General features: G+C 46.3%; 57 protein-coding genes, 2 pseudogenes, 1 CRISPR repeat array and 1 riboswitch (1 of these 61 running past the window's edge). Of the genes and pseudogenes, 39 read left to right on the top strand and 20 right to left on the bottom strand.

The features are described 5' to 3' along the window. From cas6e to L2082_RS02060, 3 genes are all read left to right on the top strand, one after another. Positions 1–158, top strand: partial view of a type I-E CRISPR-associated protein Cas6/Cse3/CasE gene (gene cas6e, locus L2082_RS02070; protein WP_446011403.1) — the end only. Its footprint begins 520 nt before the window's first position; the window shows 158 of its 678 coding nt (coding positions 521–678); the start codon falls outside the window, past its left edge; it ends in the stop codon at positions 156–158. 125 nt (positions 159–283) lie between these two features. Next, the gene (rhuM, locus tag L2082_RS02065) at positions 284–1276 is read left to right on the top strand and encodes a RhuM family protein (protein ID WP_446011402.1); all 993 of its coding nucleotides are present in this window, start codon (positions 284–286) and stop codon (positions 1274–1276) included. A 221-nt stretch (positions 1277–1497) separates the two neighbouring features. After that, a CRISPR array of direct repeats spans positions 1498–2322; the repeat unit is 29 nt; unit sequence ATGTTCCCCGCACTCGCGGGGATGAACCG. A 64-nt stretch (positions 2323–2386) separates the two neighbouring features. Next, on the top strand, positions 2387–2707 hold the full coding sequence (locus L2082_RS02060) for a hypothetical protein (RefSeq protein WP_446011401.1): 321 nt from the start codon (positions 2387–2389) through the stop codon (positions 2705–2707). 114 nt (positions 2708–2821) lie between these two features. Here L2082_RS02060 and L2082_RS02055 read toward each other — a convergent pair whose 3' ends face one another. The 4 genes and pseudogenes from L2082_RS02055 to L2082_RS02040 form a co-directional block, all read right to left on the bottom strand. Further along, positions 2822–3151, bottom strand: a complete 330-nt coding sequence (locus L2082_RS02055) for a type II toxin-antitoxin system HicB family antitoxin (RefSeq protein WP_446009630.1) — start codon at positions 3149–3151, stop codon at positions 2822–2824. A gap of 2 nt (positions 3152–3153) precedes the next feature. Beyond that, positions 3154–3408 carry a type II toxin-antitoxin system HicA family toxin gene (locus L2082_RS02050; RefSeq protein ID WP_446009629.1) on the bottom strand — a complete coding sequence of 85 codons (255 nt, stop codon included), beginning with the start codon at positions 3406–3408 and terminating at the stop codon, positions 3154–3156. A gap of 158 nt (positions 3409–3566) precedes the next feature. Next, a pseudogene (locus L2082_RS02045) lies at positions 3567–3704 on the bottom strand (DUF1016 N-terminal domain-containing protein); the annotation flags it as partial. Then, on the bottom strand, positions 3705–4370 hold the full coding sequence (locus tag L2082_RS02040; RefSeq protein WP_446009628.1) for a Crp/Fnr family transcriptional regulator: 666 nt from the start codon (positions 4368–4370) through the stop codon (positions 3705–3707). It abuts the pseudogene before it with no gap. A gap of 140 nt (positions 4371–4510) precedes the next feature. On the opposite strand from L2082_RS02040, the gene L2082_RS02035 reads away from it, so the two are divergent. The 8 genes from L2082_RS02035 (at position 4511) to L2082_RS02000 (ending at position 10790) form a co-directional block, all read left to right on the top strand. Further along, a complete protein-coding gene (locus L2082_RS02035; RefSeq protein WP_446009627.1) occupies positions 4511–4882 on the top strand; it encodes a hypothetical protein in 372 nt (123 codons plus the stop codon). Positions 4883–5033: 151 nt separating this feature from the next. Next, on the top strand, positions 5034–5606 hold the full coding sequence (napF, locus tag L2082_RS02030; protein ID WP_446009626.1) for a ferredoxin-type protein NapF: 573 nt from the start codon (positions 5034–5036) through the stop codon (positions 5604–5606). Further along, positions 5603–5836 (top strand): chaperone NapD, encoded by a 234-nt coding sequence (locus tag L2082_RS02025; protein ID WP_446009625.1) that lies wholly within the window; start codon positions 5603–5605, stop codon positions 5834–5836. The genes napF and L2082_RS02025 overlap by 4 nt, the downstream gene beginning before the upstream one ends. 30 nt (positions 5837–5866) lie before the next feature. Next, a complete protein-coding gene (gene napA, locus L2082_RS02020) occupies positions 5867–8368 on the top strand; it encodes a nitrate reductase catalytic subunit NapA (RefSeq protein WP_446009624.1) in 2502 nt (833 codons plus the stop codon). 58 nt (positions 8369–8426) lie between these two features. Continuing rightward, the gene (locus tag L2082_RS02015; protein WP_446009623.1) at positions 8427–8657 is read left to right on the top strand and encodes a hypothetical protein; all 231 of its coding nucleotides are present in this window, start codon (positions 8427–8429) and stop codon (positions 8655–8657) included. Next, complete coding sequence (gene napG / locus L2082_RS02010; protein ID WP_446009622.1) at positions 8657–9526, top strand: ferredoxin-type protein NapG; 870 nt, start codon at positions 8657–8659, stop codon at positions 9524–9526. Before L2082_RS02015 ends, napG begins: the two co-directional genes overlap by 1 nt. Then, entirely contained in the window at positions 9523–10365 is an 843-nt protein-coding gene (gene napH / locus L2082_RS02005; protein ID WP_446009621.1) for a quinol dehydrogenase ferredoxin subunit NapH, read from the top strand. The genes napG and napH overlap by 4 nt, the downstream gene beginning before the upstream one ends. Positions 10366–10376: 11 nt before the next feature. Then, positions 10377–10790 carry a nitrate reductase cytochrome c-type subunit gene (locus L2082_RS02000; RefSeq protein WP_446009620.1) on the top strand — a complete coding sequence of 138 codons (414 nt, stop codon included), beginning with the start codon at positions 10377–10379 and terminating at the stop codon, positions 10788–10790. Between the two features lie 7 nt (positions 10791–10797). Beyond that, a riboswitch (molybdenum cofactor riboswitch) is annotated at positions 10798–10938 on the top strand. On the opposite strand, the gene L2082_RS01995 is transcribed toward L2082_RS02000, so the two are convergent. The 5 genes from L2082_RS01995 to L2082_RS01975 all read right to left on the bottom strand — a co-directional run bounded on the left by L2082_RS01995 (position 10924) and on the right by L2082_RS01975 (position 14899). Next, a complete protein-coding gene (locus tag L2082_RS01995) occupies positions 10924–11487 on the bottom strand; it encodes a VanZ family protein (RefSeq protein WP_446009619.1) in 564 nt (187 codons plus the stop codon). (Overlaps the previous riboswitch by 15 nt.) A 90-nt stretch (positions 11488–11577) precedes the next feature. Then, complete coding sequence (gene rpsA / locus L2082_RS01990; protein ID WP_446009618.1) at positions 11578–12756, bottom strand: 30S ribosomal protein S1; 1179 nt, start codon at positions 12754–12756, stop codon at positions 11578–11580. Positions 12757–12923: 167 nt separating this feature from the next. Further along, positions 12924–13679 (bottom strand): LolA family protein, encoded by a 756-nt coding sequence (locus L2082_RS01985; RefSeq protein ID WP_446011400.1) that lies wholly within the window; start codon positions 13677–13679, stop codon positions 12924–12926. Beyond that, a complete protein-coding gene (gene murI / locus L2082_RS01980) occupies positions 13630–14454 on the bottom strand; it encodes a glutamate racemase (RefSeq protein ID WP_446010292.1) in 825 nt (274 codons plus the stop codon). The genes L2082_RS01985 and murI overlap by 50 nt, the downstream gene beginning before the upstream one ends. A 10-nt stretch (positions 14455–14464) precedes the next feature. Then, positions 14465–14899 (bottom strand): MucR family transcriptional regulator, encoded by a 435-nt coding sequence (locus tag L2082_RS01975; protein ID WP_446011399.1) that lies wholly within the window; start codon positions 14897–14899, stop codon positions 14465–14467. Positions 14900–15249: 350 nt separating this feature from the next. On the opposite strand from L2082_RS01975, the gene L2082_RS01970 reads away from it, so the two are divergent. From L2082_RS01970 to L2082_RS01955, 4 genes are all read left to right on the top strand, one after another. After that, complete coding sequence (locus L2082_RS01970; protein ID WP_446010291.1) at positions 15250–15552, top strand: FmdB family zinc ribbon protein; 303 nt, start codon at positions 15250–15252, stop codon at positions 15550–15552. 420 nt (positions 15553–15972) lie between these two features. Beyond that, positions 15973–16335, top strand: a complete 363-nt coding sequence (locus tag L2082_RS01965; protein WP_446010290.1) for a hypothetical protein — start codon at positions 15973–15975, stop codon at positions 16333–16335. Positions 16336–16410: 75 nt separating this feature from the next. Continuing rightward, entirely contained in the window at positions 16411–17493 is a 1083-nt protein-coding gene (locus L2082_RS01960; RefSeq protein WP_446010289.1) for a cyclic nucleotide-binding domain-containing protein, read from the top strand. A 112-nt stretch (positions 17494–17605) separates the two neighbouring features. Then, positions 17606–18688, top strand: a complete 1083-nt coding sequence (locus tag L2082_RS01955) for a cyclic nucleotide-binding domain-containing protein (RefSeq protein WP_446010288.1) — start codon at positions 17606–17608, stop codon at positions 18686–18688. A 3-nt stretch (positions 18689–18691) separates the two neighbouring features. Here the strand turns inward: L2082_RS01955 and fabB are convergent, their stop codons facing one another. After that, the gene (fabB, locus tag L2082_RS01950) at positions 18692–19906 is read right to left on the bottom strand and encodes a beta-ketoacyl-ACP synthase I (RefSeq protein ID WP_446010287.1); all 1215 of its coding nucleotides are present in this window, start codon (positions 19904–19906) and stop codon (positions 18692–18694) included. 254 nt (positions 19907–20160) lie between these two features. On the opposite strand from fabB, the gene L2082_RS01945 reads away from it, so the two are divergent. The 23 genes from L2082_RS01945 to L2082_RS01835 all read left to right on the top strand — a co-directional run bounded on the left by L2082_RS01945 (position 20161) and on the right by L2082_RS01835 (position 45910). Continuing rightward, the gene (locus tag L2082_RS01945; RefSeq protein ID WP_446011398.1) at positions 20161–20670 is read left to right on the top strand and encodes a ferritin; all 510 of its coding nucleotides are present in this window, start codon (positions 20161–20163) and stop codon (positions 20668–20670) included. Between the two features lie 65 nt (positions 20671–20735). Further along, the gene (locus tag L2082_RS01940; protein ID WP_446011247.1) at positions 20736–21449 is read left to right on the top strand and encodes a DVU0298 family protein; all 714 of its coding nucleotides are present in this window, start codon (positions 20736–20738) and stop codon (positions 21447–21449) included. Then, positions 21450–22718: a D-glycero-beta-D-manno-heptose 1-phosphate adenylyltransferase gene (gene rfaE2 / locus L2082_RS01935; RefSeq protein WP_446011397.1), complete on the top strand. Its 1269-nt coding sequence runs from the start codon at positions 21450–21452 to the stop codon at positions 22716–22718. It abuts the gene before it with no gap. Positions 22719–23107: 389 nt separating this feature from the next. After that, positions 23108–24892 carry a chemotaxis protein CheB gene (locus L2082_RS01930; protein ID WP_446010000.1) on the top strand — a complete coding sequence of 595 codons (1785 nt, stop codon included), beginning with the start codon at positions 23108–23110 and terminating at the stop codon, positions 24890–24892. 412 nt (positions 24893–25304) lie between these two features. Further along, the gene (locus L2082_RS01925) at positions 25305–28508 is read left to right on the top strand and encodes a methyl-accepting chemotaxis protein (protein ID WP_446009999.1); all 3204 of its coding nucleotides are present in this window, start codon (positions 25305–25307) and stop codon (positions 28506–28508) included. A 171-nt stretch (positions 28509–28679) separates the two neighbouring features. Continuing rightward, positions 28680–29207 carry a chemotaxis protein CheW gene (locus L2082_RS01920; protein WP_446009998.1) on the top strand — a complete coding sequence of 176 codons (528 nt, stop codon included), beginning with the start codon at positions 28680–28682 and terminating at the stop codon, positions 29205–29207. Positions 29208–29211: 4 nt separating this feature from the next. Then, entirely contained in the window at positions 29212–29577 is a 366-nt protein-coding gene (locus L2082_RS01915) for a response regulator (RefSeq protein ID WP_446009997.1), read from the top strand. Between the two features lie 127 nt (positions 29578–29704). After that, positions 29705–30391, top strand: coding sequence for a HAMP domain-containing protein (locus L2082_RS01910; protein ID WP_446009996.1), 687 nt, complete (start codon positions 29705–29707; stop codon positions 30389–30391). A 146-nt stretch (positions 30392–30537) separates the two neighbouring features. After that, entirely contained in the window at positions 30538–34047 is a 3510-nt protein-coding gene (locus L2082_RS01905) for a chemotaxis protein CheW (RefSeq protein WP_446011396.1), read from the top strand. A 100-nt stretch (positions 34048–34147) separates the two neighbouring features. Next, the gene (locus L2082_RS01900; protein WP_446008393.1) at positions 34148–35185 is read left to right on the top strand and encodes a chemotaxis protein CheB; all 1038 of its coding nucleotides are present in this window, start codon (positions 34148–34150) and stop codon (positions 35183–35185) included. Between the two features lie 150 nt (positions 35186–35335). Continuing rightward, positions 35336–36247 (top strand): AAA family ATPase, encoded by a 912-nt coding sequence (locus L2082_RS01895; protein ID WP_446008392.1) that lies wholly within the window; start codon positions 35336–35338, stop codon positions 36245–36247. Positions 36248–36270: 23 nt separating this feature from the next. Beyond that, complete coding sequence (locus tag L2082_RS01890) at positions 36271–37050, top strand: ABC transporter permease (protein ID WP_446008391.1); 780 nt, start codon at positions 36271–36273, stop codon at positions 37048–37050. A 13-nt stretch (positions 37051–37063) separates the two neighbouring features. Beyond that, on the top strand, positions 37064–37858 hold the full coding sequence (locus L2082_RS01885; RefSeq protein WP_446008390.1) for an ABC transporter ATP-binding protein: 795 nt from the start codon (positions 37064–37066) through the stop codon (positions 37856–37858). Next, positions 37848–38882 carry an ABC transporter substrate-binding protein gene (locus L2082_RS01880; RefSeq protein ID WP_446008389.1) on the top strand — a complete coding sequence of 345 codons (1035 nt, stop codon included), beginning with the start codon at positions 37848–37850 and terminating at the stop codon, positions 38880–38882. Before L2082_RS01885 ends, L2082_RS01880 begins: the two co-directional genes overlap by 11 nt. Positions 38883–38986: 104 nt before the next feature. After that, a complete protein-coding gene (locus L2082_RS01875; RefSeq protein WP_446008388.1) occupies positions 38987–39406 on the top strand; it encodes a PilZ domain-containing protein in 420 nt (139 codons plus the stop codon). Between the two features lie 58 nt (positions 39407–39464). Beyond that, complete coding sequence (locus L2082_RS01870; RefSeq protein WP_446011395.1) at positions 39465–39977, top strand: HAMP domain-containing protein; 513 nt, start codon at positions 39465–39467, stop codon at positions 39975–39977. Next, positions 39971–40735: a sulfite exporter TauE/SafE family protein gene (locus L2082_RS01865; protein WP_446008386.1), complete on the top strand. Its 765-nt coding sequence runs from the start codon at positions 39971–39973 to the stop codon at positions 40733–40735. Before L2082_RS01870 ends, L2082_RS01865 begins: the two co-directional genes overlap by 7 nt. A gap of 36 nt (positions 40736–40771) precedes the next feature. Continuing rightward, entirely contained in the window at positions 40772–42154 is a 1383-nt protein-coding gene (locus tag L2082_RS01860) for a chemotaxis protein CheB (RefSeq protein WP_446008385.1), read from the top strand. Between the two features lie 215 nt (positions 42155–42369). Further along, positions 42370–43827, top strand: coding sequence for a beta-barrel assembly-enhancing protease (locus L2082_RS01855; protein ID WP_446008384.1), 1458 nt, complete (start codon positions 42370–42372; stop codon positions 43825–43827). 74 nt (positions 43828–43901) lie between these two features. Further along, positions 43902–44312, top strand: coding sequence for a nickel-responsive transcriptional regulator NikR (gene nikR / locus L2082_RS01850; RefSeq protein ID WP_446008383.1), 411 nt, complete (start codon positions 43902–43904; stop codon positions 44310–44312). A gap of 38 nt (positions 44313–44350) precedes the next feature. Beyond that, on the top strand, positions 44351–44857 hold the full coding sequence (locus tag L2082_RS01845) for a SixA phosphatase family protein (protein ID WP_446008382.1): 507 nt from the start codon (positions 44351–44353) through the stop codon (positions 44855–44857). A gap of 408 nt (positions 44858–45265) precedes the next feature. After that, positions 45266–45511 carry a type II toxin-antitoxin system Phd/YefM family antitoxin gene (locus L2082_RS01840; RefSeq protein ID WP_446008381.1) on the top strand — a complete coding sequence of 82 codons (246 nt, stop codon included), beginning with the start codon at positions 45266–45268 and terminating at the stop codon, positions 45509–45511. 12 nt (positions 45512–45523) lie between these two features. Beyond that, on the top strand, positions 45524–45910 hold the full coding sequence (locus L2082_RS01835) for a type II toxin-antitoxin system VapC family toxin (RefSeq protein WP_446008380.1): 387 nt from the start codon (positions 45524–45526) through the stop codon (positions 45908–45910). A 104-nt stretch (positions 45911–46014) separates the two neighbouring features. Here L2082_RS01835 and L2082_RS01830 read toward each other — a convergent pair whose 3' ends face one another. From L2082_RS01830 to L2082_RS01805, 6 genes are all read right to left on the bottom strand, one after another. Then, positions 46015–46749, bottom strand: a complete 735-nt coding sequence (locus tag L2082_RS01830) for an endonuclease/exonuclease/phosphatase family protein (protein ID WP_446008379.1) — start codon at positions 46747–46749, stop codon at positions 46015–46017. 96 nt (positions 46750–46845) lie between these two features. Continuing rightward, positions 46846–47316, bottom strand: a complete 471-nt coding sequence (locus tag L2082_RS01825) for a hypothetical protein (protein WP_446008378.1) — start codon at positions 47314–47316, stop codon at positions 46846–46848. A gap of 250 nt (positions 47317–47566) precedes the next feature. Continuing rightward, positions 47567–48841 (bottom strand): DUF4340 domain-containing protein, encoded by a 1275-nt coding sequence (locus L2082_RS01820; protein WP_446008377.1) that lies wholly within the window; start codon positions 48839–48841, stop codon positions 47567–47569. Then, positions 48838–51756, bottom strand: coding sequence for a Gldg family protein (locus L2082_RS01815; protein WP_446008376.1), 2919 nt, complete (start codon positions 51754–51756; stop codon positions 48838–48840). The genes L2082_RS01820 and L2082_RS01815 overlap by 4 nt, the downstream gene beginning before the upstream one ends. Next, positions 51753–52679 carry an ABC transporter ATP-binding protein gene (locus tag L2082_RS01810; protein WP_446008375.1) on the bottom strand — a complete coding sequence of 309 codons (927 nt, stop codon included), beginning with the start codon at positions 52677–52679 and terminating at the stop codon, positions 51753–51755. Before L2082_RS01810 ends, L2082_RS01815 begins: the two co-directional genes overlap by 4 nt. Positions 52680–53067: 388 nt before the next feature. Further along, positions 53068–53247 (bottom strand): rubredoxin, encoded by a 180-nt coding sequence (locus tag L2082_RS01805; protein WP_446008374.1) that lies wholly within the window; start codon positions 53245–53247, stop codon positions 53068–53070. 442 nt (positions 53248–53689) lie between these two features. Here L2082_RS01805 and L2082_RS01800 point away from each other — a divergent pair, with 442 nt between their 5' ends. Further along, complete coding sequence (locus L2082_RS01800) at positions 53690–54052, top strand: hypothetical protein (RefSeq protein ID WP_446010922.1); 363 nt, start codon at positions 53690–53692, stop codon at positions 54050–54052. Between the two features lie 91 nt (positions 54053–54143). Here the strand turns inward: L2082_RS01800 and L2082_RS01795 are convergent, their stop codons facing one another. The 4 genes and pseudogenes from L2082_RS01795 to L2082_RS01780 all read right to left on the bottom strand — a co-directional run. Next, on the bottom strand, positions 54144–55358 hold the full coding sequence (locus L2082_RS01795; RefSeq protein ID WP_446010923.1) for an NAD(P)/FAD-dependent oxidoreductase: 1215 nt from the start codon (positions 55356–55358) through the stop codon (positions 54144–54146). A 2-nt stretch (positions 55359–55360) separates the two neighbouring features. Further along, complete coding sequence (locus L2082_RS01790; RefSeq protein ID WP_446011394.1) at positions 55361–55900, bottom strand: 4Fe-4S dicluster domain-containing protein; 540 nt, start codon at positions 55898–55900, stop codon at positions 55361–55363. Then, positions 55869–57362, bottom strand: a complete 1494-nt coding sequence (cooS, locus tag L2082_RS01785) for an anaerobic carbon-monoxide dehydrogenase catalytic subunit (protein WP_446011409.1) — start codon at positions 57360–57362, stop codon at positions 55869–55871. Before cooS ends, L2082_RS01790 begins: the two co-directional genes overlap by 32 nt. 87 nt (positions 57363–57449) lie before the next feature. After that, positions 57450–57671 (bottom strand): annotated as a pseudogene (locus tag L2082_RS01780) (IS66 family transposase); the annotation flags it as partial.

Raw genomic sequence — 57671 nt, 5'->3', positions numbered from 1 at the left:
CCAAAAACAGGAATGGCCCGAAGATCCGCTTCAGCCTGCTGGATTTCAGCGGCAGGCTCACCGTGACGGACCCGGATTTGTTTCTCCGCACCCTGTTCCGGGGCATGGGCCCGGCCAAGGCATTCGGCTGCGGCCTGCTCCTGGTGCGAAGGATATAGGACGGTACGCTGTTCTCCCCGTATCTTCCGGATACCGGACGCTGTAGGGGCACGGTGCGCCGTGCCCCTACGTACTGCAATATATTATTTGAAAACAGGTTGTTGTCGCAGGAAAGGAGTGAGATATGAATGCACAGGGAGAACTGATTGTTTATCAAACCGGTGATGGACAGGCCGCTGTGGACGTGCGTCTGCAGGACGAGACGGTCTGGCTGACGTTAAACCAGATTGCTGAGCTTTTCGGTCGTGACAAGTCGGTAATTTCTCGTCACCTTCGTAATATTTTTCAAAGCGGAGAACTTGAGAAAGAGGCAACTGTTGCAAAAAATGCAACGGTTCAAAACGAGGGCGATCGACAGGTCACACGTACCATTGAATGGTTCAATCTTGATGCCATCCTTTCTGTCGGTTACCGCGTCAATTCCAAACGCGGCACTCAGTTTCGTATCTGGGCGACCAGGGTACTGAAACAGCATTTGGTGCAGGGATATACGCTGCATCAGCAGCGGCTGGCGGAAAAAGGCGTTGCCGAGGTCAGACAGGTGCTGGATCTGTTGAGCAATACGCTGGAAAACCACGATCTGGTCAATGCGGACGGCAGGTCGGTACTCACTCTGGTCAGCAACTATGCCCGCACCTGGCAGCTGCTGTGGCAGTATGATGAGGATACCCTGCCTGTGCCCGGCAAAGGGGAAAAAAACAGCAGGGTTCCCGAATTGGCGGAAGTCCGGGAGGCGATTGATTCCCTGCGTCAGGAACTGCTGGAGCGCGGCGAGGCCACGGATATCTTCGGTCATGAACGGGGACACGGGCTGGCCGGTATCCTCGGAGCAGTGCAGCAGAGTTTTGCCGGGCAGGATGTCTACCCAAGTATTGAGGAGAAGGCTGCTCATCTGCTCTATTTTGTCATCAAAGACCACCCGTTCACGGACGGCAACAAACGGATCGGCTCCTTTCTTTTTCTCCTGTTGCTCCAAAGCAATCAACACCGGTCGATTCCCGACGACAAGGCCCTGGTCGCTCTGACCCTGCTTATCGCCTCCAGCGCACCGGACCAGAAAGACCTGCTTGTCCGGCTGGTGGTTAATCTGATAACTGATTTGCCGGAGGAATCATGAATCCCCTGTTACCGCCCCTGAAACCGAGTCCGGGTTTGATTTCGTAACAGCCGGTGAAAACAGAAGAATTCCGGTGGAATTGGATGGCTTGAAACTGGTTTCTTTTAATCCGCTGGAACGAAAGGAAAAAGAGGAGGATGAAAAATCAAAAAATTCGGAAAATGCTTGGTGGAAAAAAGAGGACTTGAACAATCCCCCATTTTAGAGTAGATACAATTGGTATGTTCCCCGCACTCGCGGGGATGAACCGGTATCCGACAACAGCAGATCCAAAAAAAGAAGATGTTCCCCGCACTCGCGGGGATGAACCGGTGTGCCGCTTGAGCTGCTGGAGGATCAAAGCATGTTCCCCGCACTCGCGGGGATGAACCGTCATCTTGCACGGATCAAATATCTACGTTATAATGTTCCCCGCACTCGCGGGGATGAACCGCCCAGCCTGGCATTTACCATCAGGGCCAAAGTATGTTCCCCGCACTCGCGGGGATGAACCGCCACCTGGTTAGCGTCGGCCTTCCAGGATATAATGTTCCCCGCACTCGCGGGGATGAACCGTATAGACGGTATGCCAACACCGCAGCTTTACTATGTTCCCCGCACTCGCGGGGATGAACCGACATAGACCTACCCGATGCGGTTATGGTTAATATGTTCCCCGCACTCGCGGGGATGAACCGAGCAGGCGGCAGCACAGGCAGAGGAGGAGCGGCATGTTCCCCGCACTCGCGGGGATGAACCGGAACTAATCAAGGTCTATGACGAGACCGGTAGCATGTTCCCCGCACTCGCGGGGATGAACCGAATTTCAATGCCCAGCTCGCCAGCCTCTTTATATGTTCCCCGCACTCGCGGGGATGAACCGGCAAACGTAAAATAATGCTTACCTTTGTCGATATGTTCCCCGCACTCGCGGGGATGAACCGACCAAAACGGCATCAGAACCGTCATAAAATCCCATGTTCCCCGCACTCGCGGGGATGAACCGTTTCCAAGTGGTTTGCTGAGCATGAAGTAGGTATGTTCCCCGCACACGCGGGGATGAACCGTTCGATAGATTTTTTCTTGGCGGTATTAACTGATGTTCGGCAGCAAGGCACATCTGATATGCAAATGCAGTTCGAGATAATAAAAGAGCGGCCAAAAATAAGTGTCCGGGTGACCCGTGATTCTGTCTGTGCTGGGGATGATGCAGATGCACCCCATGAGAAACTGATCGAAATACCGAGCTTTATAGATCCAATGGCCCTTTATGCTCATATCGGCACATCCTACCTCCCGGGCGTCAATGGATATGGCCATTCATGGGATTTGATGTTAAACGGCAATCTCATTGGGGTATATGGATCCGGCTCATTCAAGCCCAAGGTGAAAGAGGTGGCATATGCGGAGAGCAATCATGTTCATTTTAAATACCATTCCGCTGCATACTAATCAGCTGCCGAACAAGGCGCTTGTTGGGACGCCGCTTCGCGGCGCCCCACAGCTTTGACGTTCCCCGCACACGCGGGGATGAACCGGTAGCGAGCCAATCCCGATACCAATCAACTAAGAACTAAGCACAGCCTGTTCCAGCGTATCCGCCACCCATTTGTTCAGACTTTTTCCGGTATGGGCCGCAGCAGCAGAAAGTTGCGCATGAACCGAGGGCGCAATGCGCAAGGTCAGTTTACCGGAATAGGGTTTATCCGGGGAACGGCCTTCCTGTTTGCAGTCGGCAAGATAATGTTCAACCGCATTATGAAAGTCCTGGGTGAGCTGGCTCACTGTTTCCCCCTCAAAGCTGATATTGTCCTTGATACCGATGACTTTACCCCAGAATATATTATCCCGTGCGTCAAAATTGACTTTCGCAGAATACCCCTTATAGGTCATCATGTTCATGGCCTTACCTCCAATTCCGTCAACCAGTTACGAATCTTTTCCACCATATATCTTTTCGCTTCTTTCCCCGGATGCGGCCTGTGCGCATATTGCCGGGATGCAAAAAGTTCTAAGACCACCCGTGAACCGTTCCCCTCGCGAACATCACCGCCAAGGGCCTTTATCAATGATTCAATATCGCTGAACTTGATATTTGCCCTTGTGGGTTCGGCAAAAATGGCTGCTAATGTTTTCCGGTGTTTCCCTTTCATGATAAATATGGTAGCACTTTGTGACGCTGCTGGCAAGATATTCCCCGCACACGCGGGGATGAACCTGCGTACACAGGCTATGAAGAGGCTATCCGAGTGGAATAGATAAATCTATATCAGAAAATCAATATTACATAAACACCATGCCTTCTGCGAGAATGAATCAGCACATTCTTTGACCAGCCAAATTTACGGGTCATGCGGATATAAAACTCCCGTTGCAACGGGTCTTTGCATTTACTCATAATGACCAGGTTGTGCGCCCAAGCAATTTCTCCAACCAGTGGTTGGAGTTTTTATTTGTACTTCTGTAATTCGTTGTATTTGAGAAGGATAATCATGTTGCCTTGTACCCGGATGAGGCCTTCACGGGTCAAATACGCAAATATTCTGGAAAGATTTTCCGGGCTGGTGCCCAGCAGGCAGGCCAGTTGCGATTTGGGCATATCAAGAAGAACCCGGTCGGTTCTTTTTTGTTGTTCGGAAAGATAGATAAGGTGTGCGATCAGGCGCTGCGGTACTTCTTTGAGCGCAAGATCTCCTATTTTGGTGGAGAACATGCACAGGCGCTTTGACAGCCCGGCCAACATGCCCAGGGCAAGGGGAGGGTAAGTGCTTGTCATGGCGAGAAACTCTGTTTTGGGAAAGAAAAGAACCGTGGACGGTGTCATGCTTGCCGCAGTAGCGGGATAGATTTTGTTATGAAAAAGCGGCGTGAGCCCAAAGGGTTCTCCCGGACCAAGGACATAGATTATCTGTTCTTTGCCTTTGAGCGAGGACTTATAGATCTTTATCTGGCCTTGGCTGACAAGATAGAATCCGGTGATTGATCTACCTTCCGAAAAAATGATTTCTCCTTTTTGATAGGTTTTCGTGTAGGTTATATCGGCAATTCGGCTGACCAGCTCATCGGAAAGCTCCTTAAAAAAGAATGAATTGGTCAGCAGTTTTTTTTTATTCATTAACCGGAATCAGCAGATTGAAGGGGAAGGGCGCAGCTCAAGGCGGACAAGTACAAAAACTGAAAGTTTATTGCAAAGCTTCGGGTTTCATACGCCGCCCTTTGGGGCGGGGTCGTTTATTAGACACCGGAGGGAGGATTTTGTCAACTGCTTCCTTCTGTTATAATGCCGGAGGCGGAAAAAATGCCCCGGCAGCAGTGCAGAATGATGTTTACCTGCTGCAGGATCATTTTCTCCTGCTGCAGGATCATTTTCTCCTGCTACAGGATCATTTTTTCCCGCTACAGGATCATTTTCTCCCGTTACAGAATGCCTTTCTCCCGTTGCAGAGCCGCTTTTTCCTGCTCCGAAACCATTTCTTCCCGCTGCAGGGGCATGTTCTCCTGTCCCATGAGGATTTCCCCCTGCTCACAAGGTCTTTTGCCCTGTCCGCTACGATTTTTTCCTCTGCCCGGCGGCAAAGGAGAAGACATCGGCTGTTTTTTTCTCCTTTTTTTGATATAGGTCAATGACCATACCTTGTTCCGCCGATAATATACTACTGTTTAATACTGTTGTAGTTACGACCTGCCCTGCCGTGAGGCGATGAACGATAAAATCACCCACAGCAGGACAGCATGTGTCGGTGCAGGCATGATATCCAACGTATATAACGGAATTTGTATGAATCTCACCTCCTTCTTTGTTGATAAATGTCTTGCCTTCTTCCTTCAGACAGAGGCTGACCAGGTACGACGGGATTCCGTCACCCCTTCTGCGGCCTTGGCCTTACCTCCGCCCTGGTCTGCCCCTGACCAGGAATTCCCTGATCTCTGCAACGCTTGCGGAGCATGTGTGGCTGCCTGTGAAAAACAGCTGATTAAACTTGAGGGGGACGGATTGCCGGTCATGGATTTTTCCAAGGGTTTCTGCCATTTTTGCGGAGATTGCGCCCGGTCTTGTCCCGGTGGTGCCCTCCATTTTTCCGATGAGCCACCTCATGGACCTCTGCATGTTGCCATCAGGGAAACGTGTCTTACGCGAAAAAAAGTTCTCTGCCAGCTCTGCCAGGAGCACTGTGAGCAGGAAGCAATAGTTTTTTCCCGAGAAGGGCAGGGGGAACAGGTTCCCCGTATCCTGTCCGAACAATGTAATGGCTGTGGTGCCTGCGTTGCAGCATGCCCTGTTCAGGCCATTTCACTCCGATCTGCTGAGAATCAGTCTTTTAATCAATCTCTACCACGAGGTAATGCATGAATATTTCCGGCATTGTTGTCCAGGCCTTTCCTGATAATTTCCAAGCGGTCCAGCAACGCCTGCAAACACTCTCCGGTGTGGAAATCCATGCTGTGAACAAGGACGGGAGTTCCCTCGTCATTACCCTGGAGGACACACCGGATAATGTGCCTTCTGATGTCATGATGGATGTGCAGAAAACGCAGGGCGTTCTTGCTGCGTCCCTTATTTATAACTATTGTGATGAGTGATCATTACATACCAGGAAAGGAGGAAGATGTATGAAGCTGAACAGGCGTGATTTTATCAAGGCCAACGCTGCAATGGCCGCTGCCGCTGTTGCGGGTACGCAGCTGCCGGCCACGCAAAAGGCCCTGGCTGCTGAGGGTGATGCCGGAATCCGATGGGATAAGGCCCCCTGTCGTTTCTGCGGGACAGGGTGCAGTGTGTTGGTGGGGACCAAAAACGGGAAGATCGTGGCAACCCAGGGTGATCCTGATGCCCCGGTGAATAAGGGATTGAACTGTATTAAGGGTTATTTCCTGACCAAGATCATGTACGGCAAGGATCGGCTCACCAAACCGCTGCTGCGCAAGAAGAACGGCAAGTATGATAAAAACGGCGAGTTCACTCCGGTCTCCTGGGATGAAGCCTTTGCAATCATGGCGGAGAAATTCAAGGAGGCGATTCACAAGAACGGACCAACCACAGTGGGCATGTTCGGGTCCGGGCAATGGCAGGTCTGGGAAGGCTATGCCGCAGCAAAGCTCTTTAAAGCCGGTTTGCTGTCCAATAATATTGATCCCAATGCCCGCCATTGCATGGCCTCGGCAGTTGCCGCCTTTATGCGCACCTTTGGCATTGACGAGCCTATGGGCTGCTACGATGATCTGGAAAAGGCAGACGCCTTTGTCCTGTGGGGAGCAAATATGGCTGAGATGCATCCTATCCTCTGGTCGCGACTCACCAACCGCCGCCTGACAGCCAACCATGTCAAGGTGGCCGTGCTGTCCACCTATGAACATCGTTGCTTTGATCTGGCTGATATCCCCATGATCTTCAAACCTCAATCCGACCTGGCGATTCTGAACTATATTGCCAATTATATTATTCAGAATGACAAGGTGAACAAGGACTTTGTGGACAAGCACGTCAATTTCCGTATCGGCAATACAGATATCGGTTACGGCCTGCGACCGGAGCATCCGCTGGAGCAAAAGGCGGCCAATGCCAAGGAACGCAAAAAGCAGATCGGGTCCAAGGAATACAGCTTTGAAGAATACGCCAGGTTCGTGTCCGAGTATACCCTGGACAAGGCCCATGAAATGTCCGGCGTGCCCAGGAAAGATCTCAAGGCCCTGGCTGAACTGTATGCTGATCCGAAACGCAAGGTGGTCTCCTACTGGACTATGGGATTTAACCAGCATACCCGGGGCACCTGGGTTAATCAGCTCTGCTATAATGTCCACCTGCTTACCGGAAAAATCTCTGAGCCAGGCAATGGTCCGTTTTCTCTTACCGGCCAGCCCTCAGCCTGTGGTACAGCCCGTGAGGTGGGTACTTTTTCCCATCGCCTGCCTGCGGACATGGTGGTGATGAAAAAGGAGCATCGTGATGTTGCTGAAAAGATCTGGAAGCTGCCTCAAGGCACGATCCCGGCCAAACCCGGCTATCATGCGGTTCTCCAGAATCGAATGCTCAAAGACGGCAAACTCAATGCCTATTGGGTGATGTGTAATAATAATATGCAGGCAGCCGCAAATATGAATGAGGAGGGGTATCCGGGCTACCGTAATCCAAAGAACTTTATTGTGGTTTCAGATCCCTATCCCACGGTCACGGCCATGGCCGCTGATTTGATCCTGCCCACTGCCATGTGGGTGGAAAAGGAAGGGGCCTATGGTAATGCGGAACGCCGGACCCAGTTTTTTCGGCAGCAGGTTAAGCCGCCAGGAGAGGCAAAGAGTGATCTCTGGCAGCTGGTGGAGTTTTCCAAATACTTCACAACCGACGAGGTCTGGCCCAAGGAACTGCTTGCCAAAAATCCGAAATACAAAGGTAAAACGCTGTACGAGGTGCTTTTTACCAACGGGCAGGTGGATAAATTTCCACTAAGTCAGCTCCAGAAAGGGCATGACAACGATGAGTCAAATCATTTTGGCTTTTACCTGCAAAAAGGACTGTTTGAGGAATATGCCAGCTTCGGTCGGGGCAAGGCCCATGATCTGGCCCCGTTTGAGATGTATCATAAGGCCCGCGGCCTGCGCTGGCCCGTGGTGGACAATAAAGAAACCCTGTGGCGTTTCCGGGAAGGATATGATCCGTATGTCAAGAAAGGGGAAGGAGTCCGGTTTTATGGACATAAGGATGGCAAAGCAGTTATCTTTGCCCTGCCTTACGAACCTCCTCCTGAAGTACCGGATAAGGAGTATGATCTTTGGCTCTGTACCGGCCGGGTCCTGGAGCATTGGCATTCCGGTTCCATGACCAGACGAGTGCCGGAGCTGTATCGTGCCGTGCCTGATGCCCAGGTCTTTATGCATCCCAAGGATGCGGAAAAACGTGGCCTCAAGCGCGGACAGCTGGTCAAGATCGCATCCCGTCGGGGTGAGATCACCTGTCCGGTGGAGACCAGAGGGCGGAACAAGGTGCCGGAAGGATTGGTTTTTGTGCCTTGGTTTGATGCGGGCCGTCTGGTCAATAAACTGACCCTGGATGCCACCTGCCCGATTTCCAAGGAAACTGATTTCAAGAAATGCGCGGTTAAGGTGACTACGGCGTGATATTTGGTATCTTCTAATAAACAGCTAGATGAGCTTGAGAGGAATAGTGTTGAGAGACATGAAAGATCTGCAGCATGATATTAAATTTGTACTTTGTATCGACAATAGAGATTGCGATGATCTGGAAAAGGGAAAGGTGTATCGGATTATCCCTGATGCTGGTGCAGCAAAAGACGGTTATCTTCGTGTCGTGGATGAATCGACAGAAGACTATCTTTATCCAGAATCCTATTTTGTTCTCTTGAAATTACCGCAAAAGGCTCAGGATGCTCTTTTTGTGGAGGCCTGATGAGTGACAATAACAAGAAGCAGCAAAAGGAGAATGCGCGTCGCCGGTTTTTGAGGGACTCTTTGTCGGCTGCTGCTGGTGCCTTTGTGCTGGCTGTGGGCCTGGGAGCGTATCAGCGTTCTGCACAAGCTGTGCCTGCACGGGCAATACGACCGCCAGGGGCCTTGCCGGAAAAGAAGTTTCAGGCAGCCTGTCTGCGTTGCGGTCAATGTGTCAGGGCCTGTCATGCCAATCTCCTGCGGAACAACGACATGCCGGAGATGAGTACTGAAGGCCCGGCTGAGGTAAATCCCAACGCCTCAGTGGAGCTGGAGCCGGTTCTGCGGTTGGCGGAATCCGGTAATGATATTCCGACGGGAACGCCGTACTTCATCCCCCGGATAAGCCCCTGCCGCCTGTGCGAGGATATGCCCTGTGTGCAGGCCTGTCCTTCCGGTGCCTTAAGTGAGAAGAACCTTCTGGATAAGGAAAAGAAAGAGCCTTCAATTTACCAGGCAAGAATGGGATTGGCCGTGCTCATTAACCATGAGAACTGCATTGGTTTTCAGGGATTACGCTGTGATGTCTGTTATCGGAACTGTCCAGTGATTGATAAGGCCCTGACTCTGGATATGCAGGTCAATCAGAGAACAGGAGTGCATACTCGTTTTATTCCCACAGTGCATTCGGAACATTGCACAGGCTGCGGGAAATGCGAGCGCTCCTGTATTTTGGAGCACCCGGCGATTAAGGTGTTGCCCCTTGCTCTGGCACGGGGGGAACTGGGCCATCATTATCGCTTGGGGTGGCAGGAAAAGGAAGAGGCTGGCAAGTCTCTGATACCTGAAGCTTTACAACTTCCTGCAAGAAGACCGGAGGAACTGCTATGAATGCACGAATTCCGGGCCATGAGGCTGTTGCAAGGAAAGGGTGGTTGCTGGCAAACAGATGGTTGCTCCTGCGTCGTATCTCGCAGCTCGGTATCCTGGGATTATTTCTGGCAGGCCCCCTGCTTGGGATATGGATTATCCGAGGCACCCTGTCTGCCAGTGAGACCTTGGGATTTCTTCCCATGACAGACCCGTTGATTATGCTGCAATCCCTTGCTGCTGGTCATCCCGCAGCATCCACAGCTGTGATCGGGACATTGATCGTTGTGGTCTTTTATGCCCTGCTTAGTGGCAGGGTGTTCTGTGCCTGGGTCTGCCCTGTGAATCTGGTGACTGATACAGCTGCCTGGCTGAACAGGAGGATGGGGATGAAAAAAGTCCTACACCTGAGCAAAAGCACCCGGTATTGGTTTATGGCAGCGATTTTGCTCCTGTCCCTTGGCAGTGGAACCATAGTTTACGAATGGTTGAATCCGGTGACGCTGTTGCAGCGGGGGCTGTTGTTCGGCATGGGTATGGGATGGATGCTGCTCCTTGCTCTTTTTCTTTTTGATGCCTTTCTGTTACGACGTGGTTGGTGCGGCTATCTTTGCCCCGTGGGTGCCATGTACAGTCTGCTGAGTCCGGCTGCTGTCCTTCGGGTCAAGGCGGATGGCCGGGAACGATGTACGGATTGCCAGGACTGTTTTGCGGTTTGTCCTGAACCTCAGGTTATTCGTCCTGCGCTCAAGGGTGATGCACAAAGCACCTCAATCATACTGTCCAGAAACTGTTTGAACTGCGGGCGATGTATTGATATCTGCCCGCATAATGTTTTTCGTTTTTCCCGACGAACTTGATGGAGAATACTATGAAATGGATCATATTCCCTCTTTTTTTTATAGCAGCTGTTTGTTGTTTTTCCTTTGCCTCTGCTGAGGATGATATTCAATCCTTACGGGGGAGCAAGGATATTCTGGCTGATTCGGCACCTGCTGTGGACATGGACTGGCAGCCGACCGGTTCTGCTGTTCCCCGCACCTCGGCTCATCAACCGCCTCTCATTCCCCATGATATAAATGGGATGAAAATCTCAAAAGCCATGAATATGTGTTTGAACTGTCATGGCATAGAAGGGATTGGGGTACCGAAGCCCTTTGCGACCCATTACACGGACCGGGATGGGAACACAGGAGAAAAGATTTCCCAGCGTTGGTATTTTTGCACCCAGTGTCATGTTGGCCAGGTTGATGCTCCTCCTTTGGTGGAGAATACCTTTAAATAACAATCTATAACTGCGTAAACTCCGAGCTGAAGAATCTACGTCTTCTTAACGTCCTTCTGGATTGATGGATATGATTTGAAGCCGAAAGGGTCTGGTTGGAAACGATTATGCCTCCCGTGTTTGGAAAGGAGTTTTACGTTGTCTCTTCTTGATGTTTCCTGCCTGTAGCAAAAAGGGCAACCCCTGTTATTCCGGACATCCCGTTAAAGAGAATATCCCGGATATCAAAGACCCGATTAGGCAACCACCATTGGATCAGTTCATCAAAACTGCCAGCAAACCAGACCAAAAGGCATGGTAAAATCCATTCATGTATGAGTGTTGTGTCGTTTGCCGATGATGCTGGAAAGTGTGCTCCTTCCTCTACACTCCAGCATATCAACCAGCCAGCAAGTCCATAGGTGAGAAAATGGAGGCGTTCTTCAGGCAGGGCAGATATCAGGAAGGCTGAACAGAGCAGAAAGATGATCAAAAAGAAACGCAGAAGAAATTGTTTCCGGGTAATGGTTCGGTAGCGCCAGAACAGGATGAACGGCAAACTGCCAACAAAGAGGGCTATAATTACAGGGAGGAGTATTTCTGTTGAGCGAAGATATTCGGCGATTGGGCGGGCAATGCCCAGGGTGCCGTAGATACAGAGAATATAGGCAAGGGTCAGGGTAATACGTAGTTTTGTGGGTACTCTTGTCTTCTGCATGAGGGATTTTCCAGAAAATACGATGCTGTTTTCGCTACAGGGGTTGTAGGGGCAACGGCATGCCGTTATCCCTCAACACCCAACAGGCAGCTACTTTTGTTTTCGATTCATCTGGGCCTGGAGCAGGTCCCCGAATGTACCCATAGATTGAGAAGCATTTCCCTTGGCCTCTTTGGAGGACGTGTACTCCTTCTTTGCAGCCTTTTCTTCTTCTGCCTTGGCAGTGTAATCTTCTGGGACCAAAGAGATTCGTTTCTTTTCCAGATCAACACTGTCGACTTTGACTGTGATCTCCTGGCCAGTGTCCAGAATCTCACGGGGATGATTGATTCGGCGACCAGAGCCAAGCTTGGATATATGCAACAGCCCATCGACTCCGGGTTCCAGAGTAACAAAGGCCCCAAACTGTGCCAGCCGGGAAACAATGCCGGTGTGGATGCTCGCAGGAGCATATTTTTCTTCAGCCTTATCCCAGGGATTTTCCAGCGTATCTTTCAGGCTCAGGGAAATACGATCTTTGGCCCAATCGAGCTTCTTGATGATAACTTCAACCCGCTGTCCTTTACTGAGCACGTCGTCAACCTGATCAATTTGCCCCCAGGCCAGTTCAGAAATCGGAATGAGCCCATCCACTCCGCCTAAATCGATAAACGCACCAAATTTTTGCAGAGAGCTGACAGTTCCCTCAACCTTATCGCCTTCAGAAAGGGTTTCTTTGAGCTGTTCTTTGAGGTGTTCCCGTTCCTCTTCCTGTACTGCCCGGGCAGAGAGAATGATATTTCGTCCTTTGTTACCGAACTCAATAATCTTAAAGGTGAGTTCCTGTTCTAAATACTCATCAGAATTATCGACCCGGCGTAAGCCCATTTGTGAATAGGGGCAGAAGCCGCGTTGACCAGCAACGGTTATTTGGAATCCACCTTTAATATCAGCAGTTACCTTGCCCTGCACAGGAATATTACTATGAAATGCCTGTTCCAGTTCTTCCACCCCAACCTGTCCGGATCCGATCTTTGTTGTGAAACGTTGTTCACCTCCCCGGCTGCTTAAGAAAAAGACAGAAACCGTGTCACCTGGCTGGGCTGTCAGTTCATTATTCTCATCCCGCAGTTCTGATGCGTTAAGGATACCTTCACTTTTTCCACCCAGATCCAGGAAGATGTTTTCACCGTTGATATCGGCAATAACTGCGTCAATTTTATCGCCCGGCTGAATTTTATCGCCTGCGGTTTTGTCCTGAAAGATATCTGCAAATTGTTCTTCACTCATGTCGTTTGATGATTTGCTGTGATTGATGGGGAGGGATTCTGCACTATTCTTGGGATAAGAATGGTCGTTGAAAATTCATTATGTATTGTTGTTATGTATTGATACGTATTGATACGTATTGATACGTAAGAACCCACCCTGCCAGTGCGGGTTCATTATTTTGTTTGCTATTGCCTCATGATTTCCGTGCCAGATGGGATATTCAGTTGAATCAGGTTTGCAATGGTTTGTGATGAATCTGCTGGTAATGCATTGAAGCTGATATTATTGAAGATCAACTCTGTTGTTGTTTCAAAATGATCTTCCATGATCAGTCGTTTGATTCTTTTTTCCTTATCAAACCAAAAATGGAGCGATTTGACTTGACCGTGAGGTTGCTTGGGAATCAACTGAACAGCAATATCAGATTGCGCGCCTTTTTTGTTTGCAAAACGATGATCTGCCGGAAGAAGATTAAAATCGTCTTTCAGGTCATGCTTGCCAATAAAAAAGGAATAGGTGATATCAGACTGTAATTTATCGGCTGACATAATAATCAGCTGTTTATCTTTTTCTGTATAAATAGAAAGTTCTTTCCCGTCATTAAGTATGATTTGTTTGCCTGGTTGCGTATAGTCCCAACGCATAATACCAGCACTTGTTGCTGAAGGGCGATAGAACACACTATTCCCAGCACCTTTCCGGGTTCTTCCATTGCTGTTGGTGATTTGTTGAAAATCAAAGCTGAGGCTGGTCAGGTTGCGATAATAACGCTGTATATCTTCCAATTGATCCAGTGGGACTTTTGATGACTGAGCCTGTCCTGCAAGAGGAAAAAGCAATACGCAGAGGAATACGCAGAGGTCTAAGAAAGTAGTCCAGAGAGTAGTTCGCTTAAGTATTTGTATTAGCATTTGTATTAATGAGGTTGATTTTTCGACCAAAGATTCCATTGGCCAGCTTTCGCAAGGGCGGGGTGGAGTCAGATACAAAAAAAAGATTTTTTTCAAAATGGTGAGGTTGTTGATTCGTATTTTTTTTTCTGATATTTGATGTTATTTCAGGAGAATTGTCAAGAAAAGATTGCAAATACCGGGCAGTTTCAATTGATGAGTCAATAAGCCGTACTTTTTTACCGATTCTTTTTTGGATAAGAGGGGTCAGAAGGGGGTAATGTGTACAGCCCAGAATAAGTGTGTCAATCTGATGTCGGCGGAGAGGGGTCAAGTAACGTCGTACAATCATTTTGGTCTCGCGCTTATTGAGCCAGCCTTCCTCTATCAGGGGAACAAGGAGCGGACATGCCTGACTATATATTTGGCAGGCAGGGTTGCGTTGTTTGATCTGTTGTGTGTAAATGTCTGACTGAACAGTTGCGCGGGTACCAATGATGCCGATTCGCTTGTTTGTCGTATTTTCTGTTGCTTTAGAGGCTGTTGCTGTTACAACATCTATGATTGGCACAGAATATTCAGTACGTAGCTTGTTAATCGAAGTGGCTGCGGCAGAGTTACAGGCAACAATAATAATTTCAGCACCTTGCCTGAGCAGGAAATCTACATTACGACGAGAATAATTGATTATAGTTTCCGGACTCTTAGAACCATAAGGGGTGTGGGCGACGTCACCAAAATAAAGAAGAGGATATTGCGGACATACCTGCTCAATTGTTTTGGCAACGGTCATCCCACCGACACCAGAGTCAAAAATACCGATCATAAATAACAGATTATTTTTTTCCTTTTTTTGAGCGATTACCAAATGTTTTGCGCAAGTTGGGATGGATGCCGCGCTCTTTACTGGCTTGAGACCGTTCCTCGGAAAGGGCTTTTGCACAAAGTGATTGCGTGCTGCTGAAACCGTATTTTTTCCGGTACTCTTTTGATGTCATATTATGGGACTTCAAGTGCTTAGTGAGCATTTTAAAGGATTGACCACATTCCAGACAAATTATTTTATTTTTTTGAATGGACCTCTTGGGATCCATTGCTGGTTTTTCTTCTTTTTCTTCAGAGGGGACACCGGTTTGTTCTGCTTCTTGCAAGTCCTTAAGGGTTTGATAGGTGTCATTGAGCGCTGTTTTGATTTCTTCCATGCTCATATTGGAACCATTTATTTGTGACTGGATAATGTCTGCGGTCATTTCGACAAGTGTTTTACTCATATTGTACTCCTGTTAAAATAAAATATGGTGACTATACCATATAATTTGTATTTGTTGTGTCAAATTTTTGTGAAATAATAAAATATATAATTATATATTATAGGCTTTATGGATGCAATATAATATTTTCGCAGATGCGCAAGAGCTTTTTTTGTCTTACCTGTTTTTATTTTTGAAAATAAAAGAAGAACAAACCTGTCAGTATTGCGAGTTTCTACGGTTTTGACATCTTTGATGTTTCGATGGTTGACAGGCTGAAAGAGGAAGGTTATTTTACTGATTCTGTAAAGGTAGATTGTTGTGTTTGGTATAGTGTCTTAAAAATACTTATATTACGATTGAGGTGAAAAATGCCGGTTTACGAGTATGAGTGCCCTGCTTGCGAAAAAGTGTATGAAGTACATCAGGGAATGAATGATAGCCCTTTAAAGGCCTGTTCTGTTTGCGGTGGAGACGTAAAAAAACTCGTGTCCATGAGTTCTTTTCATTTGAAAGGTGGAGGATGGTATTCAGACGGATATGCATCAGGCTCATCTGCTCAGGGGGACTCGCAAAAAGCAGAGAAAAAGAGTTCAACTGGTAGCGAGGGAGCAAAGAAAGCATCTTCATGCGGAACAGACAGTGCCTGCAAGGGATGTCCTGCTTCGTCGTAACTCGAATGCGAGCTATCTCTTTAAGTTGTTGAGGAAAGGGAGATAGCTCGTAGTTAGGAAATCTATAAAAAAATAAAATACCTGTTTTCAGGTGCAGAATTACAGGGGCAGACCTGCATGTCTGCCCGGTATAAAAGGGCGAATATATAGGCAAAGGGCGAACACATAGGTTCGCCCCTACTGCAACCGAAATAATGGGTAGGGTTATTTCTTGTTGAGTCCCTTATAACGAATACAGAGCGTATAATAGAACGTATAACAGAGCGCATACAGAGTTTGTGCAGAACATGTTTTTACCTGCCCGTTTTACCTGCTCGGGCTGTGGGCATTGTTTTTTAATTGACAGTGTTTTGTTTTCGTTGGTAGTCTGAAAATGAAGATCAGATGTATTAGAGAGATTATTTGAATAGGAGCAGTGTCATGGTGGGTTTGGAAGCAGTTGCAAGCGGTACATCAGGTGGTTTTTTTGCGAAAATAGGTGCTTGGCTGCAAAGTACGCATGTCCCTGAGCAGGTAAAAGATGTTGAAGTGATTGCTCTCTTTACCAATCCTTGGTTTCTTGTCCCTTTTATTGCTCTTGTTGGCTATCTCATCTGGAAGCAATCTTTTAACGAACTCATTATCATTGGTATCTTTATCATTCTCTGGTGGGTCAGTGGGACAGAGTATATGCAGACTCTTATTGTTGACGGAGAGCTCCAGATAAAGAAGGTCTTGCCGGTGTTAGCTGGTGCTTCTGCAGTTCTCGGTTTTATAATTTATTTATTTTTTGGAAGATCATGAGGATATCCTCTGGAGAAAAATTTCGAATAATAATAAAGAAGTTTTGTTATATCTTTTTAAATCAGGTTAATCAGCATGGAATATCGTAACGCGGTTTTTGTTGTTACCTCAGAGGACTCATGCCCTATCTATAATGTAGGTGAAGAAATTCAGATTCAGGATTCGGCAGTCAGTGTAGACTATGAGAAGCCGGTTTGTCTGATTTTGGTGCGTGAACTCCATAAAGCGCTTGCTAAAAAACCAGGACAACAGCGCTTTACGCAAAGAGCGATGCAGCAAGCATCATTTCGTTGTCCCGGTTGCACGGGATCAATGCGCTTTGAATATAAGAAAGAGCGGGGCTTTTCTACTCTGCAAATGAACCTGCTGCGGATTGCAGATAAAAAAGCGAGAAAACGACATGTAGAAGCCTTGTTTAAGCATCTCCGCACCATGCAAGTGTTTGAACTTCTAGAAGATCATGACTTGCTGGATCTGATTTCAATGCTGAAGCTAAAGCAATTTGACCCCAACAAGGTGATCATATCTGAGGGCACCCGGGGAACCCATCTCTACATCATATTATCCGGTAAGGTTGCCATTATAAAAGGCGAAAACGAGGTAATTGCCGAGATTGGCAGGGGAGAAATCTTTGGTGAAATGAGTCTGCTTTCCGGAGAGCCTGCCAGTAGCTCAGTGCATTCCCGAACAGTGGTCAAATTCGGCACGATTAACGGAAAAGATCTGAAGTTTATTTTAAACAGATACCCTGTGCTTCAGATTTTTTTCTATCGTCTGTTAGTGAACCGGGCCCAGATGAATATGGCCCGGTCCGGTAAAATCAGTTCTGGTATGAGCGGAGAGTTGATTTATATTAATCCGGTTGAGCTGTTTCAGTTAATCAATAGTGGCGGTAAATCAGGAAAGGTTGATTTAATTTTCCATGACGGACACGCCACTATCCTGTTTAAGGAAGGAGAGATAATCCATGCGTCCTTTGGGGAGTTGAGTGGAAAAGAAGCACTCTTTGCTCTGCTATCCAAAAAGAAGGGATCGTTTACCTATAATACAGAACTAGCTGAAAAATATGAAGAACTTCCCGTTCTTGGCGGGTTTATGGGGCTTTTGATGGAAGGTCTGCAACGCATTGATGAGGAGATGGTGGTGAATACAGACTGATTTTGTAGAGACATGGATGTGAAGGGCAACGAAAAAGCCCGGAGTCTGCAGGAACATGATGAGCTATGCAGGCAATAAATTGAGTAGCTGAAGAGTAGCGGAGTAGAAATGCATGGAATATCGCAATGCTGTATTCATTGTTACCGAAGAACACGCATGTCCCATATATAATGTCGGCGATGAATTCATTGTTCATGAATCTACTCTTACCATTGAGCGGAATAAAGAAGTATGCTTGATGCTGGTGCAGGAAATGCTTAAGACCCTGAACTGCTCCAGACCCTTGCGTCCTCGTTTTACCCAGACTGGTATGCGGAGAACCAAGTTTGAGTGCGGTGGATGTACGGGACTCATTCGTTTTGAGTATAAGAAGGAAAACGCCTATTCCACTTTGCAGATGAACCTCCTTGAGGTAGCGAAAAAACGGGCGAAGAATCAATTGATAGAAGACTTTTTCGATCTCCTCCGGGAGATGGAGCTTTTTGAACCTCTGGATGATTTTGATCTCCAGGACCTTGCTCTGCTCATGAAGTTGCAAAAGTTTTCTGCAAATAAAGTGATCATTGAAGCTGGAGAGCTTGGAACCCATTTCTATGTTGTATTATCAGGAACAGTTGCAGTTGTCCGGGAGGATAATGAGGTTGTTGCGGAGATTGGTCCAGGGGATATTTTTGGAGAGATGAGTCTGCTCTCTGGAGAATTGACCTATCCTTCTGTTTATTCGAAAACAGCTGTTCAGCTGGCAGCTCTTAAGGCAAAAGATTTTAAACATGTTTTATCCAGGTATCCTATATTACAAATCTTTTTTTATAGAGTTTTGGTAAACCGTGCCCAGGTAAATACAATACGATCTGGCAATATCAGTTCCGGCATGAGCGGTGACCTGGAAGATATTAATACCGTGGAGCTGTTTCAACTCATCAACTCTGGTGGTAAGACAGGAAAAGTACAGTTTACCTTTGATGCATCTCAGGCATTAACGCTGTTTAATGAAGGTGAGATAGTGTATTGTCAATACGGCGAGTTAGAAGGGAAAGAGGCTATCTTTTCTTTACTGGCAAAGCAGAAAGGCTCCTTTGTCTATACAAAGGGTCTTACTCAAGAGGAGAAAAAGTTGCCTGTGCTTGGAGGTTTTATGGGGCTTGTTATGGAAGGTTTACGCCGTATTGATGAAGAACAGGAAGCAGGTGAGTAGCCGTTACCCTTGATATTTTTGAAAAATAAGGCAGGCATTGGTGCCGCCAAAGCCGTAGCTGTTCGACATAACCCTGTTTAATATTATTTGGCGCGTTTGTTGGACAATATTCATTTCTTGAGCGTCTGGTTCCAGAGTATGAATATTGGCACTTGCTGCAATAAAATCATTATTGAGCATAAGGATGCTGTAGATAGCCTCATGCACTCCGGCAGCACCTAATGAATGTCCTGAAAGAGATTTTGTGGAACTGATTGGGGGAATACTGGCACCAAATACCTGGCGAATGGCCTGCAGCTCAACCATATCGCCAATAGGGGTGGATGTTCCGTGGGCATTGATATAATCAATAGGCGCGGAAACAGAGGCAAGAGCAAGTTTTATGCAACGAGATGCCCCTTCACCTGATGGAGATACCATCTCATAACCGTCAGCGGTTGCCCCATAGCCGATAAGCTCTCCGTAAATCTGTGCTCCGCGTTGACAGGCATGTTCAAGTTCTTCTAAAACAATCAGGCCAGCTCCATTGGCAACAACAAATCCGTCCCGGTGTACATCATATGGTCTTGAGGCTTGTTCCGGTGTATCATTAAAATTGGTGGACAAGGCCCCCATCGCATCAAACATTGAAGTTTGGGTCCAGTGTTCTTCATCGCTACCACCAGCAAAGATGATATCCTGTTTCCCAAGCTGAATCTGTTCCATTGCTGCACCAATGCAGTGAGCACCAGTGGCGCAGGCAGAGGAGATGGAGTAACAGGTACCTTTGATTTTAAAAGGTGCTGTGAGACCAGCTGAAACGGTACTGGACATGGTTTTGGGCACCATGAATGGGCTGAGTCGGCGTAGTCCTCTCTTGCGCATAATATCGGCTGTGGCAACAACATTTTCTGCTGAAGTGCCTCCTGAGCCAATAATCAAGCCGGTACGTGGTGAGGAAACCTGTTCAGGAGAGAGTCCACTGTCCTGTATGGCCTGTTGCATTGCCAGGTAGGCATAGGCAGCTGCATTGCCCATGAAACGGAGTATTTTTTTATCAATATGTTTTTTGCAATTGATTTGAGTAAAGGCACCGATCTGCGAGCGCAGTCCCAGTTCTTTGTAAGGTTCCCAGAATCGAATACCGGATTTTCCTGTTTGCAAGGAGGCCAGAACGTCCTCTGTTGTATCTCCTAGGGAGGAAATAATTCCCATCCCTGTTATGACCACTCTACGCATTATTGTTTTTTATTATTTCTCAAAAGTTATTGTACTTCATGCTGCATCGCTATGGGTTTATTCTTGTGTAAGAATGACAGATTCACAGCAAAAGAACAATAGTTTTTCAATTTCTCAGAAAAGTATGGAATCTGATTACAAGCGAAAAAGCATTACTATTTTTTTCTTAATAAGCTGCTAGGATTCAACAGAAAATATCTTGCCCCTTATGCCGGATATCTTATCATGTCCAGATGAAAATATTGGAGAAGAATATGTTAAAAAAGAAAATTTTAAAGGCATTAACTAACCAGATTAATGAGGAAATGTATTCCGGATATCTTTACCTGTCCATGGAGTCTTATTTCCATTCGATCAGTTTGGCGGGTTTTGCATCCTGGATGCGGGTGCAGGCCCAGGAAGAATTGCATCATGGGATGAGGTTGTATGATTTTGTCAATGAACGTGGTGGAAGAGTGTTTTTGGATACGATTAATCGACCAGATGCGAAATGGGAAAATCCTCTTGCCGTTTTTGAGCAGGTTATGGCTCATGAGGAAAAAGTAACTGCGTTGATTAATGAGTTGATGGATCTTGCAGGTTCAGAGCAGGATCATGCAACCAAGATTTTTTTGCAGTGGTTTGTTTCTGAACAGGTAGAAGAAGAGGCCTCAGTTGGCGATGTGCTGAATAAGTTGCGCCTGATCCAGAACGATTCATCCGGACTTTTTATGTTGGACGCTGAATTGGCAAAGCGAGTCTTTATTCCTCCAGCAAAGGAATAAGGAAAAAATTTGTTGAGCTGAATAAGTACGCTGAGGATTAACTCTTGATAAAGGGAGACTATCTTATGGGAACACGAGCAATTAAACAGCATGTTTTGAGAGTATTAAAGCAGAATGATCTTGCTGAGATTGAAACTGAGCTTGTTCAGTTCCAGGAAAAGGAGCTGGTTAATGCACTTTTTTTTGGGATTTGTCATCCTGATGAGTTGATCCGCTGGCATGCAATTTCCGTCATGGGTCGTGCGGTGGCTCGACTGGCTGACCAGGACATGGAAGAAGCCCGGATAATACTTCGGCGTATGTTGTGGAGTCTGAATGATGAGTCAGGCGGGATTGGTTGGGGAGTGCCAGAGTCCATGGCGGAAATTATGTATCGGCATGATGGGATAACCAAAGAGTATATTCATATGCTGATTTCCTATATGCGCCCTGATGGTGAGGAAGAATGGCAGGACGGTAATTTTCTTGAGCATGAGATATTACAGCAGGGACTTATGTGGGCCATGGGACGATTAGCTCAGAACCGGAAAGAATGTTTACTCGCCCGTGGAGTAGAGCGTGACCTTCCGCCGTACCTCGAAGCTGCTGATGCAACTGTCTGTGGACTGGCTGCACGGGCTATTGGGCTCCTTGGCAGGGCAGCGTCAAGGGAGCCGTTGGAACAGCTCAACAAGCTGGCCAAAAATGACCAAAGAATGTTGCGCTTGTATGATCACGGTGTCTTCTGCACGGTTTCGGTTGCTGAACTTGCAGGCCGTGCCCTCAAGGAGGTTGAATAAATGGACCAGGATCTTTTCCCCCATGTTGCGTGTCTGCAACTACCTCTTCAGCAAGGAGATGTGCAGGCAAATCTGCAGGCTGTGCAAGAGATGCTGGCAAAAGCCTGCTGCCCAGCCAATACCCTTGTTGTTTTGCCCGAGCTATGGGCCACAGGTTTTGATTACGCACATATTCATGCCCTTGCTGAGCAAACACCTGAAATTCTCGCTGAGCTTCAGAAAGAAGCTGCGCAGAAGTGCGTATGGTTTGCTGGTTCTTTACTGGATAAACAACCCACCAGGGAGATCTATAATGCCTTTTTTGTAGTTGGGCCGGAAGGGCAGGTTGGCTGCTATCATAAGCAGCATCTGTTTCAGCTGTGGCAGGAGGACCAGTACCTTGCAGCTGGAAAAGAAGCGCAAGGTATCCAGACACCTTTTGGGCCAATTGCTGCTCTGGTCTGCTATGATCTCCGCTTTCCTCAGCTCAGTCAACAGCAGATTTTTTCCGGAGCCAAGCTGCTTGTCATTTCTGCCCAATGGCCTGCACTTCGGGCTGACCACTGGAAGATTCTTCTCCAGGCCCGGGCTATTGAGAACCAGGCTTTTGTTGTGGCATGTAATGGAAGTGGTCGTCTTGCTGTGGGTGATCTGGCTGGCCAGTCAATGATTATTTCGCCTTCAGGAGAGATACTTGCCCAGGCTGATAAAGAACCTGCTGTGCTTACGGCTGATCTTGATCCAGAAGATGTTACAACTGCCCGATCCCGTTTTTGTTCCGTTGCAGAGCGTCCCTGGTATGGTCAGGATGCACATAAAATCGTTGGACCAGATATTCTGTTGGAGCGGTTATCCCGCATGCGTGCCCAGGGCAGTAAGGTGGTTTTTACCAATGGCTGTTTTGACCTTCTTCATGCAGGCCATGTGAGCTATCTGGAAGAGGCCCGGCGTTGTGGTGATTGCCTTGTTATTGGTGTTAACTCTGACAGCTCTGTTCAGGCCTTAAAAGGACCTGCGCGTCCGGTGAATAGTGAGCGTGAACGGGCCCGGGTTTTGGCGGCCTTGGGATGTGTTGATTTTGTGGTGTTTTTTGATGAAGACACTCCGCTGAAACTCATTCAGGCACTCCTCCCGGATATTCTGGTTAAAGGGGCTGATTGGCCTGAAGACCAGATAGTTGGTGGAGCTGAGGTCAAAGCAGCCGGAGGAGCAATTAAGCGAATAGCTTTTACGTGCCAGACCTCAACTACTCGTATTATTGAGACAATATTAACGTCTGCTGGCGCATAATTTTTTTTCTGTATAAGTCCCTTCGTTGTTGTGGTAAACTATGGAGACGATTCTCTGAAATTATGCCTTTATTATTTCTAACAATTTATCTTTTTGACCTTTCGTGGTAACAATGGGTCGTGACTATACGGATGACTAATAACTCTTTTCATAGCAGAGGCAAGCAAGTATTTTTACAAGCAGGAGTGCTGAATTTTTCTAATACGGTTAACGGTTCAACGATTAATGGGTAAAAAAAATTGATTTCTGTTTTAGATATGCTATTTTAGAAAGGTGATGACGTTTGAATGCTGATACCATGGGCGTTACTGTTTGAGGATTGATTGGGGTAGGCAGCTTCTGTATGCAGAAATAAAAATTCTTGTTAATTGAATTTGTTGTATGATTTCATGTCTGATATATCAAAAATTCTCATTGTAGATGACGATCTGACCTATGTTCATGACCTTTGCGATGTCCTGTCTGCGTATAGTCAGTACAAAGTATTGACAGCCACAAACAGAGGTGATGAGGTCTTTGCGCTGAAAAAAGAGAAGATAGCTGTTCTTGTTGTTAATCTCAATGCGGAAAATATTGATGCGCTGGCCTTGCTGTCTCTTGTTTCTTCATCATACCGTCACATTCAATGTATTGTGATGATTTCGCAAAAGCATCCTTCTGTAGAATATGTGAAGGAATGCCGATTCAAGGATTCTATTTACCTTTATCTGGTGAAACCCGCCAACCTGGAGACAATTGGTTGTGCTGTTCTTGAGGGATTACAACGCCTGGATGAAAATGATTATACCCCTGGAATATTTGCTGGAAAAATAGTTTCTTTTCTGGAAGCCCTTGAAAAGACCTGTCGAGTTCGTGTCCATTTTGGCAGTAAAAAACAGGGTGAACTCCATTTTGACAAGGGCCTGCTTGTGAATGCCACTTGTGATAATAAACAAGGCGTAGATGCTGCATTAGAGATATTTGATTGGCCCCCGCTGGGGTTCACGCAAGAACCGGCAGAAAGCAATGGAGAGCATCTTATTACGCAGAAAGGTTTAGAAACTATCCTGATCACCTCCAGATTAAAAAAAGAGGCAGCTGGCAGTCCGATAAGTGGCTGGGCAGGTGAAAGTTGTCCACTGGAGGCATCCAAGCAGAAAATAAACTTGTTTATAGTGGATGATTCCAGGATGATGCGCAAGGTCATCGCCAATATATTTAAAGACAATCCTGTGGTGCAGGTTGTTGGGGAAGCAGAAAACGGGGAAGAGGCTCTTCAGATCATTCCCCAGCTCAAACCAGACGTTGTGACCCTTGATGTGGAAATGCCGGTCATGGATGGTCTGACCACAATGAAGCATCTGATGATTCAGGCCCCCACGCCCACAGTCATGCTCAGTGCCATGACCGTTGAAGGAGCGGATGTGACCTTTGATGCCCTGAAATATGGGGCAGTGGATTTTGTGGCCAAGCCTTCAAATACTGGTACTGTGAATCTTGAGGAGCAGACCAGCGAAATTGAACGCAAGGTACGCCTGGCAGCAGATGTAGAGCTTGAAGCAGTGAAATATGTCCGTGCTGTGAGTAAGGAAAAAAAAGAGGCTCTTGCCCTTGCTGGTGAAAAATGTGAGGGCCTTGTTGCCCTGGGAGCTGCTGAAGGCGGTTATGGTGCTTTTTTGAAAATCCTGCCTCATTTGTCAGCAAAGTTTCCAGTGGCCTACCTTGTTGTTTTTTATGTCCCGTCCCGACATCTTGACTCCTTTGTCAGCTATATCAACAAACTTTCCCCCTTGATAATTCGCCGTGCAGAAAATGATGCCAAAATAGAAGCAGGTGTCTGTTATTTTGCCTCTGGAGAGGAGTATCTGACAGTTCGTGAAGTGGAAGGGGAGATGGTATTGCATCTTTCTTCAGCACCCTTTGCCACCCGGAGAGGTTCGATAGATATGCTCTTTTTTTCTGTAGCAGAACGGGTAAAAGAAAAAAGCATTGCTGTTGTCTTGTCCGGGATGGGCGAAGACGGTGGAGAGGGGCTAGGGGAGATTCTACGCGTGGGAGGGACAGGTATTGTTCAGGACCCGGCTGGTAGTCTGTACCGGGAGATGCCAGGGGCTGTGGCGGCCCGTTGCCCTGGGGCAAAGGTATTGCCAGACACAGGGATTCCCAGGGGTATTGAGGACGTGCTTGCGGGCTAAGGAGGGATGCACTTGTCTCCCGTTGAGACACGAGCTTGTCTCGCATTGAGACACGAGCTTGTCTCGCATTGAGACACGAGCTTGTCTCGCATTGAGACACGAGCTTGTCTCCCATTGAGACACGAGCTTGTCTCGCATTGAGACACGAGCTTGTCTCTAAGGGGTGTTCAGAGGGAGTATTCAGAGAGGCAGATACGTACTCAACAGGGTTGATCAACCTTTTTATCTGAAAAAAAACATAGTACTCATTGCAATATTAAAGATATACAGATATAAATGAAAGTAGTAACAAAAATTCCATAAGGAGGTATGGAGGCATGTTCTTAGGAGTGCGGCAGAATCAGGCCCGGTACCGGGAAAGTACATCCGGTCATTCGGTACTATCGGAAAACAGACAGGTGGAGGGAAAAGTATGGAAAATTTGAAGAGGAAGTCGTCCGGTTGGTACGGAGGGCTGGGGCTTCGCGGTAAGCTGGTAGCGATCATGCTTATGGTTGGTCTGCTGCCGTTTCTGGTTAACGCGTTAATTGACCAGATTTCGGCGGCCAACGCATTGCAGGAACGTGCAGAGGATCAGCTGAACTCTATTCGAGAGATTAAAAAGGACCAGGTTGCTGGTTTCCTCAAGGAACGTCAGGCTGATATGACGAGTCTTGCGAACCTGTCCGCCTCGCTTCGTTCAGAAGCGCTGAACAAGCTGACAGCGATTGAGGAGGTAAAGCTTCAGGCCCTGCAGCGGTATTTCGGTAAACGTAGGGCTGACGTGGAGATGCTTCGCAACAGCCTGACAACGATCACCGCCATACAGGAGCTGAACGAGTCATTCAAGGAAGAGGGCCGCAGAATCGGCGGCAGTCTCTGGAACGGGTATAAAGAAAAATACGGTGCCTGGTATACGGGGTTCTCCGAAGAGCACGGGTATTATGATGTCTTTCTTATTTCAGCGGAAGGGGATGTTCTCTTCACTGTGAAGGAGGAATCAGACCTGGGACAGAATCTGGCCACCGGAGGACTCAAGGGCAGCGGTCTGGGTGAGACCTATGCCAGGGTCATGAAAGAGGGGAAAATCGTTATAACCGACTATGCCTCCTATGCACCGTCCAATAATCAGCAGGCCATGTTCATGGGCGGTCCGATTCGTGATGAGAGTGGCAGGATTTTCGGTGTGGCTGCTTTCCAGCTTGCCACGGATGAAATTAACGATATTGTTAATCAGCGCGCAGGTCTGACCAGTACCTTTGAGTCCTATCTGGTCGGTGATGCCGACAATCCCACCCTGCATTCCGACCGTGTGGTCAAAGAGGGTAAGATTGGTGATCCCCATGATACACCTGACGGTCGGCTGGCTTTGGCAGGGAAGTCGGGACAACTCCACAAGATCGGTACAACAGGCGTTCTTGAGCTTTCCGTGTATTCACCGGTTGAGATTCCCGGCCTGAACTGGGGCCTGATCACCAACGGTGCCCTGGAGGAAGTTATTGTTCCGAAAGAGGAGGGACAGGCCGAGGATCTGATGCAGAAGTACCAGAAAACATACGGCTACTATGATATCTTTATGATTGATCCCACCGGTCTTATCTTTTATACGGTTGAGCGGGAATCTGACTATCTGACCAATATACTCACGGGCAAGTACAGCAACTCCAACCTGGGACGACTGGTCCAGAATGTTATATCGACCAAGAGAGCGAGCATGGCGGATTATGCACGGTATGCCCCGACCGGGGATAAGCCTGCCGCCTTTTTTGCCGCTCCGGTTACAGATGCCAAAGGTGAGCTGGTCATGGTTGTTGCCGCTCAGATGGCGGACACGAATATTCAGGAGCTACTTGACCTAACTATCGGTCTGGGTGATACCGGTGAGATCTTTCTGGTTGGTGAGGATTATATCGCCCGATCCAACTCCCGTTTCGGTCTGAAGTTATTGGAATCAGAACTGACCGCAACCATTGTGAAGGATGGTTTCCGTCAGGATGGGGCTGTAACGGAAGAGTCTGTTGATTATCTTGGTAATGAGATTATTTCCACTGCTGTGAAGTTGAACCTGCCCAAGGAACTGGGTGTGGATTTCGACTGGCTTATTGAGGCCAAAATCAACCGTGCCGAAGCACTGGAAGCCATTACCACCCTGCGGCTCCAGGCCCTGGGTATTGGTGTTATCATCGTTATTGTTGTAACTCTGGTTGCCTGGTTTGTAGGTGGCGGTTTCGCGAAACCCATTGTTGCGATTGCCGGGGTTGTTCGGCAGGTTGCTGCGGAACGTGATCTTACCCTGAAGGTGGAGAGTACTACCTCAGATGAGATCGGTCAGATGGCTGACGAGTTCAACAACATGCTGGTTGAGTTGAACGCAGCCTTCTCCGAGGTACAGAGTATATCCCAGGCAGTTGCTGCAAACGCAGAAAACGTGGCAGGCCGCGCTTCTGCAAACAGGGACAGGGCCGAAGTTGAGGCCCAGCAGACAGAAAAAACAAGAGAGCTGCTCCAGACAATGGGTAAGACAGCAGGCCAGGTTTCTGAGGGTGCCAGGGCACAGCAGGAAAGTGCGCAGCGTTCCCAGCAAACCATTGCTGAGCTGCTCCAATCCATGGATACTGTGAGTGACGCTGTTATTAAACAGTCTGAAGAAGCTGAAAAAGCTACTGACCGTGTGGGTGCCATGGGTGAGACCGGTGCTCAGGTTGTGGCCACATCCACCGAGCAGGGTAAAATGGTTATGCAGGTAACCGCATCCATGAATGAAATTACTGCTTCTGTACGTAACATGGCTCAGGCAGTAGATTCCGCTACAGCCCAGGGTCAGGAAGCACTTCAGGCTGCTCAGGAAGGTCGATCAGCGGTTGAAAGTACGGTTGCTGGTATGCGTGCCATTGCAGATTCATCTGGTCAGATTTCTGAAATCATCGACGTTATTACAGAGATCGCCGAGCAAACAAACCTGCTTGCTCTGAATGCTGCTATTGAGGCTGCTCGTGCCGGTGCGCATGGTAAGGGTTTTGCGGTTGTTGCTGACGAGGTTGGTAAACTGGCCCAACGTTCCTCTGAAGCTGCAAAAGAGATTACGCAGCTGATTAAGGATTCTGCTGCCAACGTTGATGCAGGAACACGGTACTCTGAACAATTGGAGACTGCTCTGGTTAAAATTGATGCCAGTGGTCGTGAAAACATGCGCTCCATTGAGGAAATTGCCTCTGTTGCCCAGGTTGTTCAAGGTGATATTCAAAATGCACAGGCCCTTGTTCAGGAATTGAACAAGTTGGCAGAACAAATCTCCAAAATGGCTGGTGAGCAGGGTGCTCGTCGTCAGGCAGCTGAAACAGCGCTTTCCTCTATGGTGCAACAGTCCCAGATCATTTCTGCGCTGGTATCTGAAGCAAGTGCCGGTTCCAGTGCCATTGACTCTGAGATGCGCGATATTGTGAGCCGTACTGATCAGCTGACCGAAATGGTTGCTGCCCAGGGTGAGCGTTCCCAGAATGCAGTAAAGATTGCTCAGCAATCCTTTGAAGGCGCGCAAAAAACAGTTGAGGGAGCTGGTGTGGTTGTGTCCATTACCGATGAATTGCAGGCAGCTTCTGAGAGACTCCGTCAACAGGTTGAGCAGTTTAAGTTGTAAGCTTACCTGTTGTCTGTTTTTTCAGGTTCCTATCTCCTTGTTACTCTGCGTTCTCTGTCTTGGAGAGCGCAGAGTGATTTATAAAGGGGGAGGAGAACGCATCGAGGTGATAACAGATCAGGTTTTTTTTCCACTGTTGCTCAACTCATTACGTACTAAAGGAGAAAAATTATGGCTGATACCATGGCTGATACCTTTACAGCCGATAAAATGACCGAGCAGGATGAAGGAGACCAGCAGCTTATGCAGCTGGTTGGTTTTACTATTGGCGATGAACATTTTGGAGTTAATATTCTCATGGTACAGGAGATTATTCGTTCTGCTCCTATTACATCTGTACCTAACTCTCCGGAGTTTATAGAGGGAGTTATCAATCTACGCGGTAATATCATTCCTGTTATTGAGTTGCGAAAACGACTCAATCTGTTTCGCGAAGAAGCAGCGTCAGAAGATCCCTGGATATTGATTCTGGATATCAATAGCAGGGTAACAGGGTTTATAGTGGATTCTGTTACCAGAGTCTTGAAGATTATGGAAGACACCATTGAGCCTCCGCCAGATGTTGTTGTGGCTGGCCTTGCCAACCAGTACATTCGAGGTGTGTGTGATATCGGTGAAAGTTTGTTGATTCTGCTTGATTTTAATCGAATTCTTTTAGCAGATGAATTGAATCAGCTTAGGGCAATAGACGGAGACTAACCATATGAGTAAGCGAGTTCTGATAGTTGATGACTCATCTATGATGCGTAAGATGATCGCAAAATTATTACAGCCCCCAGGCCATATTGTAGTGGGGCAGGCAAAAAATGGTCTGGAGGCGATTGATCTGTATAAGTCGTTAAAACCTGATATTGTGACTATGGATATCACCATGCGTGATATGGATGGGCTTGCTGCGGCAGAAGAAATTTTACGTTATGATAGCTCTGCCCATATTATTTTTCTCTCAAATCTTGATGAAGAAATATATCGGGCTGAGGTTGAGCGTCTTGGAGCTCGGGGATTTGCAAGTAAACATAAGGCCAGAGAAATACTTGATATGATAGATGAAACAGATAGCGAAGGCTAGTGTACTATCGCCTGAGTAGAGGTTATGCTGGTATTTTCCTTTGTTTGTAATGACAGGAATATTCGGATGGGTATGTTTTCCTATATAACGCCCTATATTCTTAGAGAAAATAGCAGGCAGTTTGGTGATGGGTGCTTGTTTGGCTGGTCGCCACACAGTTCATCATAAAAAAACGGATTTGTCGCCTATGTCTCCTTTTTTACAGGCAGCAAACGATGTGAGTTTAAAGAAAAAGACCCAGATTTTTTTTGTACTCAACTTTTTGCTGGTCACAATTGCAGCAGCAGGCCTTCTCTATGTATTAGTTAAACACAGCGGTGAGACTATAAGAATTGTTCATATTGTATTATGTGTAATTTTATTTCTTTTGCTGGGTATTCAAGCCGCTGCTTTGATGTATTTTAAACGGAATATTATAAAACCCCTGGCTGAAATGCAGGCAGCAAGCAGATTAATGGCTGATGGACACCTTGAAACACTCAATCACACAAAAAGGGAGGATGAAATTGGTTCTTTAGGCGAAAATATTAATGATTTAGCGATGAATATGCAGGAAGTTTTGCTTTTTGTCTGGAACCATAGTCAATTAAGCCGGGATCTGCTGGAAAATATTGCTGATGATTTAAATTTTTCCCTGGATGCGGATTCAATTGATTCTATAGACAAAGACATACAAAAAGATATCAGTACAATGCATCGTAATAATGAAAACCTAAAATCTATTGTAATGTCATTTAGTTATTTTGAAATTAAATTGGAAGACGAGAAAATGGTCTCTGATTATCAGCAGGAGCCTGGAGTGACATTCTCCTGAATATACGAGTAAATATGATGAGCTGGTCTGACTGCCAGAAGAGGGAGTGTATACAATAAAGAGAGGAGTCAGACTTGAGAGGATACAGGATAGTAGAATATTTTTTAGCAATGCAAGAATAATCAAGTAGTTACAAGGTGGAGAATATGATAGACTCATCAATGTTACCGGATTTTATTGTTGAGGCGGCGGAACATCTTGAAGTGATGGAAAGCAGTCTTCTCCGGCTTGAACAGGGTTATGAAGTTACAGATAAAGAATTAATGGATGAAATTTTTCGTTCGATTCATTCTATCAAAGGAGCAGCTCAGTTTGTCGGGATTGAGCGCGTTTCTGAACTGTCGCATAAGCTTGAAAATTTACTTGATCTTATTCGTCGGGGTGAGATTACCTTGAGTCCGGCGATTACAGACTTATTAATTGCCGGTAAAGATCGTTTGACCCTGTTAGTGGATGAACTTGAACGTACCAAGGCAGAAGAAACAGAGGTATCTGACCTTGTAGAGCAGGTGCGAAGAGTAATTGAAGGTGAGGACGTTGAAGATGATGCGCCTGAAGAAACAGTGTCAGGTTCAGGTGCTGCCCAGGAAGAAGTACTTCAGGGACTAGGTGAGAAGGAGGAACAATCAGGACTTCTTACTGAAGAAAATATGTCTGATGAGTTTGATGAAGAACTCTATAACATTTTCCTGCAACAACTCAAGGAAAATATACCCTTTCTTTATGCTCAAACTGTTGAGTTGTCAATTTCTGTTGATAAACAGGATGTCCTGTACCGTTGCAGTGATTCTATAAAAAGTCTCAAATCATCTGCCAATTATATGGGCTATGAAAAGCTTACCCAGCATTATTCCAATTGGCAACATGCTATTGATAATGCTGTTGAGCAACTTTCAAGTGGAAAAATGCCCAACCTGAATTTTATGCAGGATTATATAGATGAGATTATTCGTTCATTTCCCCAGGCAATGGAAGGGTATTCGTATGATGATGCAGATGAACTGGGTGATGGGCATCAGGATGAGCAGCACGAAACATCGTCTATTGATTCAGCCCTGAATTCTATTTTTGCTGATGAAGATCCAGCAGGAGTTTCCGATTCACCTGTTGCTCATCAGGAAGAAGACAGTGAGGACACACCAGAGCCTGAAGAGGTGGCAGGAGAAGGGATTGATCTTGATGACGCATTGGATACGATCTTTTCCGATGAACATGGAGGAGTTTCCGATCATGGAGAAAATGCAGATTTCCAGAGTTTGGGCGATGAAGCTTCTCGTGCAGAACATTCTCTGGGGCCTGTAATAAAAGAGGAGGCTGGAAATGCGGCTGAAACAGTTCCTCTTGAATACGAGCTTTCTGATGATGAGTATGACGAAGAGCTTATTTCGATTTTTCTGAAAAAGTTAAAGGGTGATATTGAATATATTCAGACGCAGATTGCAGAATATCTGGCAGGTGCTGATATAAGAAAAATACTTGAGAACTGTCACGATGCTATTGGTCGGTTGTCATCATCAGCCAACTATATGGAATATATGAGCCTGACAGCATTTTGCGAGGTATGGCAGAACGTTGTTGATGGTTATCTTACTGACGTTTCAGCAGGACTTGTTCCTGATATTGCTCCTGGTTTACAGGAGTTTGTTGATAAAATTATAAGTGTTTATCCTCAGATTGTTGAGAGCGAACAACAAAACGGGGATGATGAAATTTTTAGTGATGCTGAAGGAGCTGATGCAGGTTTTGACGATTCTCCAAAAGAGAGTAATGCTTCTGCTGGCAAAGAGGATAAGGACAAAGAACAGGCTGAAGAATTCGAAGGTGTAACTGCCGGTGAAAAAACAGAACATGTTGCACAGACAGAAAATGTGTCAGCAGATAAAGCCCTTTTTGACAGGCTGAGTACAGCCTTAGAAACCCCTGAATATGCAAACAATGTATCAGAAGGGAGCATTGACAGGGTCATTGAAGAAATCATAGAATCTCCAGGGTATGAAGAAGAATCTGAACCTTCTTCAAATGAGGAGAATGGGACTATAGCTGGCTCTCATTTACTGGATCAGGTCGTTACTTCAAGCACTTCAGATAAAAAAGAGGTTGCTGTGGACAACGCTCATACAGATGATATCCCTGATACTGCTGAAGAAAAAATACAGGATACCAGCGACTATGATGAGCCGGTTCCCGGGGGTGGAGAAAAAGAAGAAATAAAGAACGATCTTTCTGATCATTCTCCACAAAGCAAGCTAGGATTAGCGAAATCTGAGATTCTTGAGCAAGAGAAACAAGAAAAAGCCGCAGAAGGAGAACAGGAACAACAGTCTGCAAAGAAAGCATCCACTTTCCGAAGCAGCATTAGAGTTGATGCTGAAAAAGTGGACTTTTTGATGAATCAAGTGGGTGAGTTGGTTGTTAGTCGTGCCTATTTTGCGCAGCTTGTTAATGAGATAAGAGGGTTGGAGATGCAACTTCTTGAGTCTTCCGGGACTTCTAAGAGTCAGCTCAAACCCCTTCATGAATTCGCCTTTCGATTAAGTGAGGCGGGTGTTCATCTTGGTCGCGTGTCCAACGAACTTCAGGAAGGTGTTATGAAGGTCAGGATGCTGCCCATTGATCAGCTGTTTAAACGCTATCCGCGTTTAGTGCGTGATCTTGCACGTAATACAAACAAGGATGTTAAACTGGTTACAAGAGGTGAAGAAACAGAGCTTGACAAAATGGTCATTGAATCCCTTTCTGATCCTTTGATTCATATTATTAGAAACTCAGTTGACCATGGTCTGGAAAATGCAGAAGATCGTTTGCGGGCTGGCAAACCAGCCCAGGGAACACTCATTCTGGAGGCTTTTCACGAAAGTGATCATATTGTAGTGGAGATTTCAGATGATGGCAGAGGGCTTGATACGCAACGCATCAAAGCCAAGGCATTGGAAAGAGGTCTGGTCAGCGAGGATGAGTTAGAGCGAATGCCTGAACAGGAGTTGACCCGACTTATCATGTTACCCGGTTTCAGTACAGCTGAAAAAGCGACCCAAACATCCGGACGAGGTGTTGGTATGGACGTGGTGAAGAAGAACATTGAAAAGCTCAATGGTACGGTAGAGCTTTTTTCTGAGGCAGGAAAGGGAACACGCCTGCGTATTAAGATTCCTTTAACTATGGCTATTATTCAAGCCTTAATGGTCCGGGTTGGAAAAGAAAAATTTACCATTCCTTTGACCTCAGTTGAGGAAACCCTGAGGGTGTTCCGTCATGAGATTTCAGAAATTGAAGGGGTTGATGTTATTCACTTACGTGACAATACCATGCCTATTTTTCAGCTTGCCAAGATTTATAACATTGATCGTCAGGCAAGCCAGGAAGGAAAAATGTTTGTTGTTGTGGTGAGTACCGGAACCCAGGAGCTGGGCTTGGTTGTTGATGAACTCCTTGGCCAGGAAGAGGTCGTTATTAAACCACTTGCTGATTATTTGCGACTTGAAAGCGGGTTTAACGGAGCAACGATTTTAGGTGATGGTGGTATTTCACTTATTTTGGATATCCCTGAGCTTGTCAAGATAGCCAAGGAAAATCAAATATTGAGACAGGGTCAGCGTACGTTGGGTTTTAAGCGAAAAAAAAGGAATGCTGCAGAGACAGCAGAACAGGTTCATTAAGCATTTCCTGATGGATAACTCGGGAGAAAGAGGACCAGATAATAGCAGCAAAGAAATAATGTTAGATGTTGCATTCCTGAATAGGGGGTAAGGCTGCGGTATGGATAAAAAACTTAAAGTTCTTGTTGTTGACGATGCAACCTTTATGACAAAGGCGATCAGTGATCTCTTGGAGTCAGATCCTGATATTGAGGTCGTTGGAGTTGCAAATAACGGACTGGAGGGGCTGGAAAAAATTAATGAGCTCCAGCCAGACGTTATCACCCTTGATATTGATATGCCGGTTATGGACGGACTGCAGGCTGTTCGGCATATCATGATTGAATCTCCGGTACCCATTGTTGTTTTAAGCTCATTATTTAGTGACGGTTCCATCACCTTTGAGGCGTTACGCCTTGGGGTTGTTGATTTTGTGGCAAAGCCATCAGGGGCGATATCAAGTGATATTCATACAGCGAAACAACACATTGTTGACCGTATTAAACTGGCTTCGGCTGTTAACTTTCAGAATATACGGCGAGTTCGGGTGAACGCCCGAAAAAAAAAAGAAGGGCTTGCTGATCTGTATGGATTTCATCCCCTGGATTATATAATTGCTATTGGGACCTCATTGACCGGGCCAAATACATTTATTCGCCTGATGACACGGCTTAATGCAGGACTGCCTGCTGCTGCTGTTATTTTGTTAGAAATTTCTCCTAAAATACTTGCTGCTTTTGCAGAAAAATTTAATGAATTTGTTCTTTGGAAGATAGAAGTTGCACGTCAAGGAACAGTCTTGGAACAGGGAGTTTGTTATATTCAGTCAAACATGCATTCGTTGACTATTGGCTTAAACGAAAACGGTGATTCTTGTTTTCAGCTTGGTGAACGGGTTGAAAATCCGTTGGATACCTTTTTTCAGTCATCAGCTGAAGTATTTCGGGAAAATACAGTTGGGGTTCTTCTTACCGGTTATGGAGATGACGGATCAGAAGGTTTTGCCGCCATTCAAGGGAAATTCGGCAAGACCATAGCCCAAAGCGTGGAGACCTGTGTGTACCCCAGTCTTACTGATACTGCAATAAAGCGCAATAAAGTGGACTTGATTGCTGAAGAGGCACAACTTGCTGAGGTTATTGAGTCTGTTATTCGATAATGATCAATGCTCTTTTTATCTGTTCAATAATTTCCATCCCGACTTTAAGAAGACGGCTGGATATCTTTCCAAACCATCTGCCTGCTTTTTATGTAACACATAATAACTGACTGAATAGATATAACTCTTTATATATTAGGGAAGCACACTATGATTATTACATGCGACAGTTGCAAAACCAGATATAAGGTTGCTGACGATATAATTAATAAACCGACATTCAAGGTGCGATGTCATAAATGTAATTATAGGTTCATTATACATAAAAATGATCCATTGGATGATTCCTTTCTCCTGCAGGATGAGGTTTCTGCAGATGATCATCGCATTATTGCACTGAGCAATCAGAAAGGCGGGGTGGCAAAAACAACGACCTGTCTTAATTTGGCAGTGTCGCTTGCTCATATGGGCAAGAAAGTGCTTGTGGTTGATTTTGATGTGCAGGCCAATCTCACCATTTTACTTGGCTTTCGACAAACCCGCTCTTTTTATGAACTCTTGAACAAGGAGGTCAAAGGGATCAATGATATCATTTTGCATACAAAATATCCTAATTTATCCTTGCTCCCTTCGAACAGTAAAATGGCACTCCTGAAGAAAAGGTATCTAACACAGCATAATTTTGAATATTTACTAAGAAACAGGCTACAGGAGATAGAAAAAAAGTATGATCATATTTTAATAGATACTCCGCCATCTATTGAGTTTTTTACCTTAAATGCCTTGATTGCAGCAAAATTAGTTATTGTACCGACCACTTGCGAATATCTTTCAATACATGGTGTGTCACAAATAAGCGACATTATTAAGGTGCTGAAAGGCATTGATCACGATATAGAATATAAGGTTCTTATCACGATGTTTGATGCCAGAAAAACATCGGAAAAAGTGATTTATGAAAAGATTCGGCATAAGTACGGAGCAATGGTCTGCAAAACAGTCATTGAGATTGACGATAAGATGCAGGAGTCACATATCGTGAACCTCCCAATTCTATACTATGATGAAAAGAGCAAATCTGCTGGTCAGTACCAGGACTTAGCCCTTGAGATTACAGAATAAAAAGGCATTGCGGAGCTTTACTGATGATGACAGAAACACATTCTACGCTGACAAAAAATATAGCCCCGGTTCTGTCCTTTACGGTTTTGGTTCTGGTTTGGGAGGCAACAGTCCGTTTGAGCGGTTGGGATACCAATGTTCTACCAGGACCTTATAAGGTACTGGAAAGCATGACTGAGCTGATAGCCAACGGTTCCATATTCAAGCACACTGTGGCCAGTTTATTTCGAGTGACATTAGGCTTCTATATTGCTGCAATACTGGGTATCCCTTTAGGGATTATTCTGGGAAGAAGCCAGATTGCCTCCATACTGTTCAGTCCGGTTATCAGTTTTCTTCGTCCTATTTCTCCATTGGCCTGGATACCTTTGGCCATGCTTTGGTTTGGAATCGGCGATAAGCCTGCTATTTTTTTGATTTTTTTGGCCAGCTTTTTTCCTATTGTTATGGCTACAACAGTTGCAGTTCACTCAATCAATCCTACATATTTTTATGTTGCTGCTAATTTTAATTTCAGCAGAACAGAAGTCATTCAAAAGGTAGTTATTCCAGCTATTATTCCCGATGTCATTACTGCATTGCGCCTGAGCGTTGCCATAGCCTGGGTTGTTGTTGTTGCGGCGGAGATGATTGCGGTCCAATCCGGCCTTGGTTATTTGATTCTTGATTCAAGGAACGGGCTACGCATGGATTACGTAATGGACGGAATGATTGTTATCGGCCTTATTGGCCTGTTCCTGGACTATATTATGCGCCGTCTTAGCAGGATTGAGTCTGCATCCTGGGGCGTTAAACAGGCATAAGGAGGAAACATAAATGGCACATATTCAGATCAATAATTTGAGCAGGGAATTTGTCAACCGACGAAAAAAGGAGCGCGAAGGAAACGGCCTTGATTATGGTGAAAAGGTTTCAGTGCTTGAGAACATCAATATTGAAGTGGAAGACGGTGAAATGGTCTGTCTGCTGGGGCCGTCCGGTTGTGGAAAATCAACACTCCTCCGTATCCTTGCTGGTTTTGATAAACAAACTTCAGGAACCGTCCTTATTGACGGTAAAGAAGTGACCGGCCCAAGTTCTGATAATATTTTTGTTTTTCAGCATAGTGGGTTGTTGCCGTGGATGACAGTTGGTGAAAATGTTGAACTTGGTCTGCGCCACATGGAAGACGAACAAGCCAAAAAAGTGGAAATTCAGGAGTATATTGAAATGGTTGAGCTTGACGGCTTTGAAGATCATTATCCACGCCAGTTGTCCGGCGGGATGCAGCGTCGGGCTGAACTTGCCCGGGCCTTGGCTGTCAACCCTGATATTCTGATTATGGATGAACCTTTTAACGGCCTTGATTTTTTGACCCATATGAAGATGCGGGAAGAAGTGGTTAATATGCACCAGTTTCTTGGAAAAACGGTTTTCATCGTAACCCATGATATTGATGATGCCCTCATTATGGGAGACCGGGTCGTGGTTTTTAGTAAAAGACCTTCACAGGTAAAAATGAACCAAAAGCTTGATTTTCCCCATCCAAGGATTGTTTTTAATAAACAAACAGAATTGAGTCAACTCCGAGATGAGCTGTTTTTGATGCTTGGAGTAAGCTATGCTGTCTAATAATAGAAAAAAGAGATTAACCTGGTCCAGAACCTGGAGTTTTGCCATAGGAAGTGTTTTCTGGGCCGTCTTTATTTCAGGACTACATTGGTGGCTGAATTTTGATCATGGCGATCAAAAAATAGTAAAAATGGGCTATATGCCTGTTGTTACTAATATGGCTGCGCCTTTGCTGGATTACGCCAGTACCAAGGACAGTGAAGTACATTTCAAAGCTTTAAAGTTCAGCTCATTTGCCGAGATGGGAGAAGCACTTCGCAATGATGAAATCCAGGTGGCCTTTATTATTGCTCCTCTTTCCATTGTTCTTCGGCAGCAGGGAGCAGATGTAAAGATTATCTATATTGGTAATCGGCACGAAAGTACCCTTGTTACCCGGTCGGAATTAAATATCAAAGATTTTCAAGGGCTTGTTGGTAAAACCGTTGCTGTTCCCATGCGTTTTTCCGGGCATAATCTCAGTTTATTACGCCTGATGGAAGAAAAAAATCTGCGTGGAGAGATTAATATCGTGGAGTTGAATCCTCCTGATATGGCCTCTGCCTTGGCGAGCGGTTCCCTTGATGCCTATTATGTTGGCGAGCCTTTTGCTGTCCAGACCTTAAAAGATGGTACTTCTGATCTTCTTTTTTATGTTGAGGAAGTATGGGAATCCTTTATCTGTAACCTGGTTATTGTCAAACAGAGCCTGATTCAAGAGGATCCAGAGCTTGTTGAGAAATTTGTCCAGGGAGCTGTTCGATCAGGAATCTGGGCCAAAAAAAATCCTGATGAGGCTGCTGAGATTGCAGCGCGATATTGGTCGCAGTCTGTTGATTTGGTCAAGTACGCATTACACGTTGCAGGAGGGAGAACGGTTTATGATGAGTATCTCCCCAGGATAGAAGAAATGCAGGAGATTGCAGACCTCATGGTACGCTATCAGCTTATTGAGAGTAATAATATTGAAGGCATTATAGATGCACAATTTGCAGAAAATGTTGATACAGACCATATTGAATCAATAGACGATATTCTTCGTTAGCTCTGTAGGGGGACGGCATGCCGTTCCCCCTACGTATTATTTATATATTGATGCCGCAGCAAGATGGGTTGTTCTGATTATTCATTCTGATTATTTAAAGCGCAATGGTATATACAACAGGAAATTGCAGAAGAAAGACTCCACGGCTTGACAAACAGGTCAAGTTGAGTATCGGCCGCTTGCAGTACCCGATGACCAATGTGGGGATGAAAACAGGGTATACCACCAATGTTTCTGAAACAGGCCTTTGTTTTACCACTGATGAGCTTTTTAAGAATGGAACGATCCTGCAACTTGTTGTGGAGTTGATGGGATGGCAGTATTACCTGCGAACCACTGCTGCAATTGTTGATACTCAATCAATTGCCAAACCTCTTACTGCTGTTGCTGAGGTGGTTTGGTCGAAAAAAATGACCGACCAAGGGGAAAAATATGCTGTTGGCGTTCAATTCAAGGATATTTACGAGGACGATCTCCAGGCTTTTAAAACATATTTGAGGAAAGTGCTTGATAAAAAGAGTTAAGACATTTTTTTCCCGCAAATTTTCTCTTTCATTACCTCAGAGTGGGCTCCAACGTCAATTGATCTTTTATATCGTCTTTATCGGCGTTGTTTTTTTGACCATGGCAGTGGAAATGAATGCCTTTCTCCGGGGAGAAAAAGTTTTGGGTACGCTGAAGGAGCTTATTTCACCGGAAATCTCAACGGATCTTGTCAATCATATTCTTCTCAAGGTTCGTGTCTTGTTGGGAAATCTCCTGCTTGCCATTGGCTTGGTCATGATGCTCTTTACCAAAAGAATTATGTTTCCCTTGGAGCGTATCATTGAAGGAACCAGAGCCATTACGGCTGGTGATTTTTCTACAACCTTACCAGAACAGAACAGGGATGAGCTTGGAGAGCTTGCCCGTCATATCAATGACCTGAATGCAAATGAACAGGAACTGATTCTTCTCACCAAGGGAATGTCGGACCAGCTTCGTCAGACATTGACCACAGGGGATGAAAACACAAGGATTGAAGAAGCCGTACAGATCATTGATGAACTGGAAGAAACTCTGGATGAATTTGGCAGGAGCTTTTATAAGTGTTAGAGTTTCTTGAATTCTGGCAGATGTTGCCTATTGGCATACTCATTGCGAGTATAGCTATGTTTTTTGGTTTAGGCGGTGGTGTCCTGTGGATGCCTGTGTTATTGATGACCACAGACCTGGACCCCAATAATGCTGTGGTCTGTACCATTGTTATTCAGTTTTTTGGTCAACTCAGTGCATCATACAGTAATAATCAGGCAGGCCTGATTGATTGGCAACTTGTTCGCATGCTGATTACCTTTGGTGTACCAGCAGTTGTTCTCGGCGTTATTTTTTCCCTTCTTCTGCATCCGGTTTGGATAGAACTTTTCCTTGGCCTGACGATTTTTTTTATTGCCTATGTTTTTCTTCGCGGAGATGATTTTTTTGTGACAGGATCAGATAAGGCAGATCTTGAAGCAGCCCGGCAAGGACGATTCATTACGGTTATTGGCAGTATCTTAACCGGATTCCTGGGGATTGGGGTAGGGGATTGGTTGGTACCATTTTTTAATATGCGTTGCAAGCTGGCTATGGTTCGCTCGGTTTCCACCAGTATTGCCTTGATGATGATTCTTTCACTCACAGCCCTGACTGTCCATATCCTGTTTGGTCGCTCCATAGAATGGCGGATTGCAATCCCCGGAGTTATTGGTGTGTTGATTGGTGCCCAGGTTGGAGCAAGGCTTTTGCGGAGTGTGCCGGAAACTCATTTTAAAGAATTCTTTGTGCTTATGTTGGTTTTTATTGCGACCCATGTCACCTTTAATGCGTTGTAAAGAGAATGTTGGATATCTGAAAAAAAGTGCCTGTATATGAAACATCCTGTTGGAAGCGGTTTTGTTGGTGAAATAGAAGGGCTTGGGTTAGTGGATCTTGTCCAGTTTGCCTGCCTTGCTGGTGATGATAGAAAACTCAGTGTGCTCAGTGAAGACAATAGAGGGGTACTCTATTTTTCTGATAATGAAATTGTTCATGCTGAATTCGGCGAGTTAAGCGGCGAAGAGGCGTTTTATCGGATCATGAGCTGGCCTTCCGGGACCTTTAGTATGCTCTTTGCCTCGACTAATGTGCGTACGATTGACTCTTCATGGAATTTTCTTCTGTTAGAGGCTGCCCGTCGTATTGATGAGCAGTACAAAGACAAGGCAACCACTGAGGACGATTCTCAGCTCCCTAAAGTTTTGGTGGTGGATGATTCCCGTTTTTTTACCAAAGCATTTATTAAGCTTTTTGAAGAGCAGATTCATGCTCAGGTTGTTGGAACGGCGACAAATGGCAGGGAAGCGCTTAAATTTTTGGAGATGCAGGTTCCTGACCTTGTGACCCTTGATATGACCATGCCGGTCATGAGCGGGGATGTTGCCTTAAAGCATATTATGATACGCTCACCTGCGCCGGTGGTATTGGTCAGTAATTTTAATGATCAGCATTATTCCAGAGTGATGGATTTTATGCGCTACGGATGCGTGGACCTGGTTGCCAAGCCGACCAGCCCTGAATCCTGGAATTTCATTGGTCAGCGGCTCCAATATCTTTTGCTCAATGTGAAAGAATTTTGTGTTGATAATGTCAGCAGGGCAAAACAATTAAAACCTGTTGATCCTGAGATAAAAAAACAACCGGAAAAAAAAGCAGAAAAACTTTTACTGATACTTGGTGGCCTGGGCGGGATGCTGGAGTTACAGAAAATAATTCCAGCACTTTCCTATGACAGCGACATGGCAGTATTGGTCTTACAAAATATGTATCCTGGTATTGTCCAGTTTCTTTCTTCATATCTTGATAGTTTTACTCCCTATGCAACCAAAACGTTTTTGGAGACTAATGAAGTGCTGGGGGGGCAGTGTTTGGTTGGAAATTGTCATGGAAAACGAGAAATAATTATGTCAGAAGGTATTCCAGTGCTCACAGGCCCGGAAAGAGATGATGACCTGCAACTGATCAATACAGATTCTTTGCTCCATTCTGCTGCTGATATATTTGGTGCAGCACTCACAGTGGTTTTTCTCAGCGGGGTGGATCAGGATATAAAAGAAGGGATGGAAGCCGTGGTGACCCAAGGTGGGAAAATTATTTTGCAGGCCCCTGATTCCTGCTTACTCCCCCGTTCCATTGAAGAGATTCGTAGTTTAGGTATGGAAGAATGCTGTTTGAAGCCAGAGGAAATTGCTCCTTATATTAATCCATTATTTTAGCGCACAGTGCGCATGCCCACCTGCCTGAAAAAAGAGATTGCTCTATCAGCCTGTTTATGTTTCTGTGCTGTTGTGTTTTTCTTTTCATATAACTTTTTGTGCCTTGCCTGTTGGGCTGAAATAATACAACATGAAAGTTGACTGGACGACTTCAAGGAGTTGTCAGTACTTTTTACTAACTTCCATCCTCCCTTTGGGGTGGGAGAACACAACACATGAATTGTTATCTTATGGTTCGCCGACGTATTTTTTGTGGATCTTTTTGTATACACACCTATCTCACCACTGTTCTTGTTTTTTTAATACTGGCAGGCCAATGCCTTGCGCCAGTCAATGTCTGTGCCTTTAGTATCGGAGAAGAGAGGGACATGGGCGAACAGCTTTTGCTGGCTGTGCGCAGTAAGTTTGAACTTATTGATGACCCAGATGTTGTCCAATATATCAACAGACTTGGTCAACAGGTTCTTGCTATTGCTGGCCCGCAGTATTTTGATTATCATTTTTTTGTAGTTAATCATGATCAATTTAATGCCTTTGCAGCACCTTCCGGGCTGATTTTTTTTAATTCCGGGTTGATTAAAACAATGCAATCCGAGGATCAGCTTCTCAGTGTCCTTGCCCATGAAGTGGCCCATGTTGTGAGCAGGCATCTTTCCAAGCGTATTGCCAAGCAGGAAAAAGTAACCGCAGCAAGTGTACTTTTTGGGCTGGCCAGTCTTGCAGTGGGAAATCCTGCCCTGACCCAGGGTCTCTTCAGCGGTGCCCTTGCAGCGAATCAGACAGCTGGGCTGAGTTTTTCCCGTCAGGATGAGGAACAGGCTGACCGATTGGCATTTGGTTGGTTGCGAATTATGGGGCGTAATCCAACAGCAATGGAGGCTATGTTGAAATCCATGCGCAGGATAACCCGTTATCGCTCCGAGCAATTACCTCCCTACCTCTTAACCCATCCCAATCCAGAGGATCGTCTGGATTATGTCCAATCTCTTCTGGAAATTGAGCGAAGAAGAACGGATAAACCCTTTCCTGATAAGGAGAAAGGGACCTTTGCTTTTTTGCGTTTTAAGTATCGGGTACTTAGTCAGTCTATTGATCCGGAAGATTTGCGAGTTCATTGTGCCAATACCTTAGCCTCAACTGAGGACCCGGTGCAGATCGCAATGGCGCATTATGGACTGTCCTTGCTCAGTATGCGGGAAAATAAATTTCAGGAAGCCCAGAAGCATTTGAGTATTGTGGAGAATGAGTTTCCTGGTCAAGATATCCTTAAGGTTGATCGTGCGGGCTTATATATTGCTGCGGGTGAGCATGAAAAGAGCATACGTTTATTGCGCAGCATGTATAAACGAGACCCCACTGATATGTATTGTGCATTTACATTTGCTGGTGCAATGGCAAGAAAGGGACAATATGAGGCTGCGGAGAAATATTATCTTGAAGTGGCAAAGAATATGCCCGGATATTCCCAAGCCTATTATGAGTTAGCCCGGGTGAAATCCGGACAAGGTGAACGGGGAGCAAGTAGTTTTTATTTGGCAAAGTACTATTTGTATGAAGGAAGGGTGGAACATGCAAAGCAGTATATGCGTAGAGTGCAAAAAAATCCTCAGGTACCTCCAGAACTTCAGAAAGAAGCAGGAGCGATCCTGAAACGTCTTAAGGAGCTTGATTGACGACGCATAACAATGCCACTTTCATCTTTTATTGTTCTTCCTAAAGGGGAGGAATGGGAATTTACAGGCAGGATATGTTAAAAAGATTTTCAGTCTCTTTGGAAGAACATCTTCTTGAACAATTTGATGAGTATATCACCCAACATGGGTACTCAAATCGTTCAGAGGCCATCCGTGATCTGATTCGTGAAAAGCTGATCAACAAGCAATGGCAGCAGGACAGCGAGGTGGTGGGAGTTGTCACCCTGGTCTATGATCATCACCAGGCCCAGTTGCAGGAACGGATCACTGAGTTGCAGCACCATTATTACCAGCTTATCACCTCAACAACCCATGTGCATATGGATCATCACAATTGCCTGGAGGTGACTATTGTCAAGGGAAACGCGTTTACTGTCCAGGAATTGGCTGAAAAAATGATAGTTTTACGTGGGGTGAAGAATGGTAATCTGACCATGTCAAGCACTGGTGATGATTTGCATTGATTGGGAGCTGGATAACTTTATGAGGCTGAATACTTTTCATGAAAAAAATACATCTTATACGCCATGCCAAGTCCAGCTGGAAGGAAGACGCACTGGCAGATATTGCCAGGCCGCTGAATAAGCGCGGTATTAAGGCCTGTCGTTTTATGGCCCAGCATATCCTTGATGCTGGTTGCAGCTTTGATAATGTGTTCTGTAGTCCGGCTGTCAGGGCCCAGTTAACCATTGAGCTTATTAACAGTTGCCTGGAGGGGTTGGATATTACCTGGCATACCGAGGAGCGGCTTTACACCTTTGACAGCGATCCTGTTTTTGCTTGGTGCAGGACCGTTGATGAATCTGTTTCCGAGTTGGTGATTGTCGGGCATAACCCGGCCTTAACGGATTTTTGTAATGTGCTCACTAATGGCAATCTTAAAAATATCCCCACCTGCGGGTATGCTCAGCTTACTCTTAAGAAGAAATGCCGTTGGCGGAAGCTTGCTGAAGGTTCTGCTGAGTTGACGGAGTTTCTTCGGCCTAAGAAATTGATGAAGAATAAATGATTGATTCGGAAGCCCGGCAGAAGCTCTTCGCTGTTCTTGATCGGGGTATCTGTAGCGGACGGGAGCGGTGCTTTCCAGTTGCGAACAGGCAAAACCAGTTCTGGGTCGGATAAAAATCTCAAAAATATACTGCAGAACCACTTTCTCCGCCTGCAGCGTCGTTTTATACCGCTTCAGGATGGCTTTCGCCTGCTCCAAGACCATTTCTGCCCGATGCAGGGGCTTTTTGTCCTGTTCCATCGGGTTATTATCCCGGTGAGCCAGGTTTTTCTCCACTCCTTCCGTAGTCGGGCTATGTCCGCTATTTTCCCATTTTTTATCCTCTCCTTTCGCTTGACACATATCTCAGGCTGTAGTACCGTTACAAAAAAGGACTGAACTAAACTTAGTTTAAATAAGGAGTCTGATATGATCATTGTCAACACACATGAAGCTAAGACAAACCTGTCAAAGCTGCTGACCCTTGTTGCTGAAAAGCACGAGATTATAAAAATATGCAGAAATGGCAAAGTGATGGCGGAACTTGTCAAGCCAAAATCGGGAAAGGCATCGCCGGGAAAGCTCCCGGTCATCCCCGAGCTTACAGGGGTTGTCTTCAAAGAGCCTGTCGAGGCCCCGCTTCCAGAGGAATTTTTTCCAGATTACACGCTTTGAGGAGATGAATAAATGCTCCTTTTGGACACATGCGCCTTACTGATGCTTGCAGGTCGCCGGGAAGATATTCCTGACAGGGTTATAAAAAAACTTACAGCGCAGGCTGACGAACTCTTTATCTCAACGATATCTTCCTTTGAGATTGTTCTGAAACACCGACTCGGAAAGCTTGTCCTGCCCTTGACTGCCGAGGAATGGTATTGCAAGGCGATTGAAGGCTATGCAATAGAAGAAATACCGGTTAATTCGGCTGTCGCCATGAGATCAGCATCCCTGCCTTTTATTTATAAAGATCCCTGTGACAGGATTATCATTGCCACTGCATTGGAACACAGGATGCCGATCATTACCCCAGATCGGATGATTCCTCAATATCACGGCATTAAAGTGATCTGGTAAGATCAGTAACGTCACAGTAAACGTTGGGGTTCGTGTCTCACCCCAACCTACCAGGCGAAGCTAAGCGAGCCATGATCTGAACTGTTTGTCGGATAAGCCCGACATTATATGGAGTTGAAATCACAAACCAAAGGAGCATGATCGGACAGGATGATATCAGGGATAAAGAATTTTTTTACTGTCAACTCGTTGCTGTACAGGATAAAATCCAGCTGACGTTTTGGGGAGTGACTGGGGTGAGAGGGGAAACCTTGGTCATTGGCATTCTGGAGACCGGTCGCAGCAAGAAAGAGATCAAGCTCCTGAGCACCCCAGAAGATATTGAAATCTCCGGCAACGATGATAGGGCCTTGCGTTTTTTTTACCAGCTTGTAGAGCTGATGAAGCTGACTTTGTCTGTTGTAATAGGTCAGAGAAAGGTGGATAAGAAAAATGGTCAGATTTGCTGTCCTGGCCTCAATGACAAGTCGTTTGACACCCTTTCTGAAAAAATGAAACTGATGAGTAAGGATTTTTTCCTTACTCAGGAGGGCATTTCCCTGCTTGGCAAGAAGAGGGAATCGTCGGGGAAGGGAGCCGGAATGGTATTTAGATTCAATAATATGATCATATCCCAGGCTACGGGCCAAGGAATCGGCCTGGCAACAATTTCCCGTCCGAAAAGAACCAGAATCCACCTCCACCAGCCCGACGATATCAGGAGACAGCCTGGTGATGAATTCGGTGATTTGACGATAGTTCTCTATTGAGCGTTTTAAATATCCCGCATAGGGAACCGGAAAATGAAATCGGGTTCCGCTTCCGGTTCCATAACGGATATTATAGAGTAAAAAACGCAATGTTCCCCCTTGAATAAATCCTTTGGCGTTTCGAACACCGTTTACCGGCCAGCACTGCTGTTATCTGTTTTTGAACTGTCCTTTTTTTCAGTGATGTTATTCATCAGATTGCGATTTTGTATTAAAATTCGGGAATCTATGTTTTGCATATTTCATATGGCATGCTACACATGATTCAGTGAGTTTTGAATAATAAAAGCCAATGAGTTCTGCAGATTGTATTTCAGCAGCGTGCTCAAGCTTTCCGGCATATTTGTGAAACTTTTTGTCCATGCTCATGAAAGAGTTAGGCAGTTTAGAACCAAGCTCTTTTTTCTGTGCATCCGTGATTTGCTGCTTAAGGATAAAGCTATTTTTAATCTTCTTGGCAGTTACAGAAACTTGCTCAAAATCGCCTGAAACGTAAGAAGGAAAAATAGACTGCATACCATTTTGCAACGCTACCATTTCTTTGACAAGCAATACTCGAAGCTCTGATGATAAGGATTCAACGCCCGCTTCAGCTCTTGCACTTAAACTGCATATGAACATTACAATCATTAAAGAAAGTTGTTTTTTCTTCATCATGTCTTGACCTCTTCTTTTATGCATTTTGAACCTATAGAAGAATATTGTGAGTACGTTGTGCTACCTGTCGGTATAGTTGAAGATTTGAATTTGAATACAATGATATGGATAAAGCAATGACTGATTATATTATAGTCACCTTGACTATACAAGGTTAAGATGTATGAGGCAACATCGGCCTGTCCTATAAAAAAGGCACCTCCCGATAATCGAGAGATGCCTTAAAACAGCTTATAAGCCAAAAAGCAAGCTATTCAGCAGGAGCCTCTTCAGGCTCCTCTTGCTCCACAGCATCATTCATAACAGAAGAAGATCGTTGCGCTGCTGAATCATCCGAATCCAAGGCTTCAGGCGATTCCTGGACAGTAGTATCCTCTGTATTCTGAACAGCTTCTGAAGATTCATTCACTTCCACCTCCTCCTGCACAACAGGTAAAGTTGCTTCTTCAGCTTCTTCCTCATCTTCAGGCGGCAGTTCAGGAAGAACAGCTTGTTCCACAGCCTCCTGCTCTGGCATCTCTACCTGCGGAGCTTCCTGCACTACAGGCGGTGTGGCAGGTTCCTTCTCTTCCTCATACCCATTCAGCAGCTTTTTCTGCTTGGCCTGGGTCAGGTCTTCCACCAGCCATTTACCAACCTTGAAATACAGGTCATTATCCGACATCTTGAGGACAAAATAATCATCTTCATCGTTCTTGGCAAAGGCATAGCTCACAGTACTGTCATCCTGGCGGGTCACTGTGAATTGTATAGCTGGTTCCTTTTTGAGAAGTTCAGCTGATTTCACAGGATCAAGCACAGACTGGACAGAGATGGCAGTGATCTTATTCAACAGGGAATCCACGGCATCCTGATTGATGTCCTCTGTGCTCGCGCCTTCCAGTACCCAGATTTCTTTCTTATCTTCTTCCTTGTCTTCATCTTTTTTGGCTTTCCTGGTCAGGAAAATATCGTCCAGAACAACGGACTTGAGTTCATCCTTATCCAGATCAGCCAAGGTGCGATCCAGCCAGCTGTCTGCATCTACATCAACCTCATGGCTGCCCACCGGGATACTGACCACAGCCTTCTGGTCTGTCTTACGGGCATGGCTATTGCGCATGCCAGCTGAGGTACCAAGATAAAAATCTCCAGCAACAGCATCGCCCTTTTTCAGGATTACATGCCGCTCAAAATTATCCTCAGCAGTTTTAAAGCGTTTGGCAGCTCCTTTGCTGGTTGCCACTGCTAACCCCTGGCGGGCATCAGCAAGCTTTTGGAGCAGGTTTTCCACCTGATGTTGACTTGCTGGCGCAGAAAAAGCATTAGGCATGATCCAACCCTTGTCGTTCTTTTGCAGAACCAATTCTTTCTGCTCTGCTCCCTTGATCACAACTGAGGTGATGCTGTCAGGTGCAAAAGAAAGAAACGCCGAGTCCGGTGATGTGGATTCCAGATTGCTTGCCTCTTGTTGATGCACAGCCACAGTCAGCCCGATCTGGAGCAGGAGCAGGGCTGCGGCTGCAAATATTATTGCTCTTATCATGATGATACCCTCCCGGTTTCAGGCTGGAGCAAGGCCAGTTGTTGTTCCTCTGCCTGTTTGCGAATACGAAGCCTGATCAGCCAGATAATTGCCAGGCCGAGCAGGACAAAAGCGTAATTGAGATACTCCCAGAAAAGCTGCTCGTTCTTGCTGATCGGGTCAAAAGGCCGGGAAAAATGGCTTCTGCCCCGAATAGAGAGCAGTCCTCTGTCCTCCAGAGACCAGTCCACTGTATTGGCGATGAGCTGGATCGGGCCAAGATAACTGGTCCGATTCACGCTGGAGCTGATACTCAGTACGGTATCGCTGAGAAAGCTGTTTGAGGCAAACAGGATGATCCGGGCTGTGTCCGGAGATTTATCCAGTTGACGGGCAATGACCTGCTCCTCTTTTTCTTCTTCTTCTGGCTGTCCAGGCATTGGTGGAGTTTCCTCCTCGGTTTGTTCTTCTTTTTGCAGCAGAGGAGAAGGCTTACCCGTGAAATAGGAGGTGAAACCACCCTCAATCACTGCTGCCAGGAGATGCTGCTCCTGTTCACCTTCAACGGCAAAACCAAGTTCTTCATAGGTCTGAAAATCGGGCTGAATATTGGTGGAAGAAGAGAGCCAGCTTTCCTCAGAGCTTTCCAGCAGACGAATCACCTTGCGGTCTTTGTTCTTCTCTGGATCAATGGTGATCGGTGAAGGCCAGTTCATGGTGATCTGTTGCAGACCAGAGGTGATACCACTGTCCTCATTCATGCCATCTGCCCGGATATCAACAAAATAGGGATAATTGACCAGCTGGGTTTCCTGGATAGTGAAACCACCCAGATTGCGCTGAACAGGGACAGGGAAGGGCGTGTTTTGCGGATCAAGAACCGTCTGTTGTTCAATGACCACACCATTATGTTCAAGCCAATCTTTCAGGCCGGTTTTTTTCTCGCTCATGGACAACTGCCGTTGCATATCAATGGCATACGGAGAGGCGGCCAGAATCACGGTTCCTCCTTGCATCAAAAATTGGTCCACAGCAAAGAGTTCCTTCTCATCAAGCTCTTGAGGAGCAGCGACCATCAGGATATCAGCCTCGCCTGAGACCTGGCCCTTGGACAGGTCTGCATCTATGACCGTATGCTCCTGGGAAAGCAGCTCACGCAGGGCAGTGAACTTGGGACCGCCACCTCCAGGAATCCCGTACTGGGGCATGGGCGGGGTGGATTCAGGAACACTCAGGGCGATATTTTTGGTAAAGCCAGTGGCAAAACGTTTTAAACCTGCATTGATGGATCGCTTCAGGCTTTCCTTTTCAAAATCCTCTGGCAGAGGCACCTCAATATGCTGGTCGCCACTGTGCAACATCATGTAGAACCAAAAGGTATTTTGATCAAACAGGCTGGCTGCCATAGGGCGAAAACCATATTCCTGGCTGATCTGGTCAGCAACAGCACCACCGTCTGCCTCCGGATCAACAATGTGTGCTGTAAAACGATCATTACTCTCTGTTTCCAGCTCCTGGGTTAACTCCAGTAATGCAGCCTTGAGCTGAACCAATTCTTCAGGTAAGCGTTCATCCGCAGAAAAATAAGCGGTCAGCTCCACAGGTTTTTGGATAGAGCTGAACAGGTCACCACCTGCCTGGTAACTGTACAGGACTTTCTTGATAGCACGGGTAATATCATATTCCGGGTTACGCAGTTCCACATCCAGGTCTTGTTCGTTTTGGCTCTTGATTTCAATGAGATCCCGGAAACCCAGGGTTTCATATTGATCACCATAACGGATCAGGATATCAAAATAGGAATTGGTGACCGATGCCTGATATTTACTGGAGGTCTGAAAGGGAACAGGCCGGATGCCGTATTTCTGGCCAGCCTCCTGTTCCAGTTCAGGATTATCTGCCGGGTCAATAAACTCCACCCGCACCTTATCCTTACCAGCAATGGCGTATTCTTCCAGCAGATCGCGGAGCCGGGGCACCAGCGGAGCCAGCAGAGGATGAGTCTGAGCGGAAAAATAGCCGCGAATCAGCAGAGGTTCCTGAATCTGTCCCAGATAGCTTTTGGTTGCATCGGAAATGGAATAAATATCCCCCTCAGTCATGTCGGAACGCAGTTCGCCCATGGGGGCAAGCCAGAAGTTGGCAACCAGGAAATTAGCGATCAGCAGTCCACAGGCGATCTGCCAGGCCCGATGGTTGCTGTTCACCGGATTACCTGCCCAGCGGATCTTCTCTAACCCGTAGATATTCAGGCAGAGAAAAACCCCCATAATGCCAACGTAATAATAAAGATCGCGGAGGTCTATCACCCCTCTGGTAATGGAATCAAACCTAGAGCCTGTTCCCAGCAGCTGGAGAATTTCAGCTCCTTGGTTGCCAAGAAAAGCAGACAAGGTATCAGAACCGATCAGATAGAGCAGACCGCAGATCAAAGAGGTGGTGATCAGGCTGACAATCTGGTTTTCTGACTTGACGCTGACAAAAAGACCAATGGAAATATAGGCTGCTGCCAGAAAGAGCGAGGCCAGATAGCCGCCCAGCACTGGTCCCCAGTCCAGCGGGCCAAGAAAACTCACCGTCACAGCAAGAGGCAGGGTCATGAGCAAGGCCAGACCGATTAGGGCCAGGCAGGCCAGGAATTTTCCCAGGACTAAAGTGATGGGGCGCACTGGTGAAGTCAGGAGAAACTCCAGGGTTCCGGCCCGATGCTCTTCTGCCCACATCCGCATGGTAATAGCTGCCACCAGAAAGATGAGCAGAATGGGCATCCACTCGAACAAGGCCCTGATTTCTGTGATGTTGCGGGAGAAAAAGGTTTCCACCCAAAAGAAAATAAACAGGCTTATCGCAAGAAAGGTGCCAAGAAAAATAAAGGCCACAGGCGAGCTGAAAAAGGCACTAAATTCCTTGCGGGCTATGCGTAATAATGTGCTCATGCTGCACCTCCTCGTTCGCTGATCTCGGCAAACACGGTTTCCAGATTGCGGGATTCAAAATGCAGGGCAAAAAGCTGCCAATCCTGTTCATGAATCCCTTTGGCAAGGGCTGCTGCTGTTGCCTGTCCATCAGTATCTGCATGCAATTCCAGCTCAAAATGTTGATCCCTGCCAGCTGTTACAGAGGTAACCTGTTCAAAGGATTGAAAGAGTTCCAGAGCAGCATCTCTTGCTCCATCCGTGCTGATAAGTAATTTTGAACTGTGTTGCAAACCATCCACCTGAGCATCCAGTGCCAGAGCACCATCTTTGATAATAAGCACCCGATCACAAATAGCCTGTACTTCCTGGAGGATATGGGTGGATATGATGACAGTAGCTGTCTTGGCCAGCTCTGCTATCAAGGTACGCATATGCTGGATCTGAGTTGGATCAAGTCCATTGGTTGGCTCATCCAGAATCAGGATATCCGGCTTATGCAAAATAGCCTGGGCCACACCGGTACGCTGTCGATACCCTCGGGAAAGGGTGGAGAGCTGCTTAGTCGCCTTTGCCTCCAGAGCTGTTCGGGCCACAGCCTCTCGGATCAGGGCTGGCCGATCCTGCTGGCTAATCCCGTGCAAGGCTGCGCTGTACTCCAGATAATCAAGTACGGTCATTTCCGGGTAAACTGGACAGTTTTCCGGGAGATAGCCTATTTTATTCTGGATCTTCCGACGTTGCTTGCCAATATCCAGCTCATCAATAAGGATATTTCCCGCTGTCGGTTCAAGATACCCGGTCATCATCTTCATGATGGTGGTCTTGCCTGCACCATTATGACCGAGTAGCCCAACGATTTCGCCTTGGCCGATCTCGAACGAGACATTATCGACCGCTGTAAAGTCTCTATACTTTCTGGTGAGATGTTCAACTTTGATCATGTGTACAACTCCATGTACTTGATTGAAAAAAAGTACTCAACGAACAAGAACGTTTTTTGCCGGAATAAATGAGAAAACAGGGGAATATGGCTCGTGAAGGTCGGGGAGGGAGTGGGCGGTACAAGAAGACCGCCTGCGCTCGCTCAACCGATGCCGGGACATCTCTCTGCTTTTACAGAGTTTCCAGCAAGGAAAACAACAGAGTAAAACAATAAAAACAATGGTGGAAAAGTCAAGGGGCAGAGGTATTTTTTGTGTGAAAGTATTGTCATCACCGGCAATGCCAAGCATGGCAGCGAAAACAAACCAGGGCAGGCACGGGGACCTGCCCCAGCAGAACTGTTATCATTGTTGGATGTGGTCTAGGATACAAGCTGAAAAGAAAAGCTTAAACACACCTTTCACATTTCATTTCCCTGTAAAACTCTCTCTTCCCCAAGTTACAAACAGGGCATGACCAATTTTCAGGAAGTTCATTCCATTGTGTCCCCTCAGGAATACCATTTTCTTTATCACCAACATCTGTTGTATAGCTGTACCCACAAATTGAGCATTTATAAGTATCCATATTCCCCCTCCTTCTAATTACGACAGTACCCTACGTATTATCTCTGTCTCTTTACAGTAATAATTATCATTTAATAATTAAGTAATCAAAATATATATAGTTGGTCAATGATAAAATTTGAATATATAAATAATTTGTTTAATCCTTCTGGTTTAAAGGATTTATTTCTTTTCTCGAAAAATTGTTTATCTGGAGAGGAGTTGGTTTTTGAAAGTATAGAGTTGGAGGATGATTCGCAGTAAGCAAACAAATTTGTATTTATTTGTTGTAATAACGAGATATTGAGATGATTCTGGCTGAGGTGGAAATACTATTGTATTGGAGATATTATTATTAAAATATAATTTTTTGATGTAAGCGTCATTTTTTTTTTGACTTCGTTTTTGGTGAGTGATAAAAAATATCTTATAAGATAATTATTATCAGTACAAAGGAGGAGTAAATGAAAAAAAAGAATCTTATATTGATGGTATTGCTGGCAGCAAGTCTGGGGTGGGCAACAAATTCTTTTACAGCGGTGTATACAGAACATATTGTTAATGTTGAAGGATTAACCCTGGATGAGGCGAGAGAAAAATACGGTGTTGACTCTGGGGTCAAACATCCGGTAATTTTTGAAGTGAACGGACAATCTGGTCCAAGACATTGTCGGCCCATCCTTGCCTCTGGCGGCGCTCAGGCCTGTCCTACAGCAAAGATTTTCTACCAGTCAACACAAGTTATTCCGAATTATGATGGAACCAGTACAATGAAAGTTGATATTTATTATGATATCAACAATGAAGTGATTGTAAAGAATAACTGAGAGGTCAGGTGGAAAGAATTTTTTTATCTATGGTAGAGTAGATACCATGCATGCTTGAGGGGCGATCTGTATGATCGCCCTTATTTTTTGGTTAGTAATAAAGAGCAGACATAATCTCCCGAACCAATGCATCCTTCCGCTCTCCCAGGGAAATGCGGTTGCGAATCAGGTTGGTGTACACACCAGCCCTGCTTACATCACCAAGAAAAATCATACCCACAAGACGATCCTGATCAAAGATCAGTTTGCGGTAATTCTCTCCCTGGGCCTCTGTATACACAGCATAGTGGGAAGAATCAGTATGGAGCAGGCCAGCAGAGATAATGGGCAAGCCGCCAATTTCAGTGCTGTTGAACGAGGAAAGGAGTGGCGGTACAAGTGCCTTAATCCCGCTCATGTTAAAGCCTGCTGTTCGCCCCATATGGACAGCATTTCCCCACAGGGCACTGACCACATCCTTGCCAATAACCGCATCATGGATTTGGACCATATCACCGGCAGCATAAACATCCACGACGGATGTCTGCATTTCCCGGTCAGTCAGCACAGCCTGATCAATATCAATGCCGGAGTCTGCAAGAAATTCCACATTGGGCCGCACCCCTGCCATTAACAGGATCAGGTCTGCTGAAATGGTCTTTCCAGAAGCAAGCCGAACCCCTGTGGCTTGACCATCTGTAGCAAGGATTTCCTTGGCTGAATCATTGCTGTGAATTTCCATCCCTTGCTCACAGAGCTTATTACTCATACGGCGGGCTGTTTCGGTGTCTGCTATAAAGGGCAGGATATGGGAGCGTTGCTCCACCACAGTGAGATGTACACCTGTGCGTTTGAGGGCCTCAGCCATTTTGACACCTGCCAAGGCCCCACCAATGACCACGGCATTCCTGCATCCTTGCAGGGCCTCCCGTACCTTGAGGGCCTCATCCATATTACGCAGGGTAAAAACCCCTTGGCTGGCAACCCCAGGGATATCAGGGATCCGGGAGGAGCTGCCTGCTGCCAGCAAGAGCTTGTCATAGGAACAGGTCGTGCCTGATGCCAGGCCAATCATTTTTTTTCCAGGATCCACACCAATACATTGATCATGATGAAAATGCACTCGTTCATCATTTGTGGGCTGCTCTGTAAACAGGATGTCATCCACAATGCGGCTGTTATCCAGGAGAAAGGGAATCAGGGCCCGGTAATAAAAAGGCATTGCTTCATCAGCAACCACCTGTATTTCAGCATCAGGTCTGTTGGCCCGGATCACGTTGAGAGCTGTGGTGGCGGCAATAGAGCCACCAACAATAACGTACCGCATACTCAGCCCCCTTTTTTGAGCAGAAGTTCTTTGCGTCGTTCCAAAGGCAGGCTGTCCACATCAACCAGCTGCAAGGCCCTGGTCGGGCAACCAGCCACACAGGCCGGAGTCTCCAGGTCTGGACAATGATCGCATTTTACCGCGATATGGGCTTCAGCATCCCGGACAACCACGCCAAAGGGGCAGGCCATGATACAGGACCAGCAGCCCATGCAGCGTTCTTTTTTGCGGCGGACAAAACCTTGTTCATCCCGATAGATACTGCCGCTGATGCAGTCAACAATGCAGGGAGCCTCTTCGCAATGACGACAGATCACCGGGGTCTTGCCTATTTCTCCCTGCTCCACAAACAGCCTCCTTTTTGGAGGTCGTACCTGGCTTATTGCGGCAAGCAATGTTTTTTTCTCAGCATGGTTTTCCTCAGCATGGGCGATTCTGCATTCTATCTCACAGGTCTTGCAGCCCAGACATTTATCAGCTTGTACATAAATAACTTCCATGACCGCCTCCTTATGACAGGCCCAGATCGGCCCGACGTTCATCAATCACTGCTAACAGGGCTGTAGCAGCCTTGTCCGGGTCCGGTTCAACAAGGAAATAACCGCCGAGCAGGTCTTTTATTGTAGCGGTCAGGGTCTCTGTTACCAGCGTACTGCCCAAAACCGGGGGAGCTATTCCAAGATGGGTGGGGAGTCCGCCAACCACGGCCCAGGTGCCAATGGCCACGGCCTTTTCTGTGACAGGTTCCGGTGCAGAGGCAACCACTGGCAATTGGCTTGTATCCACACCCAGTTTATTGGCCACAGCTGTTGCAACATCCACAGCCCTGGGATTATCCACACAGGAACCCATGTGAAGGACCGGAGGCAGCGGAGCCTCTAACCCGGCAGCCTCACCAATAGCCGTCAGTACAGCAGCCAGACCTTCCCCGGCATATTTGGTTGTTGCTTCTGAGGTCATGAAGCCGTGGCGGGCATAGGTGGAGGAAGCGCAGCCTGTGGACAGAATCAGGACGTTTTCCGCCAGCAGCCTTTTGATCATTTCCACGTAGTTATGGTCCTGGGGTACTTTGACTGTATTGCAGCCGGCAAAGAGACAGATGCCCCGAATATTGCCAGCAACGATATTGTCAATCAGCGGCTTGAGCGGATCCTCGGCATTAACCTTGGATAAGGCACCAATAATCGCTTCTGCTGAAAAACCTGCTATGGCAGTGGAAGATTCCTGGGGGATACAGACCTTGTCCGGGTTGCGGGACTTGAAGCGTTCAATAGCCTGCTGAACAATGGCCTTGGCGCATTCCACCGCATTTTCATCGCTAAAGGCCATGTGTTCGGCACCAGGCATCTTGGCAATGGGCATGGTGGTGATGACCTTGGTATGAAAACACTCTGCAACGCTGGCCACAGCCGGCATGATGCATTGGTAATCCACCACCAGAGCATCCAATGCACCGGTCATGATGACCACTTCCTGGGAAACCGAACTGGTTGCCAAAGGAATACCGTGTCGCATCAGGACTTCATTGCCAGTGCAGCAAATACCGACCACATTAAGGCCCTGGGGAGCACCTGCTTCTTTTGCCGCAGCAATCAATTCAGGTTCAGACGCAACCTGGGCAATAATATCACTGAGCAGGGGATTATGACCATGCAGGGCAATATTAACAGCATCTTCTTTAATAACACCCAGATTGGCCTTGCTGATCACTGGCTGCGGGGTACCAAAGAGGATGTCAGAAAGATCAGTTGCCAGATGACAGGCCGTGTAATCAGCCACTGCACATTTCAGGGCACCCAAGAGGATGTTGACCGGGTCAGCATCCACGCCATAGGTGGTCCGATGCATAACCTCGGCAATGGTGCTGTCAATGCTGGTAGGAACAATGCCCAGTTTGTTGCAGGCTTCAATCCGACCTGCGGTGACCGTGGTTGCGGCCCAGGTCAGGGGCTCTCCTGTATCGCTGAATTCTGCCAGGGCCTTGTCTGCGAGCTCCTGGGCAATATTAGTGATTGATCGGTCTTCAACAGCAATACCGCAACGGGTAGCAACGGCTTTGAGCTGTAACCGTTCAGACCCCTCTCATTTTTTTTACGCAGCAAGAGGCAGAGGAGGCACATCCAGCCCCTGGCGCCGAGCCGTGATAACCTCAGCGAGATATTTCCACGGACAGGCGTTGCGCTTCTTACACGTATCAATCACGCTCGCAAGTATGGCGAACACATGACTGCCTTGGCCATTACGGGTACCGTGGCTTAATTTGCGCGCAATAACCCAATGACGTAGTGCTTGCTCCGCCTCATTATTGGTCAG

The sequence above is a fragment of the Candidatus Electrothrix sp. genome (assembly GCF_052785085.1).
This window is presented reverse-complemented; position numbering and strand designations above follow the sequence as displayed.

Bases quoted from the DNA above. Each gene is read 5' to 3' on its own strand.
- rhuM (WP_446011402.1), top strand. From the start codon at position 284: ATGAATGCACAGGGAGAACTGATTGTTTATCAAACCGGTGATGGACAG.
- L2082_RS02060 (WP_446011401.1), top strand. From the start codon at position 2,387: ATGCAGTTCGAGATAATAAAAGAGCGGCCAAAAATAAGTGTCCGGGTG.
- L2082_RS02055 (WP_446009630.1), bottom strand. From the start codon at position 3,151: ATGATGACCTATAAGGGGTATTCTGCGAAAGTCAATTTTGACGCACGG.
- L2082_RS02050 (WP_446009629.1), bottom strand. From the start codon at position 3,408: ATGAAAGGGAAACACCGGAAAACATTAGCAGCCATTTTTGCCGAACCC.
- L2082_RS02040 (WP_446009628.1), bottom strand. From the start codon at position 4,370: ATGAATAAAAAAAAACTGCTGACCAATTCATTCTTTTTTAAGGAGCTT.
- napF (WP_446009626.1), top strand. From the start codon at position 5,034: ATGAATCTCACCTCCTTCTTTGTTGATAAATGTCTTGCCTTCTTCCTT.
- L2082_RS02025 (WP_446009625.1), top strand. From the start codon at position 5,603: ATGAATATTTCCGGCATTGTTGTCCAGGCCTTTCCTGATAATTTCCAA.
- napA (WP_446009624.1), top strand. From the start codon at position 5,867: ATGAAGCTGAACAGGCGTGATTTTATCAAGGCCAACGCTGCAATGGCC.
- L2082_RS02015 (WP_446009623.1), top strand. From the start codon at position 8,427: ATGAAAGATCTGCAGCATGATATTAAATTTGTACTTTGTATCGACAAT.
- napG (WP_446009622.1), top strand. From the start codon at position 8,657: ATGAGTGACAATAACAAGAAGCAGCAAAAGGAGAATGCGCGTCGCCGG.
- napH (WP_446009621.1), top strand. From the start codon at position 9,523: ATGAATGCACGAATTCCGGGCCATGAGGCTGTTGCAAGGAAAGGGTGG.
- L2082_RS02000 (WP_446009620.1), top strand. From the start codon at position 10,377: ATGAAATGGATCATATTCCCTCTTTTTTTTATAGCAGCTGTTTGTTGT.
- L2082_RS01995 (WP_446009619.1), bottom strand. From the start codon at position 11,487: ATGCAGAAGACAAGAGTACCCACAAAACTACGTATTACCCTGACCCTT.
- rpsA (WP_446009618.1), bottom strand. From the start codon at position 12,756: ATGAGTGAAGAACAATTTGCAGATATCTTTCAGGACAAAACCGCAGGC.
- murI (WP_446010292.1), bottom strand. From the start codon at position 14,454: ATGATCGGTATTTTTGACTCTGGTGTCGGTGGGATGACCGTTGCCAAA.
- L2082_RS01975 (WP_446011399.1), bottom strand. From the start codon at position 14,899: ATGAGTAAAACACTTGTCGAAATGACCGCAGACATTATCCAGTCACAA.
- L2082_RS01970 (WP_446010291.1), top strand. From the start codon at position 15,250: ATGCCGGTTTACGAGTATGAGTGCCCTGCTTGCGAAAAAGTGTATGAA.
- L2082_RS01965 (WP_446010290.1), top strand. From the start codon at position 15,973: ATGGTGGGTTTGGAAGCAGTTGCAAGCGGTACATCAGGTGGTTTTTTT.
- L2082_RS01960 (WP_446010289.1), top strand. From the start codon at position 16,411: ATGGAATATCGTAACGCGGTTTTTGTTGTTACCTCAGAGGACTCATGC.
- L2082_RS01955 (WP_446010288.1), top strand. From the start codon at position 17,606: ATGGAATATCGCAATGCTGTATTCATTGTTACCGAAGAACACGCATGT.
- fabB (WP_446010287.1), bottom strand. From the start codon at position 19,906: ATGCGTAGAGTGGTCATAACAGGGATGGGAATTATTTCCTCCCTAGGA.
- L2082_RS01945 (WP_446011398.1), top strand. From the start codon at position 20,161: ATGTTAAAAAAGAAAATTTTAAAGGCATTAACTAACCAGATTAATGAG.
- L2082_RS01940 (WP_446011247.1), top strand. From the start codon at position 20,736: ATGGGAACACGAGCAATTAAACAGCATGTTTTGAGAGTATTAAAGCAG.
- rfaE2 (WP_446011397.1), top strand. From the start codon at position 21,450: ATGGACCAGGATCTTTTCCCCCATGTTGCGTGTCTGCAACTACCTCTT.
- L2082_RS01930 (WP_446010000.1), top strand. From the start codon at position 23,108: ATGTCTGATATATCAAAAATTCTCATTGTAGATGACGATCTGACCTAT.
- L2082_RS01925 (WP_446009999.1), top strand. From the start codon at position 25,305: ATGGAAAATTTGAAGAGGAAGTCGTCCGGTTGGTACGGAGGGCTGGGG.
- L2082_RS01920 (WP_446009998.1), top strand. From the start codon at position 28,680: ATGGCTGATACCATGGCTGATACCTTTACAGCCGATAAAATGACCGAG.
- L2082_RS01915 (WP_446009997.1), top strand. From the start codon at position 29,212: ATGAGTAAGCGAGTTCTGATAGTTGATGACTCATCTATGATGCGTAAG.
- L2082_RS01910 (WP_446009996.1), top strand. From the start codon at position 29,705: ATGGGTGCTTGTTTGGCTGGTCGCCACACAGTTCATCATAAAAAAACG.
- L2082_RS01905 (WP_446011396.1), top strand. From the start codon at position 30,538: ATGATAGACTCATCAATGTTACCGGATTTTATTGTTGAGGCGGCGGAA.
- L2082_RS01900 (WP_446008393.1), top strand. From the start codon at position 34,148: ATGGATAAAAAACTTAAAGTTCTTGTTGTTGACGATGCAACCTTTATG.
- L2082_RS01895 (WP_446008392.1), top strand. From the start codon at position 35,336: ATGATTATTACATGCGACAGTTGCAAAACCAGATATAAGGTTGCTGAC.
- L2082_RS01890 (WP_446008391.1), top strand. From the start codon at position 36,271: ATGATGACAGAAACACATTCTACGCTGACAAAAAATATAGCCCCGGTT.
- L2082_RS01885 (WP_446008390.1), top strand. From the start codon at position 37,064: ATGGCACATATTCAGATCAATAATTTGAGCAGGGAATTTGTCAACCGA.
- L2082_RS01880 (WP_446008389.1), top strand. From the start codon at position 37,848: ATGCTGTCTAATAATAGAAAAAAGAGATTAACCTGGTCCAGAACCTGG.
- L2082_RS01875 (WP_446008388.1), top strand. From the start codon at position 38,987: ATGGTATATACAACAGGAAATTGCAGAAGAAAGACTCCACGGCTTGAC.
- L2082_RS01860 (WP_446008385.1), top strand. From the start codon at position 40,772: ATGAAACATCCTGTTGGAAGCGGTTTTGTTGGTGAAATAGAAGGGCTT.
- L2082_RS01855 (WP_446008384.1), top strand. From the start codon at position 42,370: ATGAATTGTTATCTTATGGTTCGCCGACGTATTTTTTGTGGATCTTTT.
- nikR (WP_446008383.1), top strand. From the start codon at position 43,902: ATGTTAAAAAGATTTTCAGTCTCTTTGGAAGAACATCTTCTTGAACAA.
- L2082_RS01845 (WP_446008382.1), top strand. From the start codon at position 44,351: ATGAAAAAAATACATCTTATACGCCATGCCAAGTCCAGCTGGAAGGAA.
- L2082_RS01840 (WP_446008381.1), top strand. From the start codon at position 45,266: ATGATCATTGTCAACACACATGAAGCTAAGACAAACCTGTCAAAGCTG.
- L2082_RS01835 (WP_446008380.1), top strand. From the start codon at position 45,524: ATGCTCCTTTTGGACACATGCGCCTTACTGATGCTTGCAGGTCGCCGG.
- L2082_RS01825 (WP_446008378.1), bottom strand. From the start codon at position 47,316: ATGATGAAGAAAAAACAACTTTCTTTAATGATTGTAATGTTCATATGC.
- L2082_RS01820 (WP_446008377.1), bottom strand. From the start codon at position 48,841: ATGATAAGAGCAATAATATTTGCAGCCGCAGCCCTGCTCCTGCTCCAG.
- L2082_RS01815 (WP_446008376.1), bottom strand. From the start codon at position 51,756: ATGAGCACATTATTACGCATAGCCCGCAAGGAATTTAGTGCCTTTTTC.
- L2082_RS01810 (WP_446008375.1), bottom strand. From the start codon at position 52,679: ATGATCAAAGTTGAACATCTCACCAGAAAGTATAGAGACTTTACAGCG.
- L2082_RS01805 (WP_446008374.1), bottom strand. From the start codon at position 53,247: ATGGATACTTATAAATGCTCAATTTGTGGGTACAGCTATACAACAGAT.
- L2082_RS01800 (WP_446010922.1), top strand. From the start codon at position 53,690: ATGAAAAAAAAGAATCTTATATTGATGGTATTGCTGGCAGCAAGTCTG.
- L2082_RS01795 (WP_446010923.1), bottom strand. From the start codon at position 55,358: ATGCGGTACGTTATTGTTGGTGGCTCTATTGCCGCCACCACAGCTCTC.
- L2082_RS01790 (WP_446011394.1), bottom strand. From the start codon at position 55,900: ATGAACGTCGGGCCGATCTGGGCCTGTCATAAGGAGGCGGTCATGGAA.